The sequence below is a fragment of the Mitsuaria sp. WAJ17 genome, from assembly GCF_014174515.1.
In the GTDB taxonomy this organism is placed as follows: domain Bacteria; phylum Pseudomonadota; class Gammaproteobacteria; order Burkholderiales; family Burkholderiaceae_C; genus Roseateles_B.
In genome coordinates this window covers 173,015-221,863 of record NZ_JACJUG010000004.1, presented here as the reverse complement: position 1 = coordinate 221,863, position 48,849 = coordinate 173,015, and the positions used below count along the sequence as shown (strand labels likewise).

General features: G+C 68.4%; 41 protein-coding genes and 1 tRNA gene (1 of these 42 running past the window's edge). 24 read left to right on the top strand and 18 right to left on the bottom strand.

Annotated features, from left to right (window positions below):
• Window positions 1-801 (top strand): 4-hydroxythreonine-4-phosphate dehydrogenase PdxA (gene pdxA / locus H5407_RS05330; protein WP_183103391.1); only part of this gene is annotated, 801 nt, incomplete at its 5' end.
• A gap of 115 nt (window positions 802-916) precedes the next feature.
• Here the strand turns inward: pdxA and H5407_RS05325 are convergent.
• Window positions 917-3,454, bottom strand: a complete 2,538-nt coding sequence (locus H5407_RS05325) for a DUF1631 family protein (protein ID WP_183103390.1) — start codon at window positions 3,452-3,454, stop codon at window positions 917-919.
• A 151-nt stretch (window positions 3,455-3,605) separates the two neighbouring features.
• On the bottom strand, window positions 3,606-4,043 hold the full coding sequence (gene mscL, locus H5407_RS05320) for a large conductance mechanosensitive channel protein MscL (protein WP_183103389.1): 438 nt from the start codon (window positions 4,041-4,043) through the stop codon (window positions 3,606-3,608).
• 238 nt (window positions 4,044-4,281) lie between these two features.
• On the opposite strand from mscL, the gene petA reads away from it, so the two are divergent.
• The 6 genes from petA to H5407_RS05290 all read left to right on the top strand — a co-directional run bounded on the left by petA (window position 4,282) and on the right by H5407_RS05290 (window position 8,594).
• Window positions 4,282-4,878: a ubiquinol-cytochrome c reductase iron-sulfur subunit gene (gene petA, locus H5407_RS05315; protein WP_183103388.1), complete on the top strand. Its 597-nt coding sequence runs from the start codon at window positions 4,282-4,284 to the stop codon at window positions 4,876-4,878.
• A 20-nt stretch (window positions 4,879-4,898) separates the two neighbouring features.
• Window positions 4,899-6,299, top strand: coding sequence for a cytochrome bc complex cytochrome b subunit (locus H5407_RS05310; RefSeq protein WP_183103387.1), 1,401 nt, complete (start codon window positions 4,899-4,901; stop codon window positions 6,297-6,299).
• 21 nt (window positions 6,300-6,320) lie between these two features.
• On the top strand, window positions 6,321-7,091 hold the full coding sequence (locus H5407_RS05305; protein WP_183103386.1) for a cytochrome c1: 771 nt from the start codon (window positions 6,321-6,323) through the stop codon (window positions 7,089-7,091).
• 142 nt (window positions 7,092-7,233) lie between these two features.
• Entirely contained in the window at window positions 7,234-7,851 is a 618-nt protein-coding gene (locus tag H5407_RS05300) for a glutathione S-transferase N-terminal domain-containing protein (protein WP_183103385.1), read from the top strand.
• Between the two features lie 12 nt (window positions 7,852-7,863).
• Window positions 7,864-8,427 (top strand): ClpXP protease specificity-enhancing factor, encoded by a 564-nt coding sequence (locus H5407_RS05295; protein WP_183103384.1) that lies wholly within the window; start codon window positions 7,864-7,866, stop codon window positions 8,425-8,427.
• 91 nt (window positions 8,428-8,518) lie between these two features.
• Window positions 8,519-8,594, top strand: a tRNA-Thr gene (locus H5407_RS05290).
• An 89-nt stretch (window positions 8,595-8,683) separates the two neighbouring features.
• Here H5407_RS05290 and H5407_RS05285 read toward each other — a convergent pair.
• The gene (locus tag H5407_RS05285; RefSeq protein WP_183103383.1) at window positions 8,684-9,025 is read right to left on the bottom strand and encodes a hypothetical protein; all 342 of its coding nucleotides are present in this window, start codon (window positions 9,023-9,025) and stop codon (window positions 8,684-8,686) included.
• A gap of 345 nt (window positions 9,026-9,370) precedes the next feature.
• Between H5407_RS05285 and secA the strand changes: the two genes are divergently transcribed.
• The 4 genes from secA (at window position 9,371) to argJ (ending at window position 15,011) form a co-directional block, all read left to right on the top strand.
• Window positions 9,371-12,115: a preprotein translocase subunit SecA gene (secA, locus tag H5407_RS05280; protein ID WP_183103382.1), complete on the top strand. Its 2,745-nt coding sequence runs from the start codon at window positions 9,371-9,373 to the stop codon at window positions 12,113-12,115.
• A 194-nt stretch (window positions 12,116-12,309) separates the two neighbouring features.
• Window positions 12,310-12,804 (top strand): FxDxF family PEP-CTERM protein, encoded by a 495-nt coding sequence (locus H5407_RS05275; protein WP_183103381.1) that lies wholly within the window; start codon window positions 12,310-12,312, stop codon window positions 12,802-12,804.
• 80 nt (window positions 12,805-12,884) lie between these two features.
• Window positions 12,885-13,571, top strand: coding sequence for a PEP-CTERM sorting domain-containing protein (locus tag H5407_RS05270; RefSeq protein ID WP_183103380.1), 687 nt, complete (start codon window positions 12,885-12,887; stop codon window positions 13,569-13,571).
• Window positions 13,572-13,781: 210 nt separating this feature from the next.
• On the top strand, window positions 13,782-15,011 hold the full coding sequence (argJ, locus tag H5407_RS05265; RefSeq protein ID WP_183103379.1) for a bifunctional glutamate N-acetyltransferase/amino-acid acetyltransferase ArgJ: 1,230 nt from the start codon (window positions 13,782-13,784) through the stop codon (window positions 15,009-15,011).
• A gap of 27 nt (window positions 15,012-15,038) precedes the next feature.
• Here the strand turns inward: argJ and H5407_RS05260 are convergent, their stop codons facing one another.
• Complete coding sequence (locus H5407_RS05260; protein WP_183103378.1) at window positions 15,039-16,586, bottom strand: hypothetical protein; 1,548 nt, start codon at window positions 16,584-16,586, stop codon at window positions 15,039-15,041.
• 261 nt (window positions 16,587-16,847) lie between these two features.
• On the opposite strand from H5407_RS05260, the gene H5407_RS05255 reads away from it, so the two are divergent.
• On the top strand, window positions 16,848-18,092 hold the full coding sequence (locus H5407_RS05255) for an SAM-dependent methyltransferase (protein WP_183103377.1): 1,245 nt from the start codon (window positions 16,848-16,850) through the stop codon (window positions 18,090-18,092).
• Window positions 18,093-18,153: 61 nt separating this feature from the next.
• On the opposite strand, the gene H5407_RS05250 is transcribed toward H5407_RS05255, so the two are convergent.
• The 9 genes from H5407_RS05250 to H5407_RS05210 all read right to left on the bottom strand — a co-directional run bounded on the left by H5407_RS05250 (window position 18,154) and on the right by H5407_RS05210 (window position 29,623).
• A complete protein-coding gene (locus H5407_RS05250) occupies window positions 18,154-19,869 on the bottom strand; it encodes an MFS transporter (RefSeq protein ID WP_183103376.1) in 1,716 nt (571 codons plus the stop codon).
• Window positions 19,870-20,416: 547 nt separating this feature from the next.
• A complete protein-coding gene (locus tag H5407_RS05245; protein WP_183103375.1) occupies window positions 20,417-20,971 on the bottom strand; it encodes a YcnI family protein in 555 nt (184 codons plus the stop codon).
• 16 nt (window positions 20,972-20,987) lie between these two features.
• Complete coding sequence (locus tag H5407_RS05240; protein WP_183103374.1) at window positions 20,988-23,402, bottom strand: TonB-dependent receptor; 2,415 nt, start codon at window positions 23,400-23,402, stop codon at window positions 20,988-20,990.
• Between the two features lie 158 nt (window positions 23,403-23,560).
• On the bottom strand, window positions 23,561-23,968 hold the full coding sequence (locus H5407_RS05235; protein WP_183103373.1) for a DUF2946 domain-containing protein: 408 nt from the start codon (window positions 23,966-23,968) through the stop codon (window positions 23,561-23,563).
• A gap of 64 nt (window positions 23,969-24,032) precedes the next feature.
• Window positions 24,033-24,821: an ABC transporter substrate-binding protein gene (locus tag H5407_RS05230; protein ID WP_183103372.1), complete on the bottom strand. Its 789-nt coding sequence runs from the start codon at window positions 24,819-24,821 to the stop codon at window positions 24,033-24,035.
• 109 nt (window positions 24,822-24,930) lie between these two features.
• A complete protein-coding gene (locus H5407_RS05225) occupies window positions 24,931-26,193 on the bottom strand; it encodes a M20/M25/M40 family metallo-hydrolase (protein ID WP_183103371.1) in 1,263 nt (420 codons plus the stop codon).
• Window positions 26,190-27,974, bottom strand: a complete 1,785-nt coding sequence (gene uraD / locus H5407_RS05220; RefSeq protein WP_183103370.1) for a 2-oxo-4-hydroxy-4-carboxy-5-ureidoimidazoline decarboxylase — start codon at window positions 27,972-27,974, stop codon at window positions 26,190-26,192. The genes H5407_RS05225 and uraD overlap by 4 nt, the downstream gene beginning before the upstream one ends.
• Before the next feature lie 3 nt (window positions 27,975-27,977).
• A complete protein-coding gene (gene puuE / locus H5407_RS05215; RefSeq protein WP_183103369.1) occupies window positions 27,978-28,922 on the bottom strand; it encodes an allantoinase PuuE in 945 nt (314 codons plus the stop codon).
• A complete protein-coding gene (locus H5407_RS05210; protein WP_183103368.1) occupies window positions 28,919-29,623 on the bottom strand; it encodes a GntR family transcriptional regulator in 705 nt (234 codons plus the stop codon). The genes puuE and H5407_RS05210 overlap by 4 nt, the downstream gene beginning before the upstream one ends.
• 83 nt (window positions 29,624-29,706) lie before the next feature.
• Between H5407_RS05210 and uraH the strand changes: the two genes are divergently transcribed.
• Together uraH and xdhC are read left to right on the top strand one after the other, a co-directional pair.
• On the top strand, window positions 29,707-30,069 hold the full coding sequence (uraH, locus tag H5407_RS05205) for a hydroxyisourate hydrolase (RefSeq protein ID WP_183103367.1): 363 nt from the start codon (window positions 29,707-29,709) through the stop codon (window positions 30,067-30,069).
• Between the two features lie 3 nt (window positions 30,070-30,072).
• Window positions 30,073-30,885 (top strand): xanthine dehydrogenase accessory protein XdhC, encoded by an 813-nt coding sequence (xdhC, locus tag H5407_RS05200; protein WP_183103366.1) that lies wholly within the window; start codon window positions 30,073-30,075, stop codon window positions 30,883-30,885.
• 2 nt (window positions 30,886-30,887) lie between these two features.
• Here xdhC and H5407_RS05195 read toward each other — a convergent pair whose 3' ends face one another.
• Entirely contained in the window at window positions 30,888-31,433 is a 546-nt protein-coding gene (locus tag H5407_RS05195) for a copper chaperone PCu(A)C (RefSeq protein WP_183103365.1), read from the bottom strand.
• Window positions 31,434-31,652: 219 nt separating this feature from the next.
• Between H5407_RS05195 and H5407_RS05190 the strand changes: the two genes are divergently transcribed.
• A complete protein-coding gene (locus tag H5407_RS05190) occupies window positions 31,653-32,843 on the top strand; it encodes a urate hydroxylase PuuD (protein WP_183103364.1) in 1,191 nt (396 codons plus the stop codon).
• 23 nt (window positions 32,844-32,866) lie between these two features.
• Window positions 32,867-34,180, top strand: coding sequence for a glycerate kinase (locus tag H5407_RS05185; protein WP_183103363.1), 1,314 nt, complete (start codon window positions 32,867-32,869; stop codon window positions 34,178-34,180).
• 18 nt (window positions 34,181-34,198) lie between these two features.
• On the opposite strand, the gene H5407_RS05180 is transcribed toward H5407_RS05185, so the two are convergent.
• Window positions 34,199-34,786 (bottom strand): hemerythrin domain-containing protein, encoded by a 588-nt coding sequence (locus tag H5407_RS05180; protein ID WP_183103362.1) that lies wholly within the window; start codon window positions 34,784-34,786, stop codon window positions 34,199-34,201.
• A 120-nt stretch (window positions 34,787-34,906) separates the two neighbouring features.
• Here H5407_RS05180 and H5407_RS05175 point away from each other — a divergent pair, with 120 nt between their 5' ends.
• Window positions 34,907-35,659: a Crp/Fnr family transcriptional regulator gene (locus H5407_RS05175; RefSeq protein ID WP_310737617.1), complete on the top strand. Its 753-nt coding sequence runs from the start codon at window positions 34,907-34,909 to the stop codon at window positions 35,657-35,659.
• A gap of 228 nt (window positions 35,660-35,887) precedes the next feature.
• Window positions 35,888-36,718 carry an HDOD domain-containing protein gene (locus tag H5407_RS05170; protein ID WP_183103361.1) on the top strand — a complete coding sequence of 277 codons (831 nt, stop codon included), beginning with the start codon at window positions 35,888-35,890 and terminating at the stop codon, window positions 36,716-36,718.
• Window positions 36,719-36,758: 40 nt separating this feature from the next.
• On the opposite strand, the gene H5407_RS05165 is transcribed toward H5407_RS05170, so the two are convergent.
• Complete coding sequence (locus H5407_RS05165) at window positions 36,759-38,126, bottom strand: tetratricopeptide repeat protein (protein ID WP_183103360.1); 1,368 nt, start codon at window positions 38,124-38,126, stop codon at window positions 36,759-36,761.
• A 388-nt stretch (window positions 38,127-38,514) separates the two neighbouring features.
• Here H5407_RS05165 and H5407_RS05160 point away from each other — a divergent pair, with 388 nt between their 5' ends.
• Window positions 38,515-39,444 (top strand): PEP-CTERM sorting domain-containing protein, encoded by a 930-nt coding sequence (locus tag H5407_RS05160; RefSeq protein WP_183103359.1) that lies wholly within the window; start codon window positions 38,515-38,517, stop codon window positions 39,442-39,444.
• A gap of 108 nt (window positions 39,445-39,552) precedes the next feature.
• Here H5407_RS05160 and xdhB read toward each other — a convergent pair whose 3' ends face one another.
• Both xdhB and xdhA read right to left on the bottom strand, forming a co-directional pair.
• Window positions 39,553-41,889, bottom strand: coding sequence for a xanthine dehydrogenase molybdopterin binding subunit (xdhB, locus tag H5407_RS05155; protein ID WP_183103358.1), 2,337 nt, complete (start codon window positions 41,887-41,889; stop codon window positions 39,553-39,555).
• Window positions 41,886-43,433: a xanthine dehydrogenase small subunit gene (gene xdhA / locus H5407_RS05150; RefSeq protein ID WP_183103357.1), complete on the bottom strand. Its 1,548-nt coding sequence runs from the start codon at window positions 43,431-43,433 to the stop codon at window positions 41,886-41,888. Before xdhA ends, xdhB begins: the two co-directional genes overlap by 4 nt.
• Window positions 43,434-43,520: 87 nt before the next feature.
• Here xdhA and H5407_RS05145 point away from each other — a divergent pair, with 87 nt between their 5' ends.
• The 5 genes in view from H5407_RS05145 to H5407_RS05125 are tightly spaced (at most 24 nt apart) and all read left to right on the top strand, a layout consistent with a single transcriptional unit that may run on beyond the window.
• A complete protein-coding gene (locus H5407_RS05145) occupies window positions 43,521-44,483 on the top strand; it encodes a LysR family transcriptional regulator (protein WP_183103356.1) in 963 nt (320 codons plus the stop codon).
• Window positions 44,484-44,488: 5 nt separating this feature from the next.
• Window positions 44,489-45,820 (top strand): guanine deaminase, encoded by a 1,332-nt coding sequence (guaD, locus tag H5407_RS05140; protein ID WP_183103355.1) that lies wholly within the window; start codon window positions 44,489-44,491, stop codon window positions 45,818-45,820.
• A gap of 24 nt (window positions 45,821-45,844) precedes the next feature.
• Window positions 45,845-47,386 carry an ABC transporter ATP-binding protein gene (locus tag H5407_RS05135; protein ID WP_183103354.1) on the top strand — a complete coding sequence of 514 codons (1,542 nt, stop codon included), beginning with the start codon at window positions 45,845-45,847 and terminating at the stop codon, window positions 47,384-47,386.
• On the top strand, window positions 47,373-48,437 hold the full coding sequence (locus H5407_RS05130) for an ABC transporter permease (protein ID WP_183103353.1): 1,065 nt from the start codon (window positions 47,373-47,375) through the stop codon (window positions 48,435-48,437). The genes H5407_RS05135 and H5407_RS05130 overlap by 14 nt, the downstream gene beginning before the upstream one ends.
• Window positions 48,438-48,446: 9 nt before the next feature.
• Window positions 48,447-48,849, top strand: the 5' portion of a protein-coding gene (locus H5407_RS05125; protein WP_404935591.1) for an ABC transporter permease. 524 nt of this gene lie beyond the right edge of the window; the window shows 403 of its 927 coding nt (coding positions 1-403); it begins with the start codon at window positions 48,447-48,449; the stop codon falls past the right edge of the window.

Genomic DNA, 48,849 nt, shown 5'->3' with positions numbered 1-48,849 from the left:
TGGCAGCCGGCGGGCCTGCCCCCGGGGCTGGTGGACGAGCCGCTGGGGCAGATCAGCGCCCAGGCCGGTGCAGCCGCGGCGTGCTGCATCGAGGCGGCGGTGGCCGCCGTGCAGGCGGGGCAGGGGGCCGGCATCGTCACCGCGCCCATCCACAAGGAGGCCCTGCATGCGGCGGGCGTGCCTTTTCCCGGCCACACGGAGATGCTGCAGGCCCTGGCCACCGCGCCGGGCGCCGAGCCGCCAGCAGTGCGCATGATGCTGGCCAACGAGGAGCTGCGCACGGTGCTGGTGACCATCCATGTGTCCCTGCGCCGCGCCATCGAGCAGGTCACGCGGGAGGCCGTGCTGCAGACCCTGCGCATCACCCAGGAGTCGCTGCGCCGCTTCGGCCTCGCGGCGCCGCGCATCGCGGTGGCGGGCCTGAATCCGCATGCCGGTGAAGGCGGCCTGTTCGGTGACGAAGAGATCCGGGAGATCATCCCCGCCATCGCTGCGGCCCGCGCCGAAGGCATCGACGCCCAGGGGCCGTTCCCGCCGGACACCATCTTCATGCGCGCCCGCCACGCGCCCCCGCATCACCCGGGCGCTTTCGACGTGGTCGTGGCGATGACGCACGACCACGGCCTGATCCCCGTGAAGTACCTGGGCGTGGAGCAGGGCGTCAACGTCACCCTGGGCCTGCCCTTTGTGCGCACCAGCCCGGACCACGGCACGGCCTTCGACATCGTCGGCCAGCGGCGGGCGGATCCGGCCAGCATGCGGGCGGCGCTGCGCATGGCGTGGCAGCTCTGCGGCGCCTGAGCGTGTATGGCGTGTCGGCCAGGCCAGGGGCTGCTGGCAGCGTCACACAGGCCGCATCGGCAAGTGTCGATGCGCTCAGGCTTCGGGGGGCGACGCAAGATGCGTCGCCGTCAGATCACTGCTGGGTATTGAGTGCAGCCAGCTGCTTGCGTGCCCGCGCGGTGGCGCGTTCCAGCAGGTAGGCGTTCTCGAAGGCACGCAGGCGGCCGGTCTCGCAGAGCTTGCGCAGCATGCGAGCGGTCATGGTGACCGTCTGCTGGTGCTTGTGGCCCTGGGTGAAGATGAAGAAGCTGCGGCCGGCGCTGATGTGGGCCAGGCGCACCTTGCGCCAGTGCTCGCCGGTGTTCATCTGGTAGGCAAAGCCCAGCTGAAGGTGGTCGATCAGCAGGACGCCGGAGCTGGGCTCGGGCTCCTCGGTTGCGGAGGGCAGGCCGTCGATGCTGATGTCCACCGCCTGCAGCGGCGCTTCCTGGGCGGTGATGTCGATATCGACCTCGCCCTTCCAGTCCACCGAGGCTTCCTGGACCAGGCCCAGGCTGGAGGCTTCCTTGGCATTGAGGCCTTGGGCGAGGTCGATATCAACCTCGCCGGACTCGGTGTCCCGGAACTCATCCGGCTGCACCGGGGGCAGGTCTTGCTCCTTGGGGGCCTCGATGCCGAAGACCGCTTCCAGCTGCTTGACCAGCAGGTTGTAGTCCAGGGCGGAGAGGCCCTGGCCCTTGAGCGACTCGGCATGCACCGGCAGCAGCTGGCCGATGAAGGGTTTGCGCAGGGCCTCGGGCCAAGCGATCAGGTCCAGGCCCTCGTTGAGCGTCTGCATCATGCGGGGCAGAGCGCTCAGGAAGGCCTGGCGCTGCGGCCCCGGGGCCTTGGGCTGCACGCTCAGGACCAGGTCGCGGCCGAACTGGCGGAAGCGCTTCTCGCGGTCCACGCTGCCGCCCTCGTGGCGGGACGCCTGCACGATGGCGCCGCTCCAGGTCTGGGAGAGGAACTCACGCAGGAAGTCCGGCATGGGCACCTTGGCCAGGTTCTGGGCCAGCTGTTTGGCATAGCGTTGCTGCAGGCGGAGATCGGTTTCCTTTCGCTCGACCAGGGCCGCGGCATCGCCATGGGCCTGCAGGACCTGGGCGGTCTGGGCGCTGACGAAGGCCTCGAGGTCGTCGAGCTTCTGCTCGTAGATCTCGATGCGCTCGAAGTCACCCCCGCTGACGTCATGGACCAGGGCACGCACATGCTCAAGGAATTCCTTGCCCGGGGAATCGGCGAAGTCATCGTAGGCACAGGCCAGCGAGGCCAGGCGGTTGATGAAGCGGCGCACGGGATGGCGGCGCGAGGAGAAGAAGGTGTTGTCACCCAGCGCGGCGCGCAGCACGGGCAGCTGCAGCTGGGCCAGCAGGCGCGCCATCTGCGGCGGCACCTTGGCATCGGACAGGATGTGGTCGAAGAGGCTGCCCACCACATCGATCACCATGTGGTCCAGGGAGCCGGTGGCGGCCTGGCGCAGGGCGTCGCGGTGCAGGTGGATCAGGTTGGGCGGCAGGGACAGGGCGCCGCCAGGGATGGTGTCGTCGCCCCAGTCGCCGCCCCCCAGGGGCATGCTGGCACTGCCCGAACCGGGCAGGGTGCCCGGCACCGTGCTGGCGCCGAAGCCGGACCCGCCCATGCCGCCCGTCAGGGTGCCCGTCATGCCACCGCCTGCCGGCATGGGCAGGCTGGAGAGGCGACGCAGCAGTTCCATCAGTTGGGGATCGACGCTGCCCATCACGCCGGCCGGCGCATAGCCGCCGCCGTAGCCGGTGGCATAGCCGCCGCCGCTGAAGCCGCTGGGTGCGTTGATGCCGCCGGCGAAGCCGCCGCTCTGCATGGGCGCGCCATAGCCGGGTGCTGCATAGCCGCCCATGCCGCCGAAGCCGCTCTGGGCTGCCGGGCCCAGGCCGCCGAAGCGGGAGTTGCCGATGGGGCCTCCGAGGTCGCCGGCCACGCTGTTGGGGCCGCCCATGCCGCCCATGCCGCCGGACGGGTTCATGGCACGCACCCGCAGGTCCTGCTGGCGCAGGCCTCGGTTGCGGAAGAGCGTGGCAATGTCGGCGTAGCAGGCCCGCATCTCGGTTGTGAAGGCGCGGGTCAGTTCGTCGATCAGGGCCTGGCGGATGTCCTGCTCCTCGGTCAGGCTGTGGACGCCGTCCAACAGGGCCTGTGCGATCAGCTCGGGGCGCAGGGGGTTGCGGTCCAGTCCGCCCTCGGAGGAGCTGAGTCCGGCCAGGAAGGACTCGACGTCCCGCAGCTCCCACTCGCTCTGGTGGCCGATGGCCATGCCGATGCGGTCGGCTGCCACCATGGCATCGACCTGCTCGTCATCCATCAGCGAGAGCTCGCCCCAGGCCTTCTTGGCGGCGGGGGCGGCCTTGTCGCGCTGTTCGCCGGCCATCTGCCGGCGCAGACTGGCCTGGAACTCCTGGATGAACTTCGGCAGGTTCTCGCGGAACAGGTACTGGGCCGCCAGCAACGCATCGCGGCGCTTGGCAAAGCCGGCCGAGAGCGCCGCCAGCCCCAGGCCTTCAGCGCAGCGCTCAGCCGCCTGCTCGGCGGCTGCCCGGACGCGCTGGAAGGCGGCTTCGAGATGCGGGTTGAGGCGTGACTCGGGCTGGTTCATGGACGAGGGGGCCGGGCGCTTGCCACGTCAGGGGGCGCGACGCTTGCCAAGTATCCGTGGATTTGAAAACTCATGTTGTGACCAAGCGCAGCCTGCGCGCGCCGGAAGGCACGGTACCGCAATTCCCGGGCCGGCAGGCGTGAAGGCTTTCTCAGCGCTTGAGCGAATCGCGGATCTCGCGCAGCAGGACGATGTCCTCGGGCGTCACCGGCTCCACAGCCGGTGACGGCGCCGGCTCGTTGCGCTTCAGGCGGTTGATCTGCTTGACCATCATGAAGATGATGAAGGCCAGGATGATGAAGTTGAGCAGCACGGTCAGGAAACTGCCGTAGGCGAAGAGGGGCACGCCGGCCTTGGTCAGGGCGTCGTAGGTCTGCGGGCCCTTGAAGTCCGCCGGCACGGTGCCCAGCATGATGAAGTAGTTGGAGAAGTCCAGACCGCCGACCACCTTGCCCACCAGCGGCATGATCAGGTCCTTGACCATCGAATCGACGATCTTGCCGAAGGCGCCGCCGATGATCACGCCCACGGCGAGATCCACCACATTGCCCTTGACGGCAAATTCCCTGAACTCGCTCAGCATTCCCATCTTCATCTGCTCCTGCGGGAGGATCCCGGCTGCGTTGTGGCGCTATTGTCTACGTTTGAAGGCGTCGCAAATCGGGCCAAACACGGGGATTTCCTTCGCGGGTGCGTGCTGCAGCGCTGAACTGATGCCTCGGCGAGACGATTTGCGTATTCCCGGAGGTGCATCAAGTCAGGGTGGGGGTGGGCGTCCGCTAGAATCCGCGGTTGCTCCCGATCAGAAGTCTCCTTTGAGGACCCTCATGAGTGACCAGCAAGTGGACCAAGGCAAGCGCACGTGGCTCATCGCCACCAGTTGCGCCGGTGCCGGTGTCGGCGTCGCGACCGCCGTGCCCTTTGTCAGTACCTTCGCGCCGTCTGAGCGCGCCAAGGCTGCCGGTGCAGCCGTGGAAGTGGATATCAGCAGCCTGAAGCCGGGCGAGAAGCTGACGGTGGAATGGCGCGGCAAGCCGGTGTGGATCGTGCGTCGTACGCCCGAGCAACTGGAAGCCCTGAAGAAGAACGATCCGCAGCTGGCTGATCCGGAATCCAAGCGCACCGCCTACCCGACGCCGGATTACGCCAAGAACGGCTACCGCTCGATCAAGCCCGAGTACTTCGTGGGCGTGGGCATCTGCTCGCACCTGGGCTGCTCTCCCTCGGATAAGTTCCAGGCCGGCCCGCAGCCTTCGCTGCCGGACGACTGGAACGGCGGCTTCCTCTGCCCCTGCCACGGCTCGACCTTCGACCTGGCCGGCCGCGTGTTCAAGAACAAGCCCGCACCCGACAACCTCGAGGTGCCTCCCCATATGTATCTGTCCGACACCAAGCTCCTGATTGGTGAGGACAAGGCTGCCTAAGCGAGAGGACAGAGGTCGATATGGCTGAATTCAAAGAAGCTCCCGCAGGCGCGTCCGTGGGCGAGCAACTGCTGACCTGGGTGGACAATCGCTTCCCGCTCAGCAAGATGTACCGGGAGCACATGTCGGAGTACTACGCTCCGAAGAACTTCAACTGGTGGTACATCTTCGGCTCCCTGGCCATGCTGGTGCTGGTGATCCAGATCGTCACCGGCATCTTCCTGGTGATGCACTACAAGCCGGATGCCGCCGTGGCCTTCGCCTCGGTCGAGTACATCATGCGCGACGTGCCCTGGGGCTGGCTGATCCGCTACATGCACTCGACGGGCGCCTCCGCCTTCTTCGTGGTCGTGTACTTGCACATGTTCCGCGGCCTGCTGTACGGCTCGTACCGCAAGCCCCGCGAGCTGGTCTGGATCTTCGGCTGCGCCATCTTCCTGTGCCTGATGGCCGAGGCCTTCATGGGCTATCTGCTGCCCTGGGGCCAGATGTCCTACTGGGGCGCGCAGGTGATCGTGAACCTGTTTGCCGCCGTGCCCTTCGTCGGCAACGACCTGGCCCTGATGATCCGCGGCGACTACGTCGTCGGTGACGCCACCCTGAACCGCTTCTTCAGCTTCCACGTGATCGCCGTGCCCCTGGTCCTGCTGGGCCTGGTGGTGGCGCACATCATCGCGCTGCACGAAGTGGGTTCCAACAACCCGGACGGCGTTGAGATCAAGGCCAAGAAGGATGCGCAGGGCCGCCCGCTGGACGGCATCCCCTTCCATCCCTACTACAGCGTGCACGACATCTACGGCGTGGGCCTGTTCCTGATGGTGTTCTCCGCCATCATCTTCTTCGCGCCTGAGCTGGGCGGCTACTTCCTGGAGTACAACAACTTCATCCCGGCCGACCCCCTGAAGACCCCGCCGCACATCGCGCCGGTCTGGTACTTCACGCCCTTCTACTCGATGCTGCGCGCCACGACCGATGTGATGGTCAATGTGCTGTCGGTGATCGTGGGCCTGGGCGCCGTGCTGGCCGTGCTCAAGGGCACCTTCTCGGGCAAGGGCAAGATCGCCGCGCTGGTGATCGCCGCCGTCGCCATCTTCCTGCTCAAGACCTTCGACGCGAAGTTCTGGGGCGTGGTCGTGATGGGTGGCGCCGTGGTGATCCTGTTCTTCCTGCCCTGGCTGGACCACAGCCCGGTGAAGTCGATCCGCTATCGCCCGGACTGGCACAAGTATGTCTACGGCGTGTTCGTGGTCTTCTTCCTGGTGCTGGCCTACCTGGGCATCCAGCCCCCGACCGAGATCGGCACCCTCGTGGCCCAGATCGGCACCCTGTACTACTTCGGTTTCTTCCTGCTGATGCCGTGGTGGAGCAAGCAAGGCGTGTTCAAGCCTGTGCCTGACCGCGTCACCTTCCACCCCCACTGATCAGTCCAGGAGTTGCATCTCATGAAGAAATTCATCGCTACGCTGCTGATCGGCCTGGGCCTGGCCTCGGGTGCCATGGCCAACACCGGCGGCATGGAGTGGGACAAGTTCCCCAAGGAAAAGATGACGGACGTGGCGTCCCTTCAAAACGGCGCCAAGCTCTTCGTCAACTACTGCCTGAACTGCCATGCGGCCGCGTTCATGCGCTACAACCGCCTGCGTGACATCGGCCTGACCGAAGCCCAGATCAAGGGCAACCTGATGTTCGCCTCCGAGAAGGTGGGCGACGTCATGAAGGTCTCCCTGGACCCCAAGCAGGCCAAGGACTGGTTCGGCGCCACCCCGCCGGACCTGACCGTGATCGCCCGCTCGCGCGCCGATGGCGCCAAGGGCTCCGGTGCCGACTACCTCTACACCTACATGCGGACCTTCTACCGCGACGAGACCAAGGCCACGGGTTGGAACAACCTGGCCTTCCCCAGCGTCGCCATGCCGCATGTGCTGTGGGAGCTGCAGGGTCAGCGTGCCGCCAAGTTCGTCGAGGAAGCCGATCCGCATGATCCGTCCAAGAAGACCCATGTCTTCAAGGGATTCGAGCAACTGACCCCCGGCACCATGGATGCGCGCGCCTATGACAATGCCGTGGGTGACCTGGTCGCCTATCTGCAGTGGATGGGCGAGCCGGCGCAGGCTCAGCGTTTCCGCCTGGGTGTGCTCGTGCTGCTGGGTCTGGGCATCTTCACCCTGTTTGCCTGGCGCCTGAATGCGTCCTACTGGAAGGATGTGAAGTAAGCCTTCGGGCCCTGGCCGCCAGCCGGGCCCTGTTGCGCAGTGGGAGGCCTTCGCGGGCACCCACTGCGTTTGCCTTTTGTGTGCCGCTACCATGTCGGGCACACGGAATCGATTGTTGACCTGAACTCAGGAGTCCGCCGCCATGATGGTGCTTTATTCTGGAACCACTTGCCCCTACTCGCACCGTTGCCGCTTCGTGCTGTTTGAAAAGGGCATGGACTTCGAAATCCGTGACGTCGATCTGTTCGCCAAGCCGGAAGACATCGCGCTGATGAACCCGTACAACGAGGTGCCCATCCTCGTTGAGCGCGACCTCATCCTGTATGAGTCGCACATCATCAACGAGTACATCGACGAGCGCTTCCCGCACCCGCAGCTGATGCCCGGGGACCCGGTCGCTCGCGCCCGCGTGCGCCTGTTCCTGCTGAACTTCGAGAAGGAGCTGTTCGCCCACGTCAATGTGCTGGAGAACCGCGGCCAGGCCGTCAAGCCGACGGATAAGCAGCTGGAGAAGGCCCGCTCGCAGATCCGCGATCGCCTGACGCAGCTGGCGCCCATCTTCCTGAAGAACAAGTACATGCTGGGCGATGACTTCTCCATGCTGGACGTGGCCATCGCCCCGCTGCTGTGGCGCCTGGACTACTACGGCATCGACATGTCCAAGAACGCCCTGCCGCTGCTGAAGTACGCCGAGCGCATCTTCTCGCGTCCGGCCTACATCGAGGCGCTGACGCCCTCCGAAAAGGTGATGCGCAAGTAAGTCGCTGCTGCCATGGACCAGACCCCCGACGGTGGCGCGCCCACCGGCACCTCCACGCGGCCCTACCTCATCCGGGCCCTGCACGACTGGTGCACCGACAACGGCTTCACCCCCTACATCGCGGTGCAGGTCGACCGTTCGGTGCAGGTGCCGCTGGAGTACGTCAGCAACAACGAGATCGTGCTCAACGTGGGTTTCGATGCCACCAATGGCCTGGACCTCGGCAACGAGTTCATCCAGTTCAAGGCCCGCTTCGGCGGTGTGGCGCGCGAGATCATCGTGCCGGTGGACCATGTGGTGGCCATCTACGCCCGTGAGAATGGGCAGGGCATGGCCTTCCCGGCGCCTGCTGTCGAGGCGGATCCGGCTTCGGCAGTGAAGTCGGCGCCCCAGGCGGCGCCGAAGTCCGCGCCGAAGCTGGCGCCCAAGGGCCTGCGCCTGGCGCCGGCACCGGCCGCACCGGGCTCCGACGAGGCCGTGTCGGAGTCCTTCGAGACTCCGCCGCCTGGCGAAGGCCCGGCGGGCGGGCCCGGTGATGATCCGGGGCCGAGGCCGACGCTTAAACGCATCAAGTGAACGATGCGCGGCGCGCGGCGGGTGAGCATGTCTGCGGAATGCCTCTACAATGCGCGCCTGCCAAGGACTCCGGTCCTGGTCATTCATCACAGCCGGCTTAGCTCAGTTGGTAGAGCAACCGCCTTGTAAGCGGTAGGTCATCAGTTCGAATCCGATAGCCGGCACCAGACCCCATGAAGACACAGGCCCCGCGCCTGTGCTTGCGAGAAAACACAGGCCCCGCGCCTGTGTTTTGCTTTGTGGCCCCAGGAAGACCTCAGCCCTGCTGCACCTTGATCCGCACCCGGCTGGGCTGCAGACCCTGCTCCTGCAGGCGGGCTTCCAGCCGAGGCTGCAGCTGGCGCAGCTTGGCGGCCACGGCGGCATTGGCGGCGAGTAAGGTCCAGCCGTCCTCGTCAATGGGGCCGGGCTTGACGAAGCGGGTCATGGCGCCGGGCAGGGCAGGCGCCACCAGGGCCATGCGCCGCTGCGACTCCTGCATCAGCAGCCCCAGGCGCGCCAGGCCCTGGTGCTGGGCCAGCGCCTGGCTGATCGGCGTGGGGTCGGGCACCGCGGGGCCGCCGGTTTTGGGGGCGGGAGGAGCGTCGGGTCTGCGCATGGCGCTCAGTGTAGACCCGGAGGGCGGGGTGGGCGTCCGGACGCAAGGGGAGGGGAGCCGGGTGCTAAACTCCGCCGGTTGTCCTCCGCCCTGGTCCAGCTGCCTGGCGGGCCTATCGGGCTGATCCTCCCGTGTACCTCCGACCGACGTCAGGGGTTGCGCTCGGGGTTGTCGCGAAGGGCCTTGCAAGTGGCCGCTGTGCCCCGAGATGGAGGAACGGAAACGTTCCCGGGCTTCTTGCGCGCAGGCGCAGCAGGCCTGCCGTGCCAGCCCGCCTGCCCAGCACAGAAAAACACGAGCCAAGGCGAGCCTGGTGCCACCCAATTACCGTCCAAGAATCACTGCATGTTGCCCTCGCTTCTCACCAAGATCTTCGGTAGCCGCAACGAGCGCCTGCTGAAGCAGTACCGTCGCATCGTCCAGCAGATCAATGCACTGGAGCCCCAGATGGAGGCCCTGGACGACGAAGCGCTGCGGGCCAAGACCCAGGCATTCAAGGACCGCATCGCCAAGGGCGAGACGGTGGACCAGCTCCTGCCCGAGGCCTTTGCCGTCGTGCGCGAGGGCGGTAAGCGTGCCCTGAAGATGCGCCACTTCGACGTGCAGCTGATCGGGGGCATGGTGCTGAACGCCGGCAAGGTCGCCGAAATGCGCACCGGCGAAGGCAAGACCCTGATGGCCACGCTGCCGGTCTACCTCAATGCCCTGACCGGCAAGGGCGTGCACGTGGTGACGGTCAACGACTACCTGGCCCGCCGCGACGCCGAGTGGATGGCCAAGCTCTACAACTTCCTGGGCCTGACTGTGGGCATCAACCTGCCCCAGATGAGTCGTGAGGAGAAGCAGGCTGCCTACGCCGCCGACATCACCTACGGCACCAACAACGAATACGGCTTCGACTACCTGCGCGACAACATGGTCCACGATGTGCGTGACCGTGTGCAGCGCCAACTGGCCTATGCCATCGTCGATGAGGTGGACTCCATCCTGATCGACGAGGCCCGCACGCCCCTGATCATCTCCGGCCAGGCCGAGGACCAGACCGAGGTCTACCTGGCCATCAACCAGGTCGCACCCAAGCTGAAGAAGCAAATCGGCGAGATGGACCCGCGCACGGGCGAGGGCGTCATCGAGCCCGGTGACTTCACCGTGGACGAGAAGTCCCACCAGATCTACCTGACCGAAGACGGCCACGAGAACGCCGAGCGCCTGCTGGCCGAAGCCGGTCTGCTGGCCGAGGGCGCCAGCCTCTACGACGCCGGCAACATCACCCTGATGCACCACCTCTACGCGGCGCTGCGTGCACACCATGTGTTCCACCGCGACCAGCATTACGTGGTGCAGAACGGTGAGGTCACCATCGTCGATGAATTCACCGGCCGCCTGATGACGGGGCGCCGCTGGAGCGACGGCCTGCATCAGGCCGTGGAAGCCAAGGAAGGCGTGGCCATCCAGGCCGAGAACCAGACCATGGCCTCGATCACCTTCCAGAACTACTTCCGCATGTACGGCAAGCTGTCCGGCATGACCGGCACGGCCGACACGGAAGCCTACGAGTTCCAGGAAATCTACGGCCTCGAGACCGTGGTGATCCCGCCCAACCGACCGACCATCCGCAAGGACGAGCTGGACCTGGTTTACAAGACCGCCCAGGAAAAGTTCAACGCCGTCATTCTCGACATCCGCGACTGCCACGAGCGAGGCCAGCCGGTGCTGGTGGGCACCACCTCCATCGAGAACTCCGAGCTGATCTCCCAGCTGCTGACCCAGGCCAAGCTGCCGCACCAGGTGCTCAACGCCAAGCAGCACGCCAAGGAGGCCGAGATCGTCGCCCAGGCCGGTCGCCCGGGCGTGATCACCATCGCCACCAATATGGCCGGCCGCGGCACCGACATCGTGCTGGGCGGCAATGTGGAGAAGCAGATCCAGTTCCTGGAGGCTGATGAGTCGGTGTCTGCCGAGGACAAGGCCGCGCGCATCCAGAAGCTCAAGGACGAATGGGCCGACCTGCACGCCAAGGTCAAGGCTGAGGGCGGTCTGCGCATCATCGCCACCGAGCGCCATGAGAGCCGCCGCATCGACAACCAGCTGCGTGGCCGCTCCGGCCGCCAGGGCGATCCGGGCTCCTCGCGCTTCTACCTGTCGCTGGACGATCCGCTGATGCGCATCTTCGCCGGTGACCGTGTCCGCGCCATCATGGACCGCCTGAAGATGCCCGAGGGCGAGGCCATCGAAGCCGGCATCGTCACCCGCTCCATCGAGGGCGCCCAGCGCAAGGTCGAGGCGCGCAACTTCGACATCCGCAAGCAGCTGCTCGAGTACGACGACGTGTCGAACGACCAGCGCAAGGTCATCTACCAGCAGCGCAACGACATCCTGGAGGCCGAGCAACTGACGGCCCAGATCGGCAATCTGCGCCGCAGCTCGCTGGAGGACGTCGTCCGCACCTTCGTGCCGGCCGAGAGCCTGGAAGAGCAATGGGACCTGCCCGCCCTGGAACGTGTGCTCAAGGACGAATGGCAGCTGGAAGTGCCCCTGGTGGCCGAGGTCGCCAAGCGTGATGCCGTGACGGACGAGGACATCGTCGAGATGGTCGTGAAGGCCGGCGATGCCCTGTTCGAGGCCAAGCTGGCGCTGGTCGGCGAGGAGCAGTTCACGCCCTTCATGCGCATGGTCCTGCTGCAGTCCATCGACCAGCACTGGCGCGAGCACCTGGCCTCGCTGGACTACCTGCGCCAGGGCATCCACCTGCGTGGCTACGCCCAGAAGAACCCCAAGCAGGAATACAAGCGCGAGGCCTTCGAGCTGTTCTCTGCGCTGCTGGACGTGGTGAAGATGGAAGTCACCCGCGTTCTGATGAATGTGCGCATCCAGACGCAAGAAGAGGCCAGCGCCGCGGCCGAGGCCATCGAGCAACGCGCCGAGAGCGTCAGCAACGTCACCTACACCCATCCCAACGAGGATGGCTCGGTGTCGCAGGACATCGACCCCGCCACCCTCGCCGAGCAATTCGGCCATGTGGGCCGCAACGACCCCTGCCCCTGCGGCAGCGGCAAGAAGTTCAAGGCCTGCCACGGCAAGCTGAGCTGATCGAGCGACGGGCGGAGGGCTAGTAATTAGGTCGGCCCTGATCAAAAGCGTGCGTTATTTGACGACTTTTCAAGGACGGCCACATGCTTGAGGGGGATGCGAATTGTTGCAACTCCTCTACAGTCAGGCCATCGCAAAGGCTATGAACCGTGCCGCTGCGATGCCAAAAAACTCTGAATCGTTGGGCTTCCGAAATGTCGATCAAGACCTTTGTTGCTGCCGCTGCCATTGCTGCCTCCGCGCCCCTGGTGCATGCTGATCCGGTCTACATCCCCCTGAGCCCGACGGCTGCGGGTGTCGACTTCAGTGTCCTGGGCATCGCCAAGGGCGCCTTCACCCAGTATTTCAGCTTCAATGTGCTGAACAAGCAGACCTACCACGGCGAGCTGCACACCTTCAGCAAGGCCGCGGACGATGTCCACATCAGCAGCATCGTGCTGAGCAATGGCATCCAGTCCTTTGACTTCACGCCCGCCGCGGCCTCCAGCACCGGTACCGAGTACTGGAAGCTGGCTGCCGTCGATCTCAGTGCCGGTGAATGGCACCTGACGATCTCCGGCGTGGACACCGTGAAGAAGGCCGCCGGCAACTTCCAGGGCTTCCTGCACGTTCCCGAGCCGGGCTCCCTGGCCCTGGCGGGCCTGGCCGCCGCCGCTCTGGTGGGCGCGCGTCGCCGTCGCCAATCCTGAGCAGGCCGCTGTGCCTGTGTGAGTGGGGGCTGGGTTTTTCGGGATCCAGCCGTGTTTCGGCCTGCCGTCGGGGATCGAAGATGAACGTCACGAAATTTGCTGTGTCCTGGGGTGTGGCGCTGGCCGCGCTCGCGGGCCTCAGCCTGCCGGCCCAGGGCCAGACCGTGTCCCTGCTCTTCGATGCCACCCAGCCGGGGTCGATCAAGCTCACCACGACGGGGTCTGACGACTACGGCACCGGCGTCCTGAACTACACCTCCTCCACCGGGGCGAGTTTCGCCGCCTACTGCGTGGATCTGCAGCAGGACTACGCCACCCAGGAAAACGGCTACCAGACTTTCTCCCTGGGGACCTTCAGCGGTCGCGAGGCCTCGGCCCTGCAGGGACTGTTCTCGACCACCTTCTCCAGTGTGGACACGACGGTCGAGCGAGCCGCTTTCCAGACCGCCGTCTGGGAAATCACGCATGAGAGTAGCTCCGCGGCCTTCAGCGTGTCGGCCGGGGCGGGCTCCTTCTATTTCCAGAACCTGACCGGCGGTACGGCGGCCGACAACACCAGCTTCGTCAACCTGGTCAACAGCTATCTGAACGCCGCCGAGGCCTACCATGGTCCAGCGCTCTACGAGCTGACCCGCCTGAGCAACCCCACCTACCAGGATTTGGTCGTGGCCCAGATCGCGCCGGTGCCGGAACCCAGCCGCCTGGCCATGATGCTGGCGGGCCTTGGCGCCGTCGGCTTCATGGCAGGGCGCCGCCAGCGCCGCTGATCGTCGCGACGGGAGCGGCCGTTTGAGGCACAAGGGCGAGGCTCGCAAGGGCCTCGCCCTTTGTCATGGCGCCGGGCGTTCGATGCCTTTCCTGCGCATTGCCGTAGACCGGCCCCTTTTCCATGCTGCAGTGCATCCATGCAGCCGGGGTGCAGTCCTACAATCCCCGGCGAACGGCGCCGTGGGGCGCCATCTGAAGCCTGCTGCATCATGCCCGTCAATCTCACCGCCCCCGATCCTGCCTCGCTCCATCCCGTCCCCGGCGTGCGCCTGGGCATCACCATGGCGGGCGTTCGCAAGGCCAATCGCCGCGACCTCAGCGTGATCGCGCTGGATGAAGGCAGTTCGGTCGCTGGCGTGTTCACCAAGAACCGCTTCTGCGCGGCGCCGGTGCAGATCTGCCGCGAGCACCTGGCTGCGGGGCAGGGCATCCGCGCCATCCTGGTCAACACCGGCAATGCCAACGCCGGTACCGGCGAGGACGGCCTGGCCCGGGCACGTCAGAGCTGCGAGGCCCTGGCCGGCCTGATGGGGCTGCAGCCTGCGCAGATCCTGCCCTTCTCGACTGGGGTCATCATGGAGACCCTGCCGGTGGACCGCATCGTCGCGGGCCTGCCCAAGGCCGTCGAGGCCCTGCGAGCGGACGCCTGGGCCGAAGCCGCCGAAGGCATCATGACCACGGACACCCTGCCCAAGGCCGCCTCGCGGCAAGTGCAGATCGGGGGGCGCACCGTGACGATCACCGGTATCTCCAAGGGTGCCGGCATGATCCGTCCGAACATGGCCACCATGCTGGGCTATGTGGCCACCGACGCCCACATCGCGCCCGAGTTGCTGCAGGGCCTGGTCCGTGATGCGGCCGATGCCTCCTTCAACCGCATCACCATCGACGGCGACACCTCCACCAACGACTCCTTCGTGCTGATTGCCACTCACAAGGCTGGCCATGCGCGCATCGAGTCGCTGGCCTCGCCCGAGGGTCAGGTCTTGCGTGATGCCGTCATTGCCGTGGCCCAGCAGCTGGCGCAGGCCATCGTGCGGGACGGCGAAGGCGCGACCAAGTTCATCACCGTCAAGGTCGAGGGCGGCCGCGACGAGGCCGAATGCCAGCTGGCCGCCTATGCCATCGCCCACTCGCCCCTGGTCAAGACCGCCTTCTTCGCCAGCGACCCCAACCTCGGGCGCATCCTGGCCGCGGTGGGCTATGCCGGCATCGCCGACCTGGACCAGACCCTGATCGACCTTTTCCTGGACGACGTGCACGTGGTGCGCCAGGGCGGCCGCCACCCCGACTACCGCGAGGAAGACGGGCAGCGGGTGATGAAGCAGGCGGAGATCACGGTGCGCGTTACGCTGCATCGTGGCCTGGCCCAGGCCACGGTCTGGACCTGCGACCTGAGCCACGACTACGTGACCATCAACGCCGACTACCGCAGCTGATCGCGACCACGCGCCGCGGGGCCGAGCTTAGAAGTCCACCGCCCGCGTGCGCAGGCCGCGGGCCACCAGCATGGCGTTGATCAGCTGGGCTTCTTCACGGCTGGCAAAGGGCCACACCGCGGCCCGCCAGCCCTCGGGCGTCTGCAGCACTTGCTGTTCGAGCTGCTTCCTGCCCACCAGAGGCTGGATGAGGGGCTGCATCTTCTGCAGATAGGCTTCGGCCTCGGCCTTGCTGCCCATGACGGGGCCCACCAGGGCGACCAGGGGCGCGTTGTCGGGCCCGTTGGCGCGCGTGCCAGCGTCGCGGGCCTTGCCAGCCGGGCGCTGCCTGAGCGTTTCGGCGGCGGAGCCGGCCTCCTTGCCGTCGTTGGTGGACTCGCTGGCGGCGTCCTTGATCGAGGCGTCCTTGCTGGTCTCCGGGTTACGCAGCGGCGGGCGTTCGATCTTCATCGCCGGGCGCACGACGGCGGGCGCCCGAACCGACGGGCCGGCGCTGTTGGCGCGCTCGATGATCTGATCGGTAGGCCGGGTTTCCCTGGGCGTGTCCTTGCTGGCGGCCTGGGCCGGCCCGTGCGCAGCATCCTCGGCCTTGCGCGCGCGCTCGGTCTCCCGTGCTGGCGCTGCCGAGCTGCCTTCAGGTCGAGAGACCAGGTGCGGCCTGATGTCCGGCGCCGAGGCCATGGTGTCCGGGAGCTGGCTGGCGCTCAGCAGCGGGCGCTGGGCTTGGCCCTCGCCAGGCTGGGGGGCCTGTGGGCTGCTTGGGCCGGACTCGCTGGCCGCCGGAACCGGCGTGGCTGTGCTGGCCGCGGCCTCCGCGCTGGCGGCCTGGGCCGCAGTCGATGCAGGCACGTCCGGCAGGGCGCTGCTCGCGGCCGCGCGGGCCGCAGAAGAGGCTGCCTGGGCCGGGCGGTCCGGCTTCGTCGGCCCCGTCCTGGAGCCGCCCATGCCGGCCAGCAGCACCAGACCCAGCAGCAGCGCCATCAGCAGGCCGAAGGCGCCGACCTTCAGCGGATGCAGGCAGCGCGGGCCGCGGATGTAGAGCCGCAGCCCGGCGCCCTGGGCGACCAGCACGCGGGTACGGCCCGGGCCGGCGTCGATGGCGGCGCTGAGCACATAGATTTCCTCCGGCCAGGCACCACCGCCGTCCACAGGCCCCTGGGCAGCCAGTGCCTCGTCAACCGGGATGTTGCGCAGGGGCCAGCTGCCGTCGTCCGGACGCTGGCTGTAGCCATGGCGCCGCGCGAACTCACCAGCTTGCGCGGCCGACACCCCGACCACGAACTGCTCGCTGAACACCGGCCAGCGCTCGCGTGGAGGCTTGCCGCCCGGCCGCCAGGCGAGCAGGCGCTGCAGCAGGCCCGGCCTGGGCCGTTGGGTGAAGGAGGGGACGGCCGTCTCGGTGCTGGGCTCGCCCAGCACCGGCTCCTGGGCTTCGCGCGGTGGGCCGCTGCGCATGAAGGGCAAGGCCACCACGCCCATGGTGTGCACGTCCAGGGGCCGCACATGGCGCGCCAGCGGATGCCTGTTGTGCCAGGCGGCCAACTGGGTGGACAGCAGCGTTTCCAGGGCTTGCATGGCTTGGGGCGGGGCAGGTGTGCAGGTGCGGCAGGACGGGGTGGACGACAGGGCGCGCACGACGCAGCGCAAGCCGTGTCAGCGGGCATTGTCGCTGCAGTGTCCACGTCGGCGTGCAGGACCTAAGCCATGAATAGCCGGCAAGGCAACGCCCAGATCCGGCGTGAGCAGCGCCGGCTTGCCGTGTCGGGGGTCGCATCGGGGACAATCCGGCATCCGCCCGGAATGCCCCGGACGCCTGCTTTTATCGTCTGCCCTCTCATGTTCAGCCACCTGATCGCCCCCGCCACTGCGGCTCCCGATGCCGACGACGCCGTCGCCCGCTTCCTGCACAGCCTGCGCAGCGTGCTGGCAGGGCGCCAGGGCTTCCGGCTGAGCCTCGCGAGGCCCGAGGGCGGTGAGCCCGACCTGGAGCGGCTGATGGTGCGTGAGATCGAGCTGCGCGGCGAGCGTGCCCTGAGCTTTCTGTGGCGCTACAAGACCCGCGACATCACCAAGAATCACGGCCTGGAGGCGGGCCTGGACGAGCTGGCCGGCCTGTTGGGCCACCCTTTCCAGAACGCCCATCTGCTGACGGACAGCCGCGAGCTGCAGTTGGCCTACAGCCGCAAGGGGCGGCCGACGCTGCGGGTCGGCAAGCTCAAGCCGTCCGCTGCAGTGGACGAGTCCTCTGTCGAGGCGGCCAGCCACGACCGCAGCAAGCAGCGCCACCTGGCGATGGAGCGCCCGGTCTGGCGTGACCTGGGTCTCACCCACGAGGGGCGCCAGGGCCTGGAGCTGGTGCCGGCCATGTCCCGCAAGTGGAAACAGATCAACAAGTTCATCGAGATCTTCGGCAAGGCCCTGTCGCAGTCGGCCCTGGCGTCGTCGCCCGATGTGCATGTGGCGGACTTCGGCTCGGGCAAGGGTTACCTCACCTTCGCCATGCACGACTACCTGCGTGAGCTGGGCAAGGCCACCCATGTGCTGGGCGTGGAGCTGCGTGAGGACATGGTGCGCCTGTGCAACGAGGTCGCTACGCGCAATGCCTGCGAGGGCCTGCGCTTCGACCAGGGCGATGTCCGCGAGTACCGGCCCGAGCGGCTGGACGTGATGATTGCCCTGCATGCCTGCGACATCGCCACCGACTTCGCCATCCACCTGGGCTTGCGGGCCAAGGCCCAGATCATCATGTGCTCGCCCTGCTGCCACAAGCAGTTGCGCCCGCAGATGCAGAGCCCGTCTCTGCTCAAGCCGCTGCTGCAGCATGGCATCCACCTGGGCCAGGAGGCCGAGATGATCACCGACGGGCTGCGCGCGCTGCTGCTGGAGTCCGAGGGCTACGACACGCAGGTCTTCGAGTTCATCTCGCTGGAGCACACCAGCAAGAACAAGATGATCCTCGCCGTGCGCCGCCCGCAGGGCATCAGCGCCGAGCGCCGAGCCCAGTTGCTGGCGCAGATCGAGGACATCAAGCGCTTCTACGGCATCCGCGAGCAGGCGCTGCAGGACTTGCTGGCGGCCTGAACCGCGCAATTGACAAGGGGCCCCGCGGGCCCCTTGTCATGTGGATGGTCCGTGCGCTGGCTCAGTCCTCACGGTGCAGCGAGGCCCAGGAGCGCGCCGCCAGGCTCAGCAGGGTGAGGCCGCCCAGCACCGGGCCCAGCAGGATCAGGGCTTCGGCCGCTTGATGCAGCAGGGGCCGGGCCTCCAGCAGTGCCAGGTCTTTGCGGAAGTACACGACCAGCAGCAGCAGCGCGCAGTACAGCGCGGGGGTGCGCAGGCGGCCGATGTCGCGGCCCATCACCTCGCGAGAGGCCAGCAGGAAAAGCGCAGAGGCCACGAAGACCAGGGTGAAGAAGGTCTGCATCAGCGGAGCACCTTCACCCAACTGGCCGCGGTAGCACCATGCCGGCACCCAGACCAGGCACAGCAGGCCCAGCACCACGGCCGACTTGCGCGCCCGGCCTTCGGTCTTGTCATCGCTGATGCGATCGCCCTCGGGCTTGCTCATCATGGGCAGCACCAGCAGGCAGATCAGGCCGGTGGCCACATCGATCAGCAGGGTCCAGCGGTAGCCGAAGGCCTCGGACACCACGCCCTGCCAGGTGGCTGCGATGGCGATGGCCAGGTTCATCAGCGCCATGTAGGCAGTGAACTGCGTGGCGGCCACCTTGGGATTGGTCACGTCCATGAAGATGGCCGCGCGTGTGCCGTACATCATGCCGTTGAAGACGTTGTAGCTGATGGAAGCGATCCACAGGGCCGTGATCAGGGCCGGCACGGCCGCGCTGCCGGAGGGGCGCGGCATGTCGTAGCCGTTCAGGCGCATCTGCCACCAGAGGTAGAGGACCGGACCGCTCATCAGCACGATGTACAGGCTCAGCATGCTGCGGCGGCCCAGCTTGTCGGACAGCATGCCCCCGACCACCATGGAGACGGCGCCGAAGATGGTGCACCAGAGGTTGAGCAGGGCCACGTCGCCGTCGCCCATGCCGAACTCGACGGCCAGGTTGGACTGCAGTGCCAGGCCCAGGCACATGGCTCCGACCGGCAGCAGGCCGAAGAACATGGCCGAGAAGGCCCCCCGCGAGCCCAGGAAGGAACGGAAGGACTGCACGGCGAAGGCCTTCATCTCGCTGGCAGCCTGGCTCAGGGTGGCCTTGGGCGCTTCCGCGGCGGCCCCTTGCTGCTCCAGCTGCTCGGCCAGCGCTTCCTTCATGGGCAGCACGATGAAGCCGGTCACCAGCAGGATGGACAGCGCCACCATCACGAAGCTGGGCTGGAAGCCCACGGTGCCCATCAGGTAGAGCACGCCGCTGCCGCCGATGGCCTGTCCGACATTGGCCCCAGCGAACATGAGGCCGTTGGCCAGTCCGCGTTCGTCCTCGTGCAGCGTGTTGCAGGCCAGGGAGTCGATGGCCACGTCCTGCATGGCGCCGAAGGTGTTGTGCACCAGCAGGATGCTGGTGAACAGGGCCAGGCCGGAGGGCAGGGGCACGGCCATCAGCGCGAGGATGGTCAGGGCCATCATCAGCTGCGTGAACAGGATCCAGGCGCGGCGATGGCCGAAGCGCTTGGAGCGGAACACGTCGATCACGGGGCCGAAGGCCCACTTGAAGGCCCAGGGCAGGTAGAAGGACGCCACGAAGGCGCCGATGGCGGCGGGGCCTACGCCCATGCGGCGAAGCTGTGTCGCCACCGCGATGGCAGCGAAGCCCAACGGGATGCCCTCGGTGACGTACAGCGCGAAGAAGGCGCCCAGGCGGCCATTGCGTGTGGCCAGCAGGTTGGGTAATGTCATTCTTGTCCTCGACGCCGCGGTGCGGCGTTCCTCATTCCAAACGGACGCGATTATCCGGCGCCATGGCAGGCGCCCAATGCGCGTGATCCCGGCCATGACCTTTGGCGAATCAAGCCTCAGATCCAGGCAATAAAAAAGGCGGCCCCCGGGTGAGGGGCCGCCAGGAGGCGCCGACGGACGCTGCCCATGAGACATGGCAGGAGCGATCCTGCCTGTGGGGCCGCAGCGTGGAATGGAGAGCCTGGGCGCCGAGCCGCGCAGATCAGGCGAGCCCCTGAGGGCACGCGGTCCGGGCGCGGTCGTGTGAGGGGCGGACGACTCAGCCCGACGGACAGGCCCGGGCGCAGGGATCCGCCCCGTGGGGGCAGGTCTTGCGGCCAGGGCCGCGGCGCAGGGCTTGTGGTGTGTGTCGAGGCGTCATGCATGGCATCTTCGCGCGGCCGGCGTTTTGCAAAAGCCTGAAGAAGGCAGGTCGGCAGGCTCACTTAGATACCGGTGCATTCCGGTGCTTTTCCACTTCTGGCGCATGCTTGTCCATCGGCACGACTCAATGCGCATGCTCGCCACCTCCCGCTGCCTTGAGCATCAGTCGCACCGCCGGTGCCTTGAGCCCGGCCGTGCTGGTGGCGCCGCTGGCGGGCAGCTCGGCCCAGTTCCATTCACCCTGGGTGCAGCGCTGGCGGACCTTGAACCACACCGCCCCCACGGTCTCGGGCAGGCCGCCGCGCAGTACGAATTCCTCGTACCAGCCGTCCTGCAGGTAGTGCGGCTCGTCGCGGGCCGTCCAGCTGACCTCGGTGACGTCCTCGCGGATGGTCTTGCCATGGCTCTCGTAGGGCTGGGCCAGCGTTTCCTTGCGGATCGCCAGGGTCCAGCCTTCCTTGGGCTGAGGCTTGGCGCCGCGCAAGCCCTCGGGCAGGGTCACGGTGACCTGGGTGGTGGGGGCGCCGTCGCAGCCGTGGCCGACGCGCAGCACGGCCTTGTAGTTGCTGCCGGCGACGGCCTCGGCCTGCTCAAGCGACACATGAGCCCGGGCCTGGGTGCCCACCAGCACGCCCAGCGCGCAGAAGAGGGAAAGGAAGGGGAACGTCTTGCGATGCATGGTGTGGCTCCAGCGCTCAGAGATCGAACTTCAGTTCCGCGTGGAAGGTGCGCTGCGGATAGGGGTGGAAGTTCCAGTACTGGTAGTTGTTGAGGTTGTCGATGCCGCCGGCCAGGCTCCACTGGCGGTTGATGCGCCACTGCAGGCGCAGGTCCGTCGTGAAGTACTTGCTGGTGCCCTGGTAGGCGAAGCCGTTGGGGTCGCTGTTGTCCAGGGTGCCGTATTGGCGCCCGCTGTAGCGCATGCCATAGCTCAGGCTGAGGTCGGGTCGGACCTGCCAGCTTGCCAGCAGGGTCGCGCGCCAGCGCGGCACGCGGGGCTGCCACTTGCCGACCACGTCGCCGGGCACGCTCACGTAGCCGCTGCTGGCCAGCATGCGTGAGTCGGCATAGGTCAGGCTGCCGCTGAGGCCCAGACCCTTGAGCAGGCGCTCGGTCCAGCCGCCGGCGGTGCTGAAGGACAGCTCCAGGCCGTTGGTGCGCACGTAGTCCACGTTCTGGACGGTGGTGGCGTTGGTCGCCACGTTCAGCAGCGAGTAGAGCGCGTCATGGGTGTCCTCGCGGAACCAGGTGATGCGCAGCTGGCTGCAGGCCTCGCCCCATTCGGCGCTGAGCTCGGTGGTCCAACCCTTTTCGGGGCGCAGGTCGGGGTTGTTGTTGATCACGCCGCCGGTCTTGGCGTCGAAGCCGCCCTGGTAGAGCTCGCTGACGGTGGGGAAGCGCACGGCGCGTCCGGTGCTGGCCTTGAGCATCCAGTCCTCACTCAGCTGGTGCGACAGCGCGGCCTTGGGCGACAGCGCGTGCAGGCTGCGTTCGGCATGGCCCATGACGCAGCGCTGGGTGGCCGGGTTGCAGGCGCCCTTGCCGGCCGTGCCCATATAGGCTGCTTCAGTGCGACCGTCCAGGGCCTGCCAGTGCTCGGCGCGCAGGCCCAGCACGGCCTGCCAGTCCCGGCCCAGCTCCCAGCTGTCCTGCAGGTACAGCGCGTCGCTGCGGGTCTTTCCGGCGAAGAGCGAGGCGAAGCTGGCCGCAGCACCTGTGCGCCAGTCGTCGGTGTTGTCCACCCGGGTGCTGAGCGTGCCTTCCTCGCGTGAGAGTCCAGCCTCCAGCACATGAGCGCCGCCCGGGCGCCAGACACCGCGGGCGCTCAAGGTCTTCCAGCCCGTGCCGTGCTGGTCCGTGAGGCGACCGGCCTCGGGCTGGGCCTTGCTGACGGGGGCGTAGCTGCGGGTCTGGTCGCCGAGGTAGTCGTACTGGCTCCAGGCCAGGCTGTAGTCGAAGAAGCCCATGGTGTGGGACTTCAGCGTCAGGGCTTGCATGCGGTGATCGAGGGCATCGCGGCTGCGGCTGAAGTCGGAAGCGGCGAGCGTGTAGCGTCTGCCGTCGATGACCACGCCCTGGCTGATGTCGCCGCCGTAGCGGTTGTCCACCGTCTTGCCCTGTGCATCGCGCAGGTAACTGCGGGAGCTGCCCTCGCTGCGGTTCTTCCAGTCGGCCAGCACATAGCTCAGGCGCAGGGTGGGGCTGAAGTCCCAGGCGAGCTTGGCCTTGAGGTGGTCCTGGGTGGTGTCGTACTCGGTGGCGCTGCCGATCAGGTACCAGTCCTGCATGCTGCGGTTCTTGTCCAGCACGGCGCCGCTGACCACGGGCAGCCCGGCGGTGGGGGCGGTGCCGGTGCTCAGCAGCTTGCTGGCGAAGACCAGTGGCTGGCCGTGGCTCTGGCTGCGGCTGGCGTGCAGCCACCAGGCCAGCGCACCGTCGCGGCTGCCGACCGAGAGGCTGCCCTGCGTGGCGCGGTAGGTCTCGTCCTGGCTGTACATCGAGTTGGGCTGCACCGCGGTGGCCACGCGGCCGTGGGCCTCGAAGGACTGGGGCATGCGGGTCTGGTAGTCGACGACCGCGCCCGCGGCATTGCCCGAATAGCCGGCAGAGAAGGGGCCGTAGAGCACATCGACCCGTGCGATCTCCTCGGGCGTTACCAGGCCCCAGCGGGGCGCGAAGGTAGCGCCGTTGCCCAGCAGGTTGGAGAGCTGGATGCCGTCGGCGAAGACCAGCGAGCGGGCGCTGTTGCCGGTGCCTGATGCGCGGGTGGATAGCACGGCGTGGTTGTAGTCGCCGATATAGCGCTTGCGCACCAGCAGGCTGGGGAAGTACTTCAGCGCGTCCTCGGCATCGGTGGCATTCACGGTGCGGGCCAGGGTGGCGGCGTCGATGCCCTCGATGGTGGTGGGGATGGTGGTGGGGAGCGAGGTCGGCGAGTTGCCATGCACGGTGACCACGCCCAGCTGCTTGGTCTGGGAGTCACCCTGGTCGCCGGCAGGGGGCGACGAGGGCGGCGTGGCGGAGTCGATCGTCTGAGCCTGGACGTTGGTGAGGACGAAGGCCAGGGCGAGGGCCTGCAGCAGGGGCTGCAGAGGGAAGGACTTGTTCATGATGGAGGTACAGCAGTGCGCGGGGCCTTCCCCGGCTCTTGGGCGGTGGCGGCCACACAGTCCGTCGCGGCTGGCCAGGCCCGGGGCTCGGGCAGGGCGGCACTTCAACGGGTTTTGCCGACCGGATCCGGCAGGACGCGGACCCGGTGGGGTGTCAATCAGGGAAGCAGGGGTCCCTGGGGCGGCCCGCGCGAGAGGGCGGCTTGCCAGACGCTGCGCTGTGCAGGCGAGGAGAGAAAGCGCTCGGGCAGCAGGGCCAGCACGCGGACCTCAACCGGCTGCACGCCGAGGGCGGACATGGGCAGGGCCAGGTCCTGCTGATGGGACGCGCAGAACTTGCAGTGGGTCGAGAGCCCGTGGTCCTCGACGCCATGACGGCGGCTCTCGGGCCATTCACCCAGCAGTGCGCGGGGCGAAACCAGGCTGGCGCGGCAGACCTGGGTGAAGGGCGTCAGCTCACCCCGCTGAGCTGCTACCACCTGCGACAGCGCGGGCGCCAGCGCGCCGAACCAGAGGCTCAGCAGCACGAGGCAGCGCATCAGCAGGGAGGGGCGGCGGGGGTTCACGGGCCGCAGTGTAGCCAAAGGCCCCGTCCAGGAACACGAACTGGATCAAGCCTTCCGGACAGGTTCAGGACAGGGTCGGCTCCACGCCATGCTGCAGCAGCAGCTCGCGCCAGGCAGGGTCCTGCGGCAGACCCGACACGGCCCGGCGCAGCCAGTCGCTCTGCTCGGTGGGCATCAGCGGCGACAGCAGCAGGCGCCGCTGGTAGCGCAGCCGGGGGGTGTCGGCGATGTGGATGCGGGCATCGAAGTCAGGCAGCCGCTGCCGCCAGCCCGCCAGGCCGCTGCGGGATATGAACATGGCGTCCACCCGCCCCAGCAGCAGCATGCGCAGGCAGGACTCCTGGCTGAAGGAGTCCAGGCGCTGCACATCGCCGGCCTTCACCAGGACTTCGGTCTCGGGGTAGACATGGCCGAAGACACCGCCCAGGGTCAGGCCCTTCAGGGAGGCCGGCTCCTTGTAGTCCACCGGGCGCGACTTCAGCGATGCCACGAGGTCCTCGTCCTGCATCAGCGGCTCAGTCCAGATGAAACGGTGTCGCTCGAGGTCCTGGAACCAGGCCGGGCTCACCCAGGGCACAAGGCCCATCCAGTCACTGCGCCCGACCAGGGCGGCGACCCGTCTGCGCGGCAGCAGCTCTTCGTGCATCGGTGGCAGCAGTGATCCGGCACGCTCCTGCAGCAGGGTCAGCAGCGATTGCGTCAGGCCTTGACCCGGGCCGGTGGAGAAGGGCGGGTAGTCGTAGTAGCTCAGCACTGGCAGGGCCGCGTGGCCCATCGCCCGCGCGGGTGCGCCGCCCAGGGCGGTCAGGGCGAGGGCGAGGCAGTGTCGGCGGCTCAGTGCGGCAACAGGCATGGCGACTCCAGCGGGGCAGGGGCAGGTCTTGCGACGCCATGCCTCTGCTGGCCGCCAGTATGCGCCCAAACCCGCGGCTGGCGGTGCGCCCGGGGCAACACCGGCGGGATCAGGCGCAGAGCAGATCCAGCAGCGTGCGCGCCACCACCTGGGTAGCTCGGCGCAGGTCCTCAAGCACCAGGTGCTCGTCGGCGCGCTTGGCATTGGACTCCAGCACGGTGCGCGGACCGGCCCCGTAGATGGCAGCCGGGATGCCCTGCTCGCCGTAGAGGCGCACGTCGGTGTAGAGCGGGGTGCCCGAGGTCGGGATGGGCTCTCCGAACACGGCCTGGCCGTGGCGCTGCAGCGGCTCTGTCAGGCGCTCGTGGCCCGGCAGGGGTTTCAACGAGCGGGCCAGCAGCAGGCGCCGCACCTCCACCGTGCCCGCGAAGCCCTGGGCGGCCTCGGCGATCACGCGGCGCAGCTCGGCCTCCACCTGCACCGGGTCCTCCTCGGGAATCATGCGGCGGTCCAGCCTCAGCACCACCTTGCCGGGGACGACATTGGTGTTGGTTCCGCCCTCGATGCGGCCCACGTTCAGGTAGGGGTGCTGGATGCCCGGCACCTGGCTGCACAGCTGGCGGTAGCGCTCGTTCTGGGCATAGAGCGCGTTGAGGATCTTCACCGCGCCCTGCAGGGCATCGATGCCGGTGTCCGGGATGGCGGCATGGGCCATGCGGCCGTGCACCGTGAGCTCCATCTGCAGGCAGCCGTTGTGGGCCGTCACCACCTGGTAACTGAAGCCGGCGGCCAGCAGCAGGTCTGGGCGGGTGAGACCGTGCTTCAGCAGCCAGCCGGGGCCCAGCTCGCCGCCGAACTCCTCGTCGTAGGTGAAATGCAGCTCCACACCACCGCGCAGGGGCTGCTGCAGGCTTTCCAGCGCACGCAGGGCGAAAGTGTAGGTGGCGAAATCGCTCTTGCTGACGGCCGCCGCGCGGCCATAGAGCCGGCCATCGACGATGTCTGCGCTGTAGGGGCCGTGGGCCCAGCCTTCGCCGGGCGGCACCACGTCGCCATGGGCATTGAGGGCGATCACCGGGCCGCCCTCGCCGTAGCGGCGTCGCACGATCAGGTTGGTGATGCTCTGCAAGCCGGCTGCCTCGACCTCGGCCTGCGGCACCGCATGCGGCTCGGCCTGCAGGCCCATCGCTGCCAGCAGTTCGGCCGTGCGCTGGGCATGAGGGGCGTTGTTGCCCGGCGGTGTGTCGGTAGGAACCTGGACCAGGGCCCGAAGATAGGCCACCTCCTCATCGAAATGGGCGGAGATCCAGGCGTCGAGCTGCGCATACAGCGCCTGGCGTTCGGGCGTGGTGGGTGGGGTGGGTTGGCTCATGCCTTGTGTTCCTTGCTCAATTCCTCCAGCAACGCCAGCAGGGCGCGCACGGCGAGGTCTGCATCGTCATTGCTGACGGTCTCCAGCGGGTTGTGGCTGATCCCCAAGTTGCCGCCGCGCACGAAGAGCATGGCCTGGGGCAGGGCCTCGTGGATCTTCATGGCGTCATGGCCGGCGCCGGAGGGCAGGCGGTGCACCGGCAGGCCCAGGCGCTGCACCGCGGCTTCCCAGCGCGCCTGCCAGGCCGGATCGCTGGGCGCGGCCGAGGCCACGACGGTGGGGGTCAGCGTCCACTGCAGGCCGCGGCGCTCGCAGACGGCCTGCAGCTGGGCGCGCACAACGCTGTCCAGGTCGTCGCGCCGGGCGTCGTTGCCTGCGCGCAGGTCCAGGCTGAAGCGACAGCGCCCGGGCACCACATTGATCGATCCGCCCGGTACCTCCAGCAGGCCGACGGTGGCCACGGTGCCAGGTCTTGCCAGGGCCTCGCGCTCCACGGCCAGGACCAGCTCGGCCACGGCGGCGGCGGCGTCGCGGCGGCGGTCCATGGGCGTGGTGCCCGCATGGCTGGCCAGGCCGATGATCTCGCCCAGGTAGCGGCGGCTGCCGTTGATGGAGGTGACCACGCCCAGAGGCAGGTCCAACTCGCACAGTACCGGGCCCTGCTCGATGTGCAGCTCCACATAGCCCAGGTAGCCGGCGGGATCGCGACGCAGGGCCTCGATGGAGTCCAGGGTGCCGGGATGACCGGCGGCGCGCAGGGCGTCCTGCAGGCGGACGCCGTCCGCATCGCGCTGCTCCAGCCAGGCCGGTTGGAAGCGCCCCACCAGGGCGCTGCTGCTGAGGAAGGTGGCGGCGAAACGCTGGCCTTCTTCCTCGGCAAAGGCCACCAGCTCCAGCGTGAAGGGCAGGCGGCGGCCCTGCTGCTTCAGATGCCGAACGGCCTCGATGGTGGCCAGCACGCCCAGGCGGCCGTCGTGGCGGCCGGCGTTGCGCACGGTGTCATAGTGGCTTCCGGTGAGCAGGCGCGGTGCCTCGGGCCGCGTGCCGTGCAGGAGACCGACCACATTGCCCAGGGCGTCGATGCCCACCTCATCGAAACCCGCCTCGCGCATGGCGAGGGCCAGGTCTTGCGCGACGGCCTGGTGGACAGGCGTCATGTAGGTCACGCAGAGCTGACCCTGCTCGGCGAAGGGCTGCTCCGAGTGCCGCGCGAGGCGATCGGCGGCGTCGAGCACGGCATTGCCCAGCAGGGGCGGGGCCTCGAACTTGTCGTCCAGCCGGATCTCGGCGATGCGGTGGATGTTGCGCAGGCACTCGGCGCGCTCCAGGTCCGGCGGTGCGGCCAGGCGGCGCTCGAAGGTCTCGATGATGGCCTGGCGCGAGAGGCCAAGGCCTCGCGGCCCGCGCACAGCCAGGATGAAGGGCCAGCCGAAGCGCTGGCCATAGGCCTTGTTCAGGGCCTGCAGGCGCTCGAACTCGGCGGGGCTGCAGTGTTGCAGGCCGGCTCGGCTCTGCTCGTCGGTCGATTCGACAGTCAACTGGCCGGCGATGGCCGCCTTGCCGGCCAGCTCCGGATGGGCGCGGATCAGGCCCAGCTGCTCGTCCAGCGAGGCCTGGCTCACCACCTGAGCCAGGGCCAGCTTCAGGGCGGGCAGGCTGGCAAAGGGCCGCCGGGCGGCGGCGCGGCGGGCGATCCAGGGCGAATGCTCGTAGACACCGTCCAGCGCGACCGCGAAGGCCTCGGCGTCCAGGGTGTTGAGGTGGTCAAGATCCAGGCTCAAGGCTCACTCCCAGACAAAGGCGGAGGCGGGGTCGAAGGGGTGCGTGGCGCGCCAGTGCCGCGCGATGTCGATGCGGCGGCAGATCCACACCTGCTCGTGGGACTGCACATGGTCCAGGAAGCGCTGCAGGGCCCTCATGCGGCCCGGGCGGCCCAGCAGGCGGCAGTGCATGCCCACGCTCATCATGCGCGGGGTCTCGGCGCCCTCGGCGTAGAGCACGTCGAAGCTGTCACGCAGGTACTCGAAGAACTCGTCCCCGTGGCTGAAACCCTGGGGCAGGGCGAAGCGCATGTCGTTGCAGTCCAGGGTGTAGGGCACGACCAGGTGCGGGGCCAGGCTGCCGTCGCTGCGGCGCACCTGCAGCCAGAAGGGGAGGTCGTCGCCGTAGTAGTCGCTGTCGTAGGCGAAGCCGCCGTGCTCTGCCACCAGGCGGCGGGTGTTGGGGCTGTCGCGGCCGGTGTACCAACCCTCGGGACGCTGGCCGGTCAGCTGCTCGATGACGGCCATGCCGCGCTGCAGGTGCGCGCGCTCCTGGGCCTCGTCCATGCCCTGGTAGTGGATCCAGCGCCAGCCGTGGCAGGCAATCTCGTGGCCCAGCTCGACGAAGGCCCGGGTCAGCTCGGGATGCCGCTCCAGCGCCATCGAGACGCCGAAAACCGTCAGCGGCAGGCCGCGGCGCTCGAACTCGCGCAGCAGCCGCCACACGCCCACGCGCGAGCCGTACTCGTAGATGCCCTCCATGCTCAAGTGCCGCGCGGGGTAGGCCGCGGGGTTGAACATCTCTGAGAGGAACTGCTCGGACGCAGCATCGCCGTGCAGCACCGAGTTCTCGCCGCCTTCCTCGTAGTTCAGCACGAACTGCAGGGCCACGCGGGCCTGGCCCGGCCACTGCGCCTGGGGCGGGTTGCGGCCGTAGCCGACGAGGTCGCGGGGGTAGCGTGCGTTCATAGCTGCAGGGCGGTCCTGAGGTCGGAAGAGGGTTGTTGCAGGCGCAGATGGGCCTCGACGTGACCCAGGTGGTCCAGCATCAGCTGCTCGGTGCGGGCGGCATCGCCGGCCTCAAGGGCATCGACCAGGGCCTCGTGGCCCGCCTGGCTCTCGGCCGCCGAATGGCTGCTCTGGTACATCAGCGCGATCAGGGAAGAGCGCGAGAGCAGCTCCTGCAGCAGGTCGGCCAGCACCTCGTTGCCCAGCAGGCGGGCGAGCAGCACGTGGAAGTCTGCCAGCAGGCGGGTGCGGCCGCTGACGTCCTTGCGCTTCACCGCGGCGCGCTCCTCGCGCAGGTGGCTGCGGAGCGCACGGATCTGCGCCGGCGTGATGCGGCCGGCGAGCTCGCGCGCCAGCTGCGTCTCCAGCATGCGGCGCAGCTCGAAGACCTGGCGGGCCTCCTCCACGCTGGGCTCGGCTACGCAGGCGCCGCGGGCCGGCGTGAGCGTGACCAGACGGTCGCGACTGAGCTGGTTGAGGGCCTGGCGCACCAGGGTGCGCGAGACCTGGAAGAGATCGGCCAGCTTCTGCTCCGCCAGGCGGGTGCCGGGCATCAGGCGGCGCTCGATGATGGCCTGGGTCAGGGCTGCGGCGATGCGGTCGGTGGCGCTGTCGCCGTCCAGGGACGCGGCAGGCGCCTTGCGGTGGGACGGGCTGGGCATGGTGACTCTTGGGTTGTGTGCTGAAGTGTATACACTTTGCCCATCGCCGCTGGTCGGCAGCCATCCTCAGGACAGAGAAATCCATGGGCAAGCTCACCACCCACGTGCTGGACACCATGCACGGTCGCCCAGCCGCCGGCATGCAGGTCCGGCTTTACCGCCTGGATCCCGCGCCAGGCGGCGTGCCGCACCTGCTCAAGTCCCTGCAGCTCAATGCCGACGGTCGCGCCGATGGCCCCCTGCTGGAGGGTGAGGCCCTGCTGGCAGGCCGCTACCTGCTGGTCTTCGCTGTGGCCGACTATTTCCGGGGCCAGGGTGCCGAGCTGCCCGAGCCGGCCTTCCTGGACGAGGTGCCGCTGGATTTCGGCATCGCCGATACCGGAGCGCACTACCACGTGCCGCTGCTCGCCAGCCCCTGGAGCTACTCCACCTACCGCGGCAGCTGAAGCGTGGCTCCCTGGCAGGAACTCGCGCAATGGCTGATCCGCGGGCCGGCCGTGCTGGTGCGCGTGGCACAGGTGGAGGGCAGCGGCCCACGGGAGGTCGGGGCCTGGATGGCCGTCGATGCCTCAGGACTGCTGGGCACTATTGGCGGCGGGCAGCTGGAGCATGAGGCCATGGCCGAGGCCCGCGCCGGCCTGGCCGCCGGGCATGTGCTGCGGGCGCTGCGGCGCGTTGCGCTCGGGCCCAGCCTGGGGCAGTGCTGCGGCGGCGTGGTTCACCTCGAATTCGAATGGCTGGATGCCTCCCACGTGGCCGGCTTGCGTGAGCGCTTGGGGGGCGAGGCACAGTGGGCGCCCGTGGCGCTCTTCGGCGGTGGCCACGTGGGGCGGGCCCTGGTCGAGGTGCTGGCGCGCCTGCCCCTGTGCATCCATTGGGTGGACAGCCGCGAGGAAGTCTTTCCCGCGGGCCTGGACCCGCGGGTGAGCACCGAGCATTCCGAGCCCGTGCAGGGTGCAGTGCCAGGTCTTGCCCCGGGCAGCCGCGTGCTGATCATGAGCTTCTCGCACGCGGAGGACCTTGACATCCTCGCCGCCTGCCTGAAGCGCTGGCGCGAGCGCGCCGACCTGCCTTTCATCGGCCTGATCGGCAGCCGTACCAAGTGGGCGAAGTTCCAGGCCCGGCTGCGCGAGCGGGGCTTCAGTGACGCTGAGCTGGCGGCCGTGCACTGCCCCATCGGACTGCCGGGCATCACCGGCAAGCAGCCCGAGGTGATTGCGATTGCCGTGGCCGCCCAGCTGTTGAGCCTGCCGGGGGGCTGAGCTCAGTGCTTGTGCTCGTCGGGCGCCGAGGCCGCGCCTTGCTTGTTGCGACCCCTGCCCATGCCGGCGGGCATCCCGCCGCCCTGCATCATGCCCATGCCGCGCACGCTGGCCTTGACCTCCACGGTCTCGCGCTTCTTGTCCGCGCCTTCAAAGACCAGGCTCAGGGGCACGGTGTCCCCGTCCTTGATGGGGGCCTTCAGTTCCATGAGCATCAGGTGAAAGCTGCCAGGCTTGAGCTCCACGGCCTGTCCCGCAGGCAGGTCCAGGGCCTCGATGGGGCGCATCTTCATCACGCCGCCGTCCATCTTCATCTCGTGCACCTCGGCCACGCCGGCCACCGGGCTGCTGACGCTCACCAGCTTGACCGCCTTGGCGCTGCTGAGCTGCATGAAGGCGCCGGTGCTCTTCTGGTGCGCGACGGTGGCGCGCACCCAGGCGTCCTTGACACTGACCTGTGCCTGGGCCGCCAGGGCGGCACCGCAGAGGGCCAGGCCCAGCAAGGGGCGGGTGAAGACATGACGGAGGGACTTGGAAATGGGGGTCATCAACAGGGCTCCTGGAGCGGATTCAATGCCCTCAGTATGCCGTCAGGGCGGTGGCGCCCCCTGCGCCAGGTCCAGCTTTCGCACGGACGCCTGTTGGTGAGAAACTGTATACACTTCCGCTTCGGTCGCCGCGGCCGCCTGCTGCCTGACCGCAGCACATCCGCGACCTTCCCGGTTCACAGGGCCCGCTGTGGTGAGCCGCAATGGAGCTGATACCGCATGGAAAGCTATCTGCTGGACTGGGCCAATCTGCTGCTGCGCTGGCTGCACATCGTCACGGCCATCGCCTGGATAGGCGCCTCCTTCTACTTCGTCTGGCTGGACAACCACCTGCTCAAGCCGGAGGCCCCGGACCTCAAGGCCCGGGGCGTGGACGGCGAGCTGTGGGCCGTGCATGGCGGCGGTTTCTACAACCCGCAGAAGTACCTGGTCGCGCCGCCCAACCTGCCGCAGCACCTGCACTGGTTCTACTGGGAGAGCTACTGGACCTGGATGAGCGGCTTTGCGCTGTTCACCGTGCTCTATCTCTTCAATGCCGAGAGCTTCCTGATTGACCGCCGGGTACACGACTGGTCGGCCCCCGCGGCCATCGCCAGCGCCCTGGGCTTCCTCGCGGCGGGCTGGCTGGTGTATGACCAAATCTGCCGCCGCTTCGGTCACCGCAAGGACGGCAGCATCGGCAACGACGGCCTGGTGCTCGGCCTGATCGCGGTCTTCATCGCCTTCGCTGCCTGGGCGGCCTGCCAGCTCTTCGCGGGGCGTGCGGCCTTCCTGATCGTGGGCGCCATGATCGCCACCATCATGAGCGCCAATGTCTTCTTCTGGATCATCCCGGGCCAGAAGCAGGTGATCGCCGACATGCGCGCCGGTCGGCCCGTCAGCCCCGTCTACGGCCAGCGTGGCAAGCAGCGCAGCGTGCACAACACCTTCCTGACGGCGCCGGTGCTGGTCAGCATGCTGTCCAACCACTACGGCATGCTCTACAGCCATGCCTGGAACTGGGTCGTGCTGATCCTGCTGATGCTGGGCGGTTCGCTGACCCGCACCTGGTTCGTCAAGCGACACAAAGGCGTCAATGCCTGGCCGCTGCTGGTGGTGGTGGCGATGATGCTGGTGGCCCTGCTGTGGCTGGTGAAGCCGGTGGGCGCGTCCAGCACGGCGGCCATCGCTGAGCCGGCTCTGGCCCAGGTGCAGGCCGTGGTGGCCCAGCGCTGCGTCATGTGCCACAACGCGCAGCAGGCGCAGAAGGGCGTGCGCCTGGACAGCGCGGAGGCCCTGCAGGCGCAGGCCACCCAGGTCTACCAGCAGGTGGTGGTGCAGAGGAGCATGCCGCTCAACAACGCCACGCAGATCACCGAGGACGAGCGGGCGCTGATCGGGCGCTGGGTGCAGGCCGGCTCGCGGCCCTGAGGGGGCCGGCCTACACTGGCCCGATGGACCTGAACCCTCGTGAACTGCTGACCCGGCTCTACCAGGCTGCGGTCGATCGCGCGGCGCCGCTGCAGCTCTTCCAGCCCGGCCGCATCGACTGGACAGACCTGCTGGGGGCGCAGCCGCAGGACCTGCCCGGCCGCTGCCTGGTGATCGGCGCCGGCAAGGCCTCCGCCGCGATGGCGGCGGCGCTGGAAGCCCACTGGCCGACCGCGGCGCCGCTGGAGGGCCTGGTCATCACCCGACGGCACCACACACCGCCCTGGGCGGCGTGCCGCCGCATCGAGATCGTCGAAGCCTCGCACCCCGTGCCGGATGCTGCCGGCGCGCAGGCCGCGCAACGCATCCTAGAGATGGCGCACGACCTGCAGCCCGAGGACCGCGTCATCTGCCTGATCTCCGGCGGCGGTTCGGCCCTGCTGAGCCTGCCCCAGCCTGGGCTGAGCCTCGCCGACAAACAGTCGCTCAACCGCCAGCTGCTCGCCTCGGGTGCGTCCATCCAGGAGATGAACTGCGTGCGCAAGCACCTCTCGGTCATCAAGGGCGGGCACCTGGCCGCGGCCTGCGCGCCAGCGCGCGTCGCGACCCTGCTGATTTCAGATGTGCCTGGGGACGACCCCGCGGTGATCGCCTCCGGGCCGACGGTGCCGGATGCCACGCGCTGCGAGGACGCCCTTGCGCTGTGCCGGCGCTATGGGCTCGACTTGCCCGAGGCCGCCTGGGCGGGCCTGCAGGGCGGCACCTTCGAGACGCCCAAACCGGGCGACCCGCGCTTCAGCGGCCAGCGCGTGCTGATGCTGGCCACCCCGCGAATGAGCCTGCAGGCGGCGGCCGCGCTGGCCCGCAGCCTGGGCTTGGCGGTCCACGTGCTGTCCGACCAGATCGAGGGCGAGTCGCGCGAGATCGGCCGCATGCACGCGGCACTGGCGCAGTCCGTGGCCCGGCATGGCGAGCCCTTCACGCGCCCCTGCGTGATCCTCTCCGGCGGCGAGACCACGGTGAGCATGCCCGTCGGCCTGCAGGGCAGGGGCGGGCGGGCCACCGAGTTCCTGATGGGCTGCGCGCTGGGCCTGCAGGGAGAGCCGGGTGTGCACGTGCTGGCGGCCGACACCGACGGCATCGACGGCTCCGAGGCCAATGCCGGAGCCTTCCTTGGCCCTGACAGCCTCGCGCGCGCGCAGACGCTAGGCCTGTCTGCCGCGGACCTGCTGGCCCGCCACAGGGCTTATGACTTCTTTGAGGCTCTCGGGGATCTCTTCAGCCCCGGCCCGACCTACACCAATGTCAACGACTTCCGCGCGCTGCTGCTGCCTTGATCCGGCGCAATGGGGGCCTCAGCGAGGCTGACGCAGGTCAAGGCCGCGCCGGGCGGCCATCTCCTCACCCATGGCTTGCTGCTGGGCGGTGCTCAGACCGTGCTGCGCGCTGGGGAAGACGATCTGGTTCTCCAGCCGCACATGCTCCTTGTGGATATCGACGAAGGCGTCGCTGGCCCGCCAGAGCATGTCCAGCTGCAATGCGGGCAGCGGACCGTCGGGCTGGCCGTCGAGCTGGGTCAGCAGGGTGCGCAGCACTTCCCACTGCGCGTGGATGCGCTGGTGGTCGTCGCGAAGCCGGGCGCAGACCTCCTGCAGGGGCTCGTCGTCCAGCTGCTCCAGCACGGGGAAGACGTGCAGCTCTTCGTCCTGGTGGTGCAGGGGGGCGGCGATGTCGAAATAGCGCCGGATGTCCCCGGCGGCGTCGCGGGCGCTGACGTCCATGCCCTGGACCTTGAGATGCTGACACAGGCGCAGCAGCAGCTGCAGGCTGCGTTCCACCCGTTCATGGCAGGCCTGCAGCAGTTCGAAGGGCTGCTCATAGCTGCTGCCGAAGCGCTGCTCAGGCGCCTGACTCTGCGGAGCCTGGAATTTGATCTGGGCCATGAGGCTCATTGTGGCCGCTGCGGGCCACCGCTGGCAGCCATGTCCCTTTGATTCAGCGCAAGGACGCCGGCCAGGCCATGCGGGACAGTCTGCCCATCATCCTGGCACCCTGACCGACACGTGGACACCCTCGACAGCCGCAGCCTGCAATCCGCCCACGCCACCGTGCGTCCGGCCGGCTTTGACGCCGGCACCGTGCTGTGCCTGCCCTCGGACTGGACGCCCCTGCTTGGCACGCCGGCGCTGAGCATGACCGAGCTGCAGGCCCTGCAAGGCATGGCCACGCAGCAATGGGTGCCGGCGGGCAGCTTCGTCTTCACCCGGCAGCAGCCTGCCACGCAGCTGTATGCGGTGCTGGACGGCTCGGTGGGCCTGGGCCTGGCCCGTGCCGACGAGCCTTTCCACCTGGAGCGCACGGTGCGCGGCCCGCAGTGGCTGGATCTGGCCAGCGCCTGGCTGGGTGCCGAGCATGCGCAGGACGCCCGGGCGGTCAACGATGCCCGCGTCGTGGGCCTGCCGCTGCAAGCCCTGCGCAGCCTGCTGATGCGCCAGCCGGCGCTGCAGGAGCGGCTGCTGGTGGCGCTGGCGGGCACTGTGCACAGCCTCACCAGCGTCACTCACGATCTGATGCACAAGGACGCCGAGCGGCGCCTTGCGGCCTGGCTCCTACAGTCCTGCGAGCCTGTCAGTGAGCGCGAGGGGAGCGTCGCGCTGAAGGAGCGCAAGCGGGACATCGCCGCCCAACTGGCCATCACCCCCGAGACGCTGTCGCGCATGATGCGGCAGCTCAATCGCAAGGGCCTGATTGAGGTGCAGGGCTACCAGGTGCGCGTGCTGGACCTGCCGGCCCTGCGAGCGCTCGCAGGCGACTGATCCTCGACACCCGCCGCTCGCGGCTGCTGCGCCGCAGCATGCATCTTTTGCCCGCGGGCTTCTCGCCTTCGATCACCCTTCACGCCATCCAAGCGCGCTTCAAGCGTGACTTTTCACTGCGTCTGCATTGAAAAGCGTGGCGTGCCGGCGATACCTGCGTCGGGCCTGCTCATCTAGACTGGATCGACAGTCTGACCCAGACCTCATCTGTCCTGGAAGGAGCGCGCCGTGCTTGCAGCTGCAGAAAAGTTCTTCTCGAACAACAACCTCCTGCCCACAATGCCCGAGGTTGCCAGCAGGCTGCTGCGCAGCTTCGATGACGAGCGCATCAGCCTGGGCGCGATCGCCGAGCTGGTGGCCAAGGACGCCTCGCTGGCCGCCAAGGTGCTGCGCCTGGCCAACTCGGCGCGCTACAGCCCCTCGCACACCATCTCCACGCTGCAGGACGCCGCGGCCACGCTGGGCATGGACAGCCTGCGCAACCTGTCCCTGGCGGCCTGCATGTGCGGCGCCTTTCCTTCCGTCTCGGGCCTGGACCGAACCCTGTTCTGGCGCCACAGTCTGGCCACGGCCGGCTATGCGCGCATCCTGGGCCGCATGCTGCAGCTGGACGCTGACACCACCTACCTCGCCGGCCTGATGATGCGGACAGGCCAACTGATGATGGCCCTGTCGGACCCCGTCCAGGTGGCCGACGTCGAGAACCATGCTTCCGAGCCTGGCAGCCGCTTCTCGCTGGAGATGCATCGCTTTGCTTGCACCCATGCCGACGTGACGGCTTCCCTGGCGCAGCACTGGCATTTCCCGACGGCCTTGGTCGAGGCCTTCAGGGATGCCAACGCCCCGATGGAGATCCGGCCCTTCTCCCTGATGGCCGCGGTGCTGCACATGGCCGAGGTGCTGGCCGACGCCCAGCAGTCGCACGAGGACCCCGTCAAGGCCCTGCATGCCGCGGTGCCAGAGCTGGTGGCCCACGTCCACCTTGACATGGACTACCTGCGCGCCAAGCTCCAGGCTGCCGGCGACCTCAGCTCAGACGCAGACCTGCTGCTGCACTGAAGTCCCGGTGCGGGGGCGGCCCCCCCCTGCCACGACGGGGTCAGGTCTTGCCGCCCGCCTTGCCCAGTGCGGCGAGGCGCTTGCGGGCATCCTCCATGCCGTCGAACTTTGCCCCCGACTTGAGCGATTCCTGGTAGGCCTGGGCCGCCTGGGCTGCCTGGCCCAGCTTCTCAAGGACCAGGCCCTGGCGGTACTTGAGATAGGGCAACTGTGGAGCCAGCTTCTGGGCCTGCTGGATCGAGCGCAGCGCCGCCTCGGCATCGCCACTGGCCAGCTGTACGGCGGCCAGGGTGTCCAGGAAGCCGAAATTGCGCGGTTCCAGTTCCACCGCCTTGCGCGCCCACTCCAGCGCCGACCCCAGGTCCTTTTGCTGCTGGGCGGCCAGCCAGGCCATGTTGTTCCAGGCGCCCGCCAGCTTGGCGTCGGCCTCGCTGGCCTTGCGGTAGGCCGCCATGGCCTCGGCGGTCTTGCCCTGGGCTTCCATGAGGTTACCCCACTTGAGATGCAGCGCGGCGGAGTCCTCGCCCTTGCTCTGCGCGGCGAAGCGCTCGTAGTCCTGCTGGGCCGCAGGCCAGCGTCCGGCGCCTGCCTGCAGGTCCAACAGCAGCAGCTTGCTGCGCGCCAGGGCGGGGTCCAGGGACTCTGCCTGGCGGGCCAGCTCAACGGCCTTGTCCCAGTTGCGCTGAGCGGCATGGATCTCGGCGCTGGCCAGCAGGGGCAGGGGATTGCGGGAGGCGAGCCCGCTGCATTGCTCGAAGGCCTTCAGCGCGCCGGCCAGGTCCCGTTGCGCCACCAGGGCGCGTCCCAGGCCGAAGGCGGCGGCAGGGTGCTGGGGATCAGCCTGGCTGGCCATGCGGAAGCTGGCGGCGGCTTCCTTGGCCTTGCCCTGGCTCAGCTGCAGCTCGCCGAGGTCCAGCAGCGCGGGCGTGTACTTGGTGTCAAGCTTGGTGGCCTGCTGGAACTGGCGTTCGGCGTCGGCCGCCTTGCCTTGCGCGGCGGCCAGCCGCCCGGCGGTGGTCAGGACCTCGGCCGAGCGCGGGGCCAGGGCCAGGGCCTTCTGCACCAGCTTCTCGGCGGCCGCTACATTGGAGCGGCGCAGCTGCACGTCGGCCAGACCCAGCAGGGGCTCGTAGGCCTTGGGGGCCAATTTGGCGGCCAGGTTGAATGCGGCATCGGCCTCGGCCCACTGGCCCTTGTCCAGGGCCTGGTTGCCCTTGCGCCAAGCTTCCTCGGCCTCGTGTTGGCTTAGCAGGGCGCTGTCTGCCCCCAACGGGCGGGGGCCGCCGGCCTCGCGCTGCGCCAGGCGGGTCTTGTGCGCCGTCTCGTTGACCACCGGATTGGCAAAGGCCGGCAGGCTCAGGGCGAGAGCCAGTGCGATGACGAGGCGATGGGGTCGGGGCAATTGCATGGCATCGATGGGCGGGCAAGGGCGTGTCCAAGCCTGCCAGTAGAAGAGGGTTGGATGGGATGGTCCGCTATTGGAGCCCAAGCGACCGCATTTGTCCTCCCACCTGAATGCAGGGCCGGCCGGTCTTGGGTAACGGGCGCCGATGGTTGCCGTCCAGATGAGCAGGCCTATTGGATACCAGTATGTGGCCAGTTACGCCTTACCCGTCAATGTAGGGGTGTCGGGTGCTTTGACAGAAAGATTTGAATCATTTGGAAACAATTTTACAAGTTATTGATTTTGCTAAATAAAACGCACTTGGCACGGCATGTGCATCAGACTTTGCGCAGTCACCGCCCGGCTTTGTTACGGGCGGGACTTGTAACGAATCTACTTACGGAGAAACAAGATGAAGGCATACAAGGTTCTGGCTGGCCTGGCCCTGGTGGCAGGCAGCTTCGCAGCACAAGCTGCTCCGACGGTGCTGGACACGGGCATCCTGAAGATGGGCGTGGCTGACAACGGCGGCCTGGGCGCTCTGGGCGTGGGCCTGTCCGGCCCCACCGGCGATGCCATCACCCCGGGCTGCCTGTGCGAAGGCTGGGGTGCTGCTGCTGGCGGCGCTTCGGGCTATGTGTACGGCATGGGCGGCACCGGTGTGGTGTCGGCTCTGACCACCACCACCACCGCTTCCGGCGCCGGTCTGTCGGCTCAGTCCGTGGTGATGCTGTCCAACGGCCTGCAAGTCACGCACAAGTACTCGTACGCTGCTGGCGGTTCGCTGTTCAAGATCGAAGTGGTGCTGACCAACACCACGGCCGGTTCCCTGAGCGACGTGCGTTACGCCCGTACCCTGGACTGGGACGTGACCCCGGGCTACTTCGGCAGCAACTACACCACCGTCTACGGCGGCACGCCCACGGGCCCTGGCGGCAAGGTGCTGCACACCTCCACCAACCCCTTCGCCGTGCCGAATCCCATGGTGTTCCGCGCCCAAGAGGCCGACACCAATGTGGTGAATTCCGTGGGTGACAAGGGCGGTTACTTCGTCTTCGGCTTCGGCGCCCTGAACGCCGGTGAGTCCACCTCCTTCAACACCTTCATCGGCGCTTCGCGCTCCGTGGGTGGCCTGAAGGCAGCCCTGGGTTCGGTCGGTGTGGAAGCCTACTCCTACACCACTGGCAACAGCGTGGCTGACGGCGACTTCGCTCCGGCCTACGGCTATGGCTTCGCAGGTCTGGGCCTGCCCCCGTCCCTGGTGCCGGAACCTGGCTCCCTGGCTCTGCTGGGCATCGCCGCCATCGGCGCTGGCCTGATCGGTCGCCGTCGTCGCGCCTGAATGGTCTGACACCTGCCGCACCGGCGGCAGGTCAAGACCTCAAGATCGAACCCCGAGTGCCGCAAGGCCTCGGGGTTTTTTCATGGTGGCGAGCGATCGCAGTCGCGTTCAGAAGGCCTGCAGGGCCTGCAGGACTCGCTCTGCCGTGGCTGGGGCCCTCAGAGGCGGAGCCGCCGGATTGACGCCGGCTACGGCGTCCTGCAGGGCGAGCAGCACGGCGAAGGGCAGCAGCAGCGGCGGCTCGCCGACGGCCTTGGAGCGGTGGATGCTGTCGGCCCCATTGGGCCGCCCGAAGAGCTTCACCCGGAAATCCAGCGGCATGTCGTTGGCCGTGGGGATCTTGTAGGTGCTGGGCGCGTGGGTCAGCAGCTTGCCGCTCTGGGGATGCCAGCGCAGCTCCTCGGTGGTGAGCCAGCCCTGGCCCTGCACGAAGGCACCTTCGACCTGGCCGATGTCCAGCGCCGGGTTCAGCGACTGGCCGACATCGTGCAGGGCATCGGCGCGCAGCACGCGGTATTCGCCCGTGAGCGTGTCCACCAGCACCTCGGCCACGGCCGCGCCGAAGGCGAAGTAGAAGAACGGCCGACCCTGCAGGGTCTCGCGATTCCAGTGCAGGCCGGGCGTGGCGTAGAAACCCTCGCTCCACAGTTGGATGCGGCGCAGGTAGGCCTGCCGCACCAGTTGGACGAAGGGCAGGGCGGTCTCGGGCCGGTCGGTCACCCGGACCAGCCCCTCGGACCACAGCAGGGACTCCACAGGCGCCTGCAGCATCTCGGCGGCCAGGGGCTCCAGCCGCTGGCGGATGCGCCGTGCGGCGTCCTGGGCGGCCTTGCCGTTGAGGTCGGCACCGGTCGAGGCAGCGGTGGCCGAGGTGTTGGCGATCTTGCTGGTGTCCGTCGCGGTGGCTCGCACGGCCGCCAGCGGCAGGCCCAGGGTGTGGGCCACCACCTGCGCCACCTTGGTGTTGAGGCCCTGGCCCATCTCTGTGCCGCCGTGGTTCACGAGCACCGAGCCGTCCGTGTAGACATGCACCAGGGCACCGGCCTGGTTCAGGTGGACGACGTTGAAGGAAATGCCGAACTTCAGCGGCGTGAAAGCCAGGCCGCGCTTGAGCACGGGGCTGTCGGCATTGAAGGCCGCGATCTCGGCGCGACGACGGGCATAGTCGCAGTCCTGCAGCAGTTGCTCGCACAGCGGATGCAGGAGGTTGTCCTCCACGACCTGCCCGTAGGGCGTGATGTTGCGCCCGTCTTCATCGGCATAGAAGTTGCGCTGCCGGACCAGGGCCGGATCCAGGCCCAGGCGACGCGCAATGCCGTCCAGGATCACCTCCATGGCCAGCGCACCCTGAGGGCCGCCAAAGCCGCGGAAGGCGGTGTTGCTCTGTGTGTGGGTGCGGGCGCAGAAGCCATGCAGGGCCACGTTCGGCAGCCAGTAGGCGTTGTCGAAGTGGCACAGGGCGCGCGTCATCACTGGCGCCGAGAGGTCCGCCGAATGGCCGCAGTTCGCGATGAGATCGACCTCGGCGGCCAGCAGTCGGCCCGTCTCATCGAAGCCCACGTCCCAGCGGTAGTCGAAGCCATGCCGACGGCCGGTGATGAGAAAGTCGTCATCGCGGTCCAGGCGCAACTTCACGGGGTGCTGCAGCCGGTGCGCCGCAATGGCGGCCACACAGGCGAAGAGGGCCGACTGCGATTCCTTGCCGCCAAAGCCGCCGCCCATGCGCCGGCATTGCACCTGCACGCGATGGCTTTCCCAACCCAATGCGTGGGCCACCAACTGCTGCATCTCGGAGGGATGCTGGGTGGAGCAGTGCAGCAGCAGCCCGTGGTCTTCCTGCGGCAGCGCGTAGCTGATCTGGCCTTCCAAGTAGAACTGCTCCTGGCCGCCTACCGACCATTCGCCCTGCCAGCGATGCGGCGCAGAAGCCAGAGCCGCCGCCGCATCGCCGCGCTGCAGGTGCATGGGAGGCACGACGTATTGCCCGGCGGCATGGGCGTCCAGCGCCGTCAGCAGCGCAGGCTGGGCCTCGCACTGGATGAAGCGCGCGGCCTGGGCTGCCGCGCGCCGCGCCAGCTCCCGGTCGCTGGCAATCACGGCGAAGACGGGCTGCCCGAGATAGCGCAACTCGGCGTTGGCAAGGATGGGGTCGTCATGCAGCAGCGGGCCGCAGTTGTTCTCCCCCGGGATGTCCTCGGCGGTGAATACCGCCACGACGCCGGGCAGGGCCAGCAGGGCGGCGCGGTCCACGCCCAGCAGGCGCCCGTGGGCCACGGGGGACAGGCCCAGGGCGGCATGCAGGGTGCCGCGCAGCTCGGGCAGATCATCGGTGTAGCGAGCCTCGCCGCTGACATGCAGGGCCGCCGATTCATGCGGCCGGCTGCTGCCGACCACGGAGGCGGGCGTGAGTGTGTCCGCGCCAATGGGGGTGCAAGCCTTGTTCATGGCTGAGCTCCGGGCACGGGCTGTTGGCCATCGCGTCCCAGCTGTGTGGCCCACCAGATGCCACTGCGCGCTGCGGGCAGGGGGCTGTCGCTGCGCGTCTCTAGCCAGAAGCGCCGCAGCAGGTTGCAGGCGACCTGCATGCGGTAGGCCGCCGAGGCACGCAAGTCGCTGAGTGGCTGGAAGTCCTGTGTCAGGGCCTTGGCTGCGGCCTGCAGGGTGCCTTCGTTCCAGGTCTGGCCCAGCAGCGCGGCTTCTGCCTGCGGGGCTCTCCTGACAATGCCCGCCATGCCGCCATACACCAGCCGCGCCTCGCGGATGCGCCCGTGCTCGTGGCGCAGCGCGAAGACGCCACAGACGGCGGAGATGTCGCTGTCGTAGCGTTTGGCGATCTTGTAGCCGCGGAGCTGCCACTCACGGCCCGGAAGGGGCAGATGCAGGGCCTCGACAAACTCGCCCGGCTGCAGCGCGTTCTTCATGTAGTCGAGGTAGAAGTCCTGCAGCGGGAGGCGGCGTTGCGCGGCGCCCAGGCGCAGCACGATCTCGGCACCCAGTGCGATCAGGGCCGGGGCGCCGTCACCGATGGGTGAGCCGTTGGCAATGTTGCCTCCTAGCGTGCCTGCGTGGCGCACCGGAGGCGATGCGAAGCGCAGCCACAGTTCGCGCAGGGCGGGAACCTGCTCCACCAGCGCGGACCAGGCATCTTCCAGCGAAACGGCCGCACCGATCCACAAGCCGGGCTGGCCATCAGGCCAGGGCTCGGCACGCAGCTCGCGCAGGGCAGCCACGCTCAGGGTGCTGATCAGCATGCCCACGTCGCGATGCTGCTTGTTGACCCACAGGCCGATGTCGGTCGCGCCCGCCACCAGGCGCGCCTGCGGCCATTGCTGAAGAAGCGCGGCCAGGGCATCCAGGCTGCGAGGGGCATGGAACTGGCGGGGCGCCTGCTGGGCGGGATCGTGGGACTCATAGGCCAGCGGTGCGTCCTCGCGCAGCCGGCGCAGTGCGGCCGCGGCAGGGGCGGTGTCGAGGCGCTGGGCGGGCGGCTCGAACATCTGCTCGCCCGCGTCCAGGATGGGGCGGTAGCCCGTGCAGCGGCACAGATTGCCTGCCAGGCCATCGGCCAGCTGCTGGCGGCTGGGGCGTGTTCCGGCCGCCTGGTGCGATTCATAAAGGGCCTGCAGGCTCATGGCGAAGCCCGGCGTGCAGAAGCCGCATTGCGAGCCGTGATAGTCAACCAGGGCCTGTTGCACAGGATTGAGCTGGCGCGAGGAGCCCAGGTCCTCGACGGTGAAGAGCGCCTTGCCGTCCAGCATGGGCAGGAACTGGATGCAGGCATTGATGTTGCGCAGCTGCAGGCGGTCCTGGTCATCGAGCTCGCCAAGCAGTACCGTGCAGGCGCCGCAGTCGCCTTCGGCGCAGCCTTCCTTGCTGCCGCAAGCATCGGCAGACTCACGTAGCCAACGCAGCACGGTGGTCGTGGGGGGCTGCTCGCGCACCTCCTGGATCTGGCCGCGGAAGAAGAAGCGGATGGGGCGTGTGTTCATGAGAATCCTGTTCCAGCTTCGCACCTTACGCGCGCGACTGCGCGGAAGAGATATGCTCAATCCGATAGTGGATATCAGTGGGCGAATATGGCGGAAGCGGCGGCACTGGCCAAGATCGAGCTTCAGCTCATCCGGGTCCTGCATACATTGATCAGCGAACGCAGCGTTTCCCGGGCCGCCCTGCGGCTCGGCAGCTCGCAACCGGCCGTCTCCGGCCAGTTGCGGCGTCTGCGTGCGCTCACGGGCGATCCGCTGCTGGTGCGCAGCGGCCAGGGCATGGCGCCCACGCCCACGGCCCTGGCGCTGCAGGAGCCGGCCGCGCGCCTGCTGCTGGAGGCGCAACGCATCTTCAGCCCGCGCCAGCGCCTGCAGGCCTTTGAGCCGGCCACTGCCCGGCAGCGCTTCCGCATTGCCGCCAGCGACTACCTCGACCCCGTCTTCCTGCCCGGGCTGGTGGCCCGCCTGCAGCGCGAGGCCCCGGGCGTGCAACTGGACCTGCAGGCCCTGTCCGCGGATTTTGATTACCGCGCCGCCCTGGCCCGCGGCGAGGTGGATCTCGTCATCGGCAACTGGCCCGAGCCTCCCGAGGAGCTGCACCTGGGCCGCCTCTTCAGCGACGAGCTGGTGGTGCTGATGAGCCAGGACCACCCCATGGCACGGGCTCCTGCGCGAAGCTGGACGCTGGAACGCTACCTCGACTGCCAGCATCTCGCGCCCATGCCCTTCGCCGCGAACCAGCCGGGCTTTGTGGACCAGCACCTTGCCAGCCTGGGCCTGAGCCGCTGCGTCGCCGTGCGCAGCGCCCATTTCGGCCAACTGCCGCTGATGGTGGCTCACAGCCTGCTGGTGTTGACGACGGGTCGCCAGTTCTGCAGCCGCTTCGTGGACCAGCTGCCGGTGAAGATCCTGCGCTGCCCCGTGCCTTTCCCGCCCTTGAACTACTACCAGCTCTGGCATGAGCTGGGCCATGCGGCGCCTGCGCATCGCTGGCTGCGCGAGCAGGTGCGCGAGCTCGCCCGCGAACTCGTGCGAACGGCCCCGCGCGCTTGAACCCCATGACGAAAGAGAACGTGACTGCCCCCTCCCGCCTCGCCCTGCGCGGCGACCTCCTGGATTTCACCGGCACGCCCGCCTGGGGCGTGCTGGACGACCCCGCCGTGCGCTTCCGCCCGGATCACTGGCTGCTGATCGAGGGCGGCCGCATCATCGGCGCCCAGGCCGAGGATCCCGACGCCTGCTGGACCCGTGAGGACCACCGCGGCCGCCTGATCCTGCCCGGCTTCATCGATACCCATGTCCACTGCCCGCAGCTGGACGTCATCGCCAGCTACGGCGCCGAACTGCTGGACTGGCTCAACACCTACACCTTCCCCGCCGAGCAGCGCTATGCCGACCCCATCGTGGCCCGGGCCGGCGCCGAGCGCTTTCTGGACGCCCTGCTGGCCCATGGCACGACCTCGGCCATGGTCTTCCCCACGGTGCACAAGGTGTCGGCCGAGACGCTCTTCGAGGCTGGCCGCCAGCGCGGCATGCGCCTGCTGACCGGCAAGGTGCTGATGGACCGCCACGCCCCGGATGGCCTGCGCGACGATGTGGACCAGGCCCGGCGCGACTGCGAGGATCTCATCAGCCGCTTCCACGGCCAGGACCGCCTGGGCTATGCCGTCACCGTGCGCTTCGCCCCGACCAGCACGCCGGCCCAACTGGCCATGGCCGGTGACCTCTGCCGGCAGGACGCCTCGCTGTACATGCAGACCCATGTGGCCGAAAACCGGGCCGAGGTCCAATGGGTGGCCCGGCTGTTCCCGGAAGCCCGCAGCTACCTGGATGTCTACGACCGCGTCGGCCTGCTGCACGAGCGCGCCGTGCTGGCCCATGGTATCTGGCTGGATGCGCAGGACCGCGCCCTGCTGGCGCAGCGGGAGGCGCAGCTGGCCTTCTGCCCCTCGTCCAACCTCTTCCTGGGCAGCGGGCTCTTCGACTGGGTGGCCGCGCGAGAGGCCGGCTTTGCCGTCAGCGTGGCTTCGGACGTGGGCGGCGGCACCTCGCTGTCCACCCAGCGCACCCTGGGCGACGCCTACAAGGTGCAGGCCCTGGGCGGCCGCCGCCTGACGGCCTGGGCCGGCCTGCATGCGGCCACGCTTGGCGCGGCGCAAGGCTTGGGGCTCTCGCATGAGATCGGGCACTTGGGCGTGGGTACACTGGCCGACGTCTGCATCTGGGACTGGGCCTGCGGCCCGGTGGCCGAGGCGCGCTTCGCGGTGGCCCGCGAACTGCACGAGAAGGTCTTTGCCTGGATGACGCTGTCCGATGAGCGCAATCTGGCGGCTGCCTATGTGGCCGGCGTGGTGCGGCATCGGCGTCCGGATACCTTGTCCCACCCTTGAAACGCAGAAGTCTTGCTGATCGTCATGGCTGAACCCGTCCCCCGACTCGAACTCCAAGGCATCAGCAAGCAGTACCCGGCCGTCAAGGCCAATGATGGCGTCTCGCTGCGGGTGATGCCCGGCCAGATCCAGGCCGTGCTGGGGGAGAACGGCGCGGGCAAGTCCACGCTGATGAAGATCATCTACGGCGCTGTGCAGCCCGACGAAGGCCGCCTGCTGTGGAACGGGCAGGCCGTGCAGGTGCGCAGCCCTGCGCAGGCCCGGACACTCGGCATCAGCATGGTCTACCAGCATTTTTCGCTGTTCGACACGCTCAGTGCCGCCGAGAACGTCTGGCTGGGCTTGGACAAGTGCCTGAGCCTGGCCGAGGTGCGGCAGCGCATCCGCGAGCTGTCCGCCGCCTATGGGCTGGAGGTGGACCCGGAGCGCCCGGTGCACACGCTGTCGGTGGGCGAGCGCCAGCGGGTGGAGATCGTGCGGGCCCTGCTGACGAACCCCAGCCTCCTGATCCTGGACGAGCCCACCTCGGTGCTCACACCTCAGGCCGTGCAGAAGCTGTTCGAGGTGCTGCGCCGTCTGGCGGCCGAGGGCTGCGCCATCCTCTACATCAGCCACAAGCTCGACGAGATCCGCGCTCTGTGCCAGCACTGCACGGTGCTGCGCGGCGGCAAGGTCACGGGCGAGTTGGACCCGCGCACGGTGGACAACGCCGCGCTGTCCCGCCTCATGATCGGCAGCGAGCCGCCGCGGCTGCAGGCCGGCCAGCGTCAGACGGGCGCGCCGGTGCTGCGCGTACAGGGCCTGGACCTGGCCACGGACAACCCCTTCGGCACCACCCTGCGCGGCCTGGCCTTCGAGCTGCGCGCGGGCGAGATCCTGGGCGTGGCCGGTGTCAGCGGCAATGGCCAGCAGGAGCTGCTGGCCGCGCTTTCGGGCGAGGATCCGCGCGCGCCCCGCGGCAGCATCCGCCTTTTCGATGGCGACATCGCCCAGGCCAGCTGCCGCAAGCGCCGCAAGCTGGGCCTGCATTTCGTGCCTGAGGAACGTCTTGGGCGCGGTGCCGTGCCCAGCCTCTCCCTGGCCGACAACATCCTGCTGACCCGCACCGAGGCCGTGAAGGCCGGCGGTTGGCTCCACAAGGCCCAGGCCCGACGCCTGGCCGAGGAGCTCATTGCTCGCTTCGGCGTGCGCTGCGGCGGCTCGGGGGCAGCGGCCCGCAGCCTCTCGGGGGGCAATCTCCAGAAGTTCATCGTGGGCCGCGAGATCGATGCAGCCCCCAAGCTGCTGCTCATCGCACAGCCCACCTGGGGTGTGGACGTGGGGGCGGCGGCCCAGATCCGGGGCGAGCTGCTCAAGCTGCGCGACGCCGGCTGCGCGCTCCTGGTCTTCAGCGAGGAGTTGGACGAATTGTTCGAGATCAGTGACCGCCTGGTGGTGATGGCGCAGGGCCGCCTCTCGCCCAGCCTGTCGGTGGCCGAGGCCACGGTGGAGCGCATTGGGGCCTGGATGTCCGGCCTGTGGGACAACGCCGAAACGAGCAAGGAGGCGTCCCATGCTGCGGCTTGAGACCCGCCCCGAGCCCTCGCGCCTGATGGCCCTGGCCTCACCGCTGATGGCCTTGGCGCTGACCACCCTGCTGGGCGTGCTGCTCTTCCTCGCCCTGGGTAAGGACCCGCTGCGCGGCCTGCAGATGTTCTTCTGGGAGCCCATCCGCAGCGCCTATGCCTGGAGCGAGCTGGGCCTCAAGGCCACGCCCCTGATCCTGATCGCCCTGGGCCTGGCCCTGTGCTTCCGGTCCAACGTCTGGAACATCGGCGCGGAGGGGCAGTTCATCGTCGGCGCGCTGGCGGCGGGCTGGGTCGCGATGCAGGCCGATGCGCAGACGGGCCGCGGCATCGTCGTGCTGGTCCTGCTGGCCGGCGTGCTGGGCGGCATGGCCTGGGCGGCGATCACGGCCATGCTGCGCGACCGCTTCAATGCCAACGAGATCCTGGTGAGCCTCATGCTGGTCTATGTCGCCGACCTGCTGCTGGGCTACCTGGTCTACGGCCCCTGGAAAGACCCCAACGGCTATAACTTCCCGCAGACCATCACCTTCGCGGCGGCCACCAAGATCCCGCGGCTGTTCAGCGGCTGGCGGGTCAACATCGGCGTGCTGGTGGCCCTGGGCGCAGTGGCGGGCTTCTGGCTGCTGATGTTCCGCAGCTATGCGGGCTATGCGCTGCAGGTCGGTGGCCTCGCGCCGGCGGCGGCGCGCTATGCGGGCTTCTCCTCGCGCCGGGCGCTGTGGACCGCGCTGCTGCTGTCCGGCGGCATGGCGGGCCTTGCCGGGGCGCTGGAGGCGGCCGGGCCGCTGGGCCAACTGACGCCGCATGTGCCCGCGGGCTACGGCTTCGCAGCCATCATCGTGGCCTTCGTGGGGCGCCTGCACCCGGTGGGCATCGTGGGCTCGGGCCTGTTGATGAGCATGTTCTACATCGGCGGCGAACTGGCGCAGTCTCGCCTGGGCTTGCCCAAGTCCATCACCGGCGTCTTCCAGGGCCTGCTGCTGTTCACGCTGCTGACCTCGGACACACTGATCCACTACCGCGTGCGCTGGGCGCGCAGGGCTGCCTGAGGTCGCATCATGGATCTGAACTCACTCGCCGCCCTCGTCGCCGCGACGCTCAATGCGGGCACCTTGCTGGCCCTGGCGGCACTGGGACTGCTGATCAACGAACGCGCCGGCGTCCTCAACCTCGGTGCCGAGGGCATGATGCTGGTGGCCGCCATCGCCGGCTTTGCCACCGGCGTGCACACGGGCAGTGACAGCCTGGCCTTCCTTGCCGGCATGGCCGCGGGCGCGGCGCTGGCCGGGGTCTTCGCGCTGCTGGTCCTGTGGCTCAACACCAACCAGTACGCCGCCGGGCTTGCGCTGAGCCTCTTCGGCGCGGGCTTCTCGGCCTTCGTGGGCCAGGGCTATGTGCAGGAAAAGCTCTCGGCGCGGCCCAGCTTCGCTATTCCCGGCTTGAGCGATCTGCCCTTCGTCG

Bases quoted from the DNA above. Each gene is read 5' to 3' on its own strand.
- H5407_RS05255 (WP_183103377.1), top strand. From the start codon at position 16,848: ATGTTCAGCCACCTGATCGCCCCCGCCACTGCGGCTCCCGATGCCGAC.
- xdhB (WP_183103358.1), bottom strand. From the start codon at position 41,889: ATGAACAAGGCTTGCACCCCCATTGGCGCGGACACACTCACGCCCGCC.
- H5407_RS05135 (WP_183103354.1), top strand. From the start codon at position 45,845: ATGGCTGAACCCGTCCCCCGACTCGAACTCCAAGGCATCAGCAAGCAG.
- H5407_RS05300 (WP_183103385.1), top strand. From the start codon at position 7,234: ATGATGGTGCTTTATTCTGGAACCACTTGCCCCTACTCGCACCGTTGC.
- H5407_RS05160 (WP_183103359.1), top strand. From the start codon at position 38,515: ATGAAGGCATACAAGGTTCTGGCTGGCCTGGCCCTGGTGGCAGGCAGC.
- H5407_RS05325 (WP_183103390.1), bottom strand. From the start codon at position 3,454: ATGAACCAGCCCGAGTCACGCCTCAACCCGCATCTCGAAGCCGCCTTC.
- H5407_RS05225 (WP_183103371.1), bottom strand. From the start codon at position 26,193: ATGAGCCAACCCACCCCACCCACCACGCCCGAACGCCAGGCGCTGTAT.
- H5407_RS05180 (WP_183103362.1), bottom strand. From the start codon at position 34,786: ATGGCCCAGATCAAATTCCAGGCTCCGCAGAGTCAGGCGCCTGAGCAG.
- H5407_RS05165 (WP_183103360.1), bottom strand. From the start codon at position 38,126: ATGCAATTGCCCCGACCCCATCGCCTCGTCATCGCACTGGCTCTCGCC.
- H5407_RS05185 (WP_183103363.1), top strand. From the start codon at position 32,867: ATGGACCTGAACCCTCGTGAACTGCTGACCCGGCTCTACCAGGCTGCG.
- H5407_RS05275 (WP_183103381.1), top strand. From the start codon at position 12,310: ATGTCGATCAAGACCTTTGTTGCTGCCGCTGCCATTGCTGCCTCCGCG.
- uraH (WP_183103367.1), top strand. From the start codon at position 29,707: ATGGGCAAGCTCACCACCCACGTGCTGGACACCATGCACGGTCGCCCA.
- H5407_RS05260 (WP_183103378.1), bottom strand. From the start codon at position 16,586: ATGCAAGCCCTGGAAACGCTGCTGTCCACCCAGTTGGCCGCCTGGCAC.
- H5407_RS05190 (WP_183103364.1), top strand. From the start codon at position 31,653: ATGGAAAGCTATCTGCTGGACTGGGCCAATCTGCTGCTGCGCTGGCTG.
- H5407_RS05245 (WP_183103375.1), bottom strand. From the start codon at position 20,971: ATGCATCGCAAGACGTTCCCCTTCCTTTCCCTCTTCTGCGCGCTGGGC.
- xdhA (WP_183103357.1), bottom strand. From the start codon at position 43,433: ATGAACACACGCCCCATCCGCTTCTTCTTCCGCGGCCAGATCCAGGAG.
- mscL (WP_183103389.1), bottom strand. From the start codon at position 4,043: ATGGGAATGCTGAGCGAGTTCAGGGAATTTGCCGTCAAGGGCAATGTG.
- H5407_RS05240 (WP_183103374.1), bottom strand. From the start codon at position 23,402: ATGAACAAGTCCTTCCCTCTGCAGCCCCTGCTGCAGGCCCTCGCCCTG.
- H5407_RS05310 (WP_183103387.1), top strand. From the start codon at position 4,899: ATGGCTGAATTCAAAGAAGCTCCCGCAGGCGCGTCCGTGGGCGAGCAA.
- H5407_RS05250 (WP_183103376.1), bottom strand. From the start codon at position 19,869: ATGACATTACCCAACCTGCTGGCCACACGCAATGGCCGCCTGGGCGCC.
- H5407_RS05210 (WP_183103368.1), bottom strand. From the start codon at position 29,623: ATGCCCAGCCCGTCCCACCGCAAGGCGCCTGCCGCGTCCCTGGACGGC.
- H5407_RS05195 (WP_183103365.1), bottom strand. From the start codon at position 31,433: ATGACCCCCATTTCCAAGTCCCTCCGTCATGTCTTCACCCGCCCCTTG.
- H5407_RS05295 (WP_183103384.1), top strand. From the start codon at position 7,864: ATGGACCAGACCCCCGACGGTGGCGCGCCCACCGGCACCTCCACGCGG.
- H5407_RS05145 (WP_183103356.1), top strand. From the start codon at position 43,521: ATGGCGGAAGCGGCGGCACTGGCCAAGATCGAGCTTCAGCTCATCCGG.
- H5407_RS05130 (WP_183103353.1), top strand. From the start codon at position 47,373: ATGCTGCGGCTTGAGACCCGCCCCGAGCCCTCGCGCCTGATGGCCCTG.
- H5407_RS05270 (WP_183103380.1), top strand. From the start codon at position 12,885: ATGAACGTCACGAAATTTGCTGTGTCCTGGGGTGTGGCGCTGGCCGCG.
- puuE (WP_183103369.1), bottom strand. From the start codon at position 28,922: ATGAACGCACGCTACCCCCGCGACCTCGTCGGCTACGGCCGCAACCCG.
- argJ (WP_183103379.1), top strand. From the start codon at position 13,782: ATGCCCGTCAATCTCACCGCCCCCGATCCTGCCTCGCTCCATCCCGTC.
- guaD (WP_183103355.1), top strand. From the start codon at position 44,489: ATGACGAAAGAGAACGTGACTGCCCCCTCCCGCCTCGCCCTGCGCGGC.
- petA (WP_183103388.1), top strand. From the start codon at position 4,282: ATGAGTGACCAGCAAGTGGACCAAGGCAAGCGCACGTGGCTCATCGCC.
- H5407_RS05230 (WP_183103372.1), bottom strand. From the start codon at position 24,821: ATGCCTGTTGCCGCACTGAGCCGCCGACACTGCCTCGCCCTCGCCCTG.
- H5407_RS05305 (WP_183103386.1), top strand. From the start codon at position 6,321: ATGAAGAAATTCATCGCTACGCTGCTGATCGGCCTGGGCCTGGCCTCG.
- secA (WP_183103382.1), top strand. From the start codon at position 9,371: ATGTTGCCCTCGCTTCTCACCAAGATCTTCGGTAGCCGCAACGAGCGC.
- H5407_RS05285 (WP_183103383.1), bottom strand. From the start codon at position 9,025: ATGCGCAGACCCGACGCTCCTCCCGCCCCCAAAACCGGCGGCCCCGCG.